Origin of the sequence: Mesorhizobium sp. LNHC229A00, from assembly GCF_000502415.1 — a bacterium.
Taxonomy (GTDB): domain Bacteria; phylum Pseudomonadota; class Alphaproteobacteria; order Rhizobiales; family Rhizobiaceae; genus Mesorhizobium.
In genome coordinates, this window is the sequence record NZ_AYWQ01000009.1 from 1 (window position 1) to 55366 (window position 55366).

55 protein-coding genes, 3 tRNA genes and 5 pseudogenes are annotated in these 55366 nt (G+C 62.0%); 29 read left to right on the forward strand and 34 right to left on the reverse strand.

What is annotated here, in order from left to right; translation table 11 throughout:
* A pseudogene (locus tag X742_RS1000000172580) lies at nucleotides 1-74 on the reverse strand (elongation factor Tu); the annotation flags it as partial.
* 208 nt (nucleotides 75-282) lie between these two features.
* A complete protein-coding gene (locus tag X742_RS1000000175805; protein ID WP_245273901.1) occupies nucleotides 283-462 on the reverse strand; it encodes a hypothetical protein in 180 nt (59 codons plus the stop codon).
* Here X742_RS1000000175805 and X742_RS151565 point away from each other — a divergent pair.
* Nucleotides 407-1255 (forward strand): DMT family transporter, encoded by an 849-nt coding sequence (locus X742_RS151565; protein ID WP_348524179.1) that lies wholly within the window; start codon nucleotides 407-409, stop codon nucleotides 1253-1255. The genes X742_RS1000000175805 and X742_RS151565 overlap by 56 nt on opposite strands.
* A gap of 110 nt (nucleotides 1256-1365) precedes the next feature.
* On the opposite strand, the gene X742_RS151560 is transcribed toward X742_RS151565, so the two are convergent.
* On the reverse strand, nucleotides 1366-1623 hold the full coding sequence (locus X742_RS151560; RefSeq protein WP_015318000.1) for a GlsB/YeaQ/YmgE family stress response membrane protein: 258 nt from the start codon (nucleotides 1621-1623) through the stop codon (nucleotides 1366-1368).
* 131 nt (nucleotides 1624-1754) lie between these two features.
* Here X742_RS151560 and X742_RS151555 point away from each other — a divergent pair, with 131 nt between their 5' ends.
* Complete coding sequence (locus X742_RS151555; RefSeq protein ID WP_023773055.1) at nucleotides 1755-2219, forward strand: YidB family protein; 465 nt, start codon at nucleotides 1755-1757, stop codon at nucleotides 2217-2219.
* 78 nt (nucleotides 2220-2297) lie between these two features.
* On the opposite strand, the gene X742_RS151550 is transcribed toward X742_RS151555, so the two are convergent.
* Together X742_RS151550 and X742_RS151545 are read right to left on the reverse strand one after the other, a co-directional pair.
* Nucleotides 2298-2371, reverse strand: a tRNA-Gly gene (locus X742_RS151550).
* Between the two features lie 85 nt (nucleotides 2372-2456).
* Nucleotides 2457-2541, reverse strand: a tRNA-Tyr gene (locus X742_RS151545).
* A 200-nt stretch (nucleotides 2542-2741) separates the two neighbouring features.
* Between X742_RS151545 and X742_RS151540 the strand changes: the two genes are divergently transcribed.
* Nucleotides 2742-3590 (forward strand): RNA methyltransferase, encoded by an 849-nt coding sequence (locus X742_RS151540; RefSeq protein ID WP_023773056.1) that lies wholly within the window; start codon nucleotides 2742-2744, stop codon nucleotides 3588-3590.
* A 1047-nt stretch (nucleotides 3591-4637) separates the two neighbouring features.
* On the opposite strand, the gene otnI is transcribed toward X742_RS151540, so the two are convergent.
* Together otnI and gcl are read right to left on the reverse strand one after the other, a co-directional pair.
* Nucleotides 4638-5435 (reverse strand): 2-oxo-tetronate isomerase, encoded by a 798-nt coding sequence (otnI, locus tag X742_RS151530; RefSeq protein WP_023773058.1) that lies wholly within the window; start codon nucleotides 5433-5435, stop codon nucleotides 4638-4640.
* Between the two features lie 210 nt (nucleotides 5436-5645).
* On the reverse strand, nucleotides 5646-7427 hold the full coding sequence (gene gcl, locus X742_RS151525) for a glyoxylate carboligase (protein WP_023773059.1): 1782 nt from the start codon (nucleotides 7425-7427) through the stop codon (nucleotides 5646-5648).
* A 208-nt stretch (nucleotides 7428-7635) separates the two neighbouring features.
* Here gcl and bhcR point away from each other — a divergent pair, with 208 nt between their 5' ends.
* Together bhcR and X742_RS151515 are read left to right on the forward strand one after the other, a co-directional pair.
* Nucleotides 7636-8457: an HTH-type transcriptional regulator BhcR gene (gene bhcR / locus X742_RS151520; protein ID WP_023773060.1), complete on the forward strand. Its 822-nt coding sequence runs from the start codon at nucleotides 7636-7638 to the stop codon at nucleotides 8455-8457.
* A gap of 99 nt (nucleotides 8458-8556) precedes the next feature.
* On the forward strand, nucleotides 8557-8979 hold the full coding sequence (locus X742_RS151515; protein WP_023773061.1) for a hypothetical protein: 423 nt from the start codon (nucleotides 8557-8559) through the stop codon (nucleotides 8977-8979).
* Nucleotides 8980-9046: 67 nt separating this feature from the next.
* Here the strand turns inward: X742_RS151515 and X742_RS151510 are convergent, their stop codons facing one another.
* Nucleotides 9047-9352 carry a BA14K family protein gene (locus X742_RS151510; RefSeq protein ID WP_023773062.1) on the reverse strand — a complete coding sequence of 102 codons (306 nt, stop codon included), beginning with the start codon at nucleotides 9350-9352 and terminating at the stop codon, nucleotides 9047-9049.
* Here X742_RS151510 and X742_RS1000000174035 point away from each other — a divergent pair.
* Entirely contained in the window at nucleotides 9345-9557 is a 213-nt protein-coding gene (locus X742_RS1000000174035) for a hypothetical protein (protein ID WP_156939398.1), read from the forward strand. The two genes, X742_RS151510 and X742_RS1000000174035, sit on opposite strands and share 8 nt — an antisense overlap.
* A gap of 89 nt (nucleotides 9558-9646) precedes the next feature.
* Here the strand turns inward: X742_RS1000000174035 and X742_RS151505 are convergent, their stop codons facing one another.
* The gene (locus X742_RS151505; RefSeq protein WP_023773063.1) at nucleotides 9647-9865 is read right to left on the reverse strand and encodes a hypothetical protein; all 219 of its coding nucleotides are present in this window, start codon (nucleotides 9863-9865) and stop codon (nucleotides 9647-9649) included.
* A 211-nt stretch (nucleotides 9866-10076) separates the two neighbouring features.
* The gene (locus X742_RS1000000172585) at nucleotides 10077-10244 is read right to left on the reverse strand and encodes a hypothetical protein (RefSeq protein ID WP_023773064.1); all 168 of its coding nucleotides are present in this window, start codon (nucleotides 10242-10244) and stop codon (nucleotides 10077-10079) included.
* Between the two features lie 153 nt (nucleotides 10245-10397).
* On the opposite strand from X742_RS1000000172585, the gene X742_RS151500 reads away from it, so the two are divergent.
* Nucleotides 10398-10473, forward strand: a tRNA-Thr gene (locus tag X742_RS151500).
* Between the two features lie 102 nt (nucleotides 10474-10575).
* On the opposite strand, the gene X742_RS151495 is transcribed toward X742_RS151500, so the two are convergent.
* Together X742_RS151495 and X742_RS151490 are read right to left on the reverse strand one after the other, a co-directional pair.
* A complete protein-coding gene (locus tag X742_RS151495) occupies nucleotides 10576-11145 on the reverse strand; it encodes a DUF2569 family protein (RefSeq protein ID WP_023773065.1) in 570 nt (189 codons plus the stop codon).
* Between the two features lie 124 nt (nucleotides 11146-11269).
* The gene (locus X742_RS151490) at nucleotides 11270-11884 is read right to left on the reverse strand and encodes a TetR/AcrR family transcriptional regulator (protein WP_023773066.1); all 615 of its coding nucleotides are present in this window, start codon (nucleotides 11882-11884) and stop codon (nucleotides 11270-11272) included.
* Between the two features lie 90 nt (nucleotides 11885-11974).
* Here X742_RS151490 and X742_RS151485 point away from each other — a divergent pair, with 90 nt between their 5' ends.
* The 5 genes and pseudogenes from X742_RS151485 to X742_RS151470 all read left to right on the forward strand — a co-directional run bounded on the left by X742_RS151485 (nucleotide 11975) and on the right by X742_RS151470 (nucleotide 16728).
* Nucleotides 11975-13060 carry a spermidine/putrescine ABC transporter substrate-binding protein gene (locus X742_RS151485; protein ID WP_023773067.1) on the forward strand — a complete coding sequence of 362 codons (1086 nt, stop codon included), beginning with the start codon at nucleotides 11975-11977 and terminating at the stop codon, nucleotides 13058-13060.
* 12 nt (nucleotides 13061-13072) lie between these two features.
* Entirely contained in the window at nucleotides 13073-13933 is an 861-nt protein-coding gene (locus X742_RS151480; protein ID WP_023773068.1) for an ABC transporter permease, read from the forward strand.
* A gap of 2 nt (nucleotides 13934-13935) precedes the next feature.
* Nucleotides 13936-14718 carry an ABC transporter permease gene (locus X742_RS151475; RefSeq protein ID WP_023773069.1) on the forward strand — a complete coding sequence of 261 codons (783 nt, stop codon included), beginning with the start codon at nucleotides 13936-13938 and terminating at the stop codon, nucleotides 14716-14718.
* A pseudogene (locus X742_RS1000000175810) lies at nucleotides 14715-15925 on the forward strand (ATP-binding cassette domain-containing protein). The gene X742_RS151475 and the pseudogene X742_RS1000000175810 overlap by 4 nt, the downstream one beginning before the upstream one ends.
* Before the next feature lie 2 nt (nucleotides 15926-15927).
* Nucleotides 15928-16728 carry an MBL fold metallo-hydrolase gene (locus X742_RS151470; protein ID WP_023773070.1) on the forward strand — a complete coding sequence of 267 codons (801 nt, stop codon included), beginning with the start codon at nucleotides 15928-15930 and terminating at the stop codon, nucleotides 16726-16728.
* Between the two features lie 183 nt (nucleotides 16729-16911).
* Here the strand turns inward: X742_RS151470 and X742_RS1000000172590 are convergent, their stop codons facing one another.
* Nucleotides 16912-17079, reverse strand: coding sequence for a hypothetical protein (locus X742_RS1000000172590; protein WP_245273899.1), 168 nt, complete (start codon nucleotides 17077-17079; stop codon nucleotides 16912-16914).
* Nucleotides 17080-17436: 357 nt separating this feature from the next.
* On the opposite strand from X742_RS1000000172590, the gene X742_RS151465 reads away from it, so the two are divergent.
* A complete protein-coding gene (locus tag X742_RS151465) occupies nucleotides 17437-18210 on the forward strand; it encodes an NAD kinase (RefSeq protein WP_023773072.1) in 774 nt (257 codons plus the stop codon).
* 192 nt (nucleotides 18211-18402) lie between these two features.
* The gene (locus X742_RS151460) at nucleotides 18403-19986 is read left to right on the forward strand and encodes a DEAD/DEAH box helicase (RefSeq protein ID WP_031241235.1); all 1584 of its coding nucleotides are present in this window, start codon (nucleotides 18403-18405) and stop codon (nucleotides 19984-19986) included.
* A 145-nt stretch (nucleotides 19987-20131) separates the two neighbouring features.
* Here X742_RS151460 and X742_RS151455 read toward each other — a convergent pair whose 3' ends face one another.
* The 7 genes from X742_RS151455 to X742_RS151425 form a co-directional block, all read right to left on the reverse strand.
* Entirely contained in the window at nucleotides 20132-20737 is a 606-nt protein-coding gene (locus tag X742_RS151455) for a hypothetical protein (RefSeq protein ID WP_023773074.1), read from the reverse strand.
* 256 nt (nucleotides 20738-20993) lie between these two features.
* Nucleotides 20994-21644 (reverse strand): OmpA family protein, encoded by a 651-nt coding sequence (locus X742_RS151450; RefSeq protein ID WP_023773075.1) that lies wholly within the window; start codon nucleotides 21642-21644, stop codon nucleotides 20994-20996.
* Between the two features lie 133 nt (nucleotides 21645-21777).
* Nucleotides 21778-22146, reverse strand: a complete 369-nt coding sequence (locus X742_RS151445; protein WP_023773076.1) for a GFA family protein — start codon at nucleotides 22144-22146, stop codon at nucleotides 21778-21780.
* Between the two features lie 115 nt (nucleotides 22147-22261).
* The gene (locus tag X742_RS151440; RefSeq protein WP_023773077.1) at nucleotides 22262-22630 is read right to left on the reverse strand and encodes a hypothetical protein; all 369 of its coding nucleotides are present in this window, start codon (nucleotides 22628-22630) and stop codon (nucleotides 22262-22264) included.
* Between the two features lie 591 nt (nucleotides 22631-23221).
* Nucleotides 23222-24353 (reverse strand): peptide chain release factor 2 gene (gene prfB, locus X742_RS151435; protein WP_015318029.1). Its coding sequence is split into 2 segments (ribosomal slippage): nucleotides 23222-24286 and nucleotides 24288-24353, totalling 1131 coding nucleotides; the frame shifts between segments, so codons are not numbered across the junction.
* Between the two features lie 123 nt (nucleotides 24354-24476).
* Nucleotides 24477-26921, reverse strand: coding sequence for a penicillin-binding protein 1A (locus X742_RS151430; protein WP_023773079.1), 2445 nt, complete (start codon nucleotides 26919-26921; stop codon nucleotides 24477-24479).
* Between the two features lie 213 nt (nucleotides 26922-27134).
* Complete coding sequence (locus X742_RS151425) at nucleotides 27135-28412, reverse strand: N-acetylmuramoyl-L-alanine amidase (RefSeq protein ID WP_023773080.1); 1278 nt, start codon at nucleotides 28410-28412, stop codon at nucleotides 27135-27137.
* A gap of 649 nt (nucleotides 28413-29061) precedes the next feature.
* On the opposite strand from X742_RS151425, the pseudogene X742_RS01000000170245 reads away from it, so the two are divergent.
* Nucleotides 29062-32005, forward strand: a pseudogene (locus tag X742_RS01000000170245) (Rne/Rng family ribonuclease).
* Nucleotides 32006-32100: 95 nt separating this feature from the next.
* Here the strand turns inward: X742_RS01000000170245 and X742_RS151420 are convergent.
* Both X742_RS151420 and X742_RS151415 read right to left on the reverse strand, forming a co-directional pair.
* The gene (locus X742_RS151420; RefSeq protein WP_031241230.1) at nucleotides 32101-33048 is read right to left on the reverse strand and encodes a glutaminase; all 948 of its coding nucleotides are present in this window, start codon (nucleotides 33046-33048) and stop codon (nucleotides 32101-32103) included.
* 4 nt (nucleotides 33049-33052) lie between these two features.
* A complete protein-coding gene (locus X742_RS151415) occupies nucleotides 33053-34201 on the reverse strand; it encodes an aminotransferase class I/II-fold pyridoxal phosphate-dependent enzyme (protein ID WP_023773083.1) in 1149 nt (382 codons plus the stop codon).
* A 147-nt stretch (nucleotides 34202-34348) separates the two neighbouring features.
* On the opposite strand from X742_RS151415, the gene X742_RS151410 reads away from it, so the two are divergent.
* The 6 genes from X742_RS151410 (at nucleotide 34349) to aat (ending at nucleotide 39709) form a co-directional block, all read left to right on the forward strand.
* Nucleotides 34349-35743, forward strand: coding sequence for a M48 family metalloprotease (locus X742_RS151410; RefSeq protein WP_023773084.1), 1395 nt, complete (start codon nucleotides 34349-34351; stop codon nucleotides 35741-35743).
* A 69-nt stretch (nucleotides 35744-35812) separates the two neighbouring features.
* Nucleotides 35813-36652 (forward strand): DsbA family protein, encoded by an 840-nt coding sequence (locus X742_RS151405; protein WP_023773085.1) that lies wholly within the window; start codon nucleotides 35813-35815, stop codon nucleotides 36650-36652.
* A gap of 145 nt (nucleotides 36653-36797) precedes the next feature.
* Entirely contained in the window at nucleotides 36798-37232 is a 435-nt protein-coding gene (aroQ, locus tag X742_RS151400) for a type II 3-dehydroquinate dehydratase (RefSeq protein WP_023773086.1), read from the forward strand.
* A 26-nt stretch (nucleotides 37233-37258) separates the two neighbouring features.
* Nucleotides 37259-37711, forward strand: coding sequence for an acetyl-CoA carboxylase biotin carboxyl carrier protein (accB, locus tag X742_RS151395; RefSeq protein WP_023773087.1), 453 nt, complete (start codon nucleotides 37259-37261; stop codon nucleotides 37709-37711).
* A 10-nt stretch (nucleotides 37712-37721) separates the two neighbouring features.
* Entirely contained in the window at nucleotides 37722-39065 is a 1344-nt protein-coding gene (gene accC / locus X742_RS151390; protein WP_023773088.1) for an acetyl-CoA carboxylase biotin carboxylase subunit, read from the forward strand.
* A 26-nt stretch (nucleotides 39066-39091) separates the two neighbouring features.
* Entirely contained in the window at nucleotides 39092-39709 is a 618-nt protein-coding gene (aat, locus tag X742_RS151385) for a leucyl/phenylalanyl-tRNA--protein transferase (protein WP_023773089.1), read from the forward strand.
* A 9-nt stretch (nucleotides 39710-39718) separates the two neighbouring features.
* Here the strand turns inward: aat and X742_RS151380 are convergent, their stop codons facing one another.
* From X742_RS151380 to X742_RS151370, 3 genes are all read right to left on the reverse strand, one after another.
* Nucleotides 39719-40102 (reverse strand): hypothetical protein, encoded by a 384-nt coding sequence (locus X742_RS151380; RefSeq protein ID WP_023773090.1) that lies wholly within the window; start codon nucleotides 40100-40102, stop codon nucleotides 39719-39721.
* Between the two features lie 63 nt (nucleotides 40103-40165).
* Complete coding sequence (locus X742_RS151375; RefSeq protein ID WP_023773091.1) at nucleotides 40166-40774, reverse strand: DUF2155 domain-containing protein; 609 nt, start codon at nucleotides 40772-40774, stop codon at nucleotides 40166-40168.
* A 139-nt stretch (nucleotides 40775-40913) separates the two neighbouring features.
* Complete coding sequence (locus X742_RS151370; RefSeq protein ID WP_015318043.1) at nucleotides 40914-41312, reverse strand: NADH:ubiquinone oxidoreductase subunit NDUFA12; 399 nt, start codon at nucleotides 41310-41312, stop codon at nucleotides 40914-40916.
* A 227-nt stretch (nucleotides 41313-41539) separates the two neighbouring features.
* Here X742_RS151370 and panB point away from each other — a divergent pair, with 227 nt between their 5' ends.
* Both panB and panC read left to right on the forward strand, forming a co-directional pair.
* The gene (panB, locus tag X742_RS151365) at nucleotides 41540-42382 is read left to right on the forward strand and encodes a 3-methyl-2-oxobutanoate hydroxymethyltransferase (protein ID WP_023773092.1); all 843 of its coding nucleotides are present in this window, start codon (nucleotides 41540-41542) and stop codon (nucleotides 42380-42382) included.
* Entirely contained in the window at nucleotides 42379-43230 is an 852-nt protein-coding gene (panC, locus tag X742_RS151360; protein WP_023773093.1) for a pantoate--beta-alanine ligase, read from the forward strand. The genes panB and panC overlap by 4 nt, the downstream gene beginning before the upstream one ends.
* Before the next feature lie 134 nt (nucleotides 43231-43364).
* On the opposite strand, the gene X742_RS151355 is transcribed toward panC, so the two are convergent.
* From X742_RS151355 to X742_RS151340, 5 genes and pseudogenes are all read right to left on the reverse strand, one after another.
* Complete coding sequence (locus X742_RS151355) at nucleotides 43365-44063, reverse strand: AIM24 family protein (RefSeq protein WP_023773094.1); 699 nt, start codon at nucleotides 44061-44063, stop codon at nucleotides 43365-43367.
* Nucleotides 44064-44213: 150 nt separating this feature from the next.
* Complete coding sequence (locus X742_RS151350) at nucleotides 44214-44708, reverse strand: GNAT family N-acetyltransferase (protein ID WP_023773095.1); 495 nt, start codon at nucleotides 44706-44708, stop codon at nucleotides 44214-44216.
* Between the two features lie 4 nt (nucleotides 44709-44712).
* Nucleotides 44713-46159 (reverse strand): annotated as a pseudogene (gene gatB / locus X742_RS01000000170250) (Asp-tRNA(Asn)/Glu-tRNA(Gln) amidotransferase subunit GatB).
* A 387-nt stretch (nucleotides 46160-46546) separates the two neighbouring features.
* Entirely contained in the window at nucleotides 46547-46978 is a 432-nt protein-coding gene (locus tag X742_RS151345; RefSeq protein WP_015318050.1) for a CBS domain-containing protein, read from the reverse strand.
* Between the two features lie 86 nt (nucleotides 46979-47064).
* A complete protein-coding gene (locus X742_RS151340; RefSeq protein WP_023773097.1) occupies nucleotides 47065-47820 on the reverse strand; it encodes a rhomboid family intramembrane serine protease in 756 nt (251 codons plus the stop codon).
* 459 nt (nucleotides 47821-48279) lie between these two features.
* Between X742_RS151340 and X742_RS151335 the strand changes: the two genes are divergently transcribed.
* The 5 genes and pseudogenes from X742_RS151335 to X742_RS1000000175815 form a co-directional block, all read left to right on the forward strand.
* On the forward strand, nucleotides 48280-48912 hold the full coding sequence (locus tag X742_RS151335) for a PAS domain-containing protein (RefSeq protein ID WP_023773098.1): 633 nt from the start codon (nucleotides 48280-48282) through the stop codon (nucleotides 48910-48912).
* A gap of 119 nt (nucleotides 48913-49031) precedes the next feature.
* Nucleotides 49032-49649 (forward strand): PilZ domain-containing protein, encoded by a 618-nt coding sequence (locus X742_RS151330; protein ID WP_023773099.1) that lies wholly within the window; start codon nucleotides 49032-49034, stop codon nucleotides 49647-49649.
* Nucleotides 49650-49931: 282 nt separating this feature from the next.
* Nucleotides 49932-50540, forward strand: a complete 609-nt coding sequence (locus X742_RS151325; protein WP_023773100.1) for a transglutaminase-like cysteine peptidase — start codon at nucleotides 49932-49934, stop codon at nucleotides 50538-50540.
* 299 nt (nucleotides 50541-50839) lie between these two features.
* Nucleotides 50840-51592 carry an NYN domain-containing protein gene (locus X742_RS0137295; RefSeq protein ID WP_023783918.1) on the forward strand — a complete coding sequence of 251 codons (753 nt, stop codon included), beginning with the start codon at nucleotides 50840-50842 and terminating at the stop codon, nucleotides 51590-51592.
* Nucleotides 51593-51802: 210 nt separating this feature from the next.
* Nucleotides 51803-52075 (forward strand): annotated as a pseudogene (locus tag X742_RS1000000175815) (ankyrin repeat domain-containing protein); the annotation flags it as partial.
* A 198-nt stretch (nucleotides 52076-52273) separates the two neighbouring features.
* Here X742_RS1000000175815 and X742_RS151320 read toward each other — a convergent pair.
* Together X742_RS151320 and X742_RS151315 are read right to left on the reverse strand one after the other, a co-directional pair.
* Nucleotides 52274-52801, reverse strand: coding sequence for a gamma carbonic anhydrase family protein (locus tag X742_RS151320; RefSeq protein WP_023773101.1), 528 nt, complete (start codon nucleotides 52799-52801; stop codon nucleotides 52274-52276).
* 19 nt (nucleotides 52802-52820) lie between these two features.
* Entirely contained in the window at nucleotides 52821-53156 is a 336-nt protein-coding gene (locus X742_RS151315) for a hypothetical protein (protein ID WP_023773102.1), read from the reverse strand.
* Between the two features lie 133 nt (nucleotides 53157-53289).
* On the opposite strand from X742_RS151315, the gene X742_RS151310 reads away from it, so the two are divergent.
* Entirely contained in the window at nucleotides 53290-54021 is a 732-nt protein-coding gene (locus X742_RS151310) for a hypothetical protein (protein WP_023773103.1), read from the forward strand.
* Nucleotides 54022-54073: 52 nt separating this feature from the next.
* Here X742_RS151310 and X742_RS151305 read toward each other — a convergent pair whose 3' ends face one another.
* Nucleotides 54074-54277 carry a DUF3126 family protein gene (locus X742_RS151305; protein ID WP_006200852.1) on the reverse strand — a complete coding sequence of 68 codons (204 nt, stop codon included), beginning with the start codon at nucleotides 54275-54277 and terminating at the stop codon, nucleotides 54074-54076.
* 139 nt (nucleotides 54278-54416) lie between these two features.
* A complete protein-coding gene (gene cysE / locus X742_RS151300) occupies nucleotides 54417-55265 on the reverse strand; it encodes a serine O-acetyltransferase (RefSeq protein WP_015318060.1) in 849 nt (282 codons plus the stop codon).
* Nucleotides 55266-55366: the final 101 nt, after the last annotated feature.

Genomic DNA, 55366 nt, shown 5'->3' on the forward strand with positions numbered 1-55366 from the left:
TTGCCATGGTCGACGTGACCAATCGTGCCGATGTTCACATGAGGCTTGGTGCGCTCGAATTTACCTTTTGCCATAGTCTCTTTCCTTGGACGGCCTGGACCTTCAGTTCAGTCGAATGCGGGGCGATTAGCGACAAAGGCCAAAAAACACAAGCGTCTTTTGCCCGGGCGCCATCTCACTCGGCCAGAACCCATGATCCGATTGCGGGGATATGGCGCTGATATAGGGATCCGCCGTTGAAAATGGAATGGGCGAAAACCGAGGGAGCGAAGCGAGGATTGCTCAGGCCTGCACGTCAGTCGCTGTCGGATTTATCAGCGGTTCATGGCCCATTGCGGCGGCGATCCGCGTCTGATTTCCTGCGCCGATGCATTTCATCCCGACTGCCGTTCGCGGCCCGCTGTTCATGATCGTCTCGACCGGGTCGTATTTGGTCAACGACACGATGATGAAGCTCGCCACGTCGGGTTTGCCCTCCTACGAAGTGCTCTTCCTACGTGGTGCCGCGGCAACGCTGTGGGGCCTTCCGCTGTTGTTTGCGCTCGGCTACGGCAAGCAGATCCCGCTGATCTTCGACAGGCGGGTGCTGCGCAGGAACCTCCTCGAACTGGCGGCGATCCTCTGTTACGTCGTCGCGCTCGCCAACATGCAGATCGCTGATTCCACCGCGTTGGGGCAGATCACGCCGCTGCTGATGCTGGTCGGCTCCTCGATCCTGTTTGGCGAGCGTATCGGCGGCCAACGCATGGCGCTGATCGGGCTGGGCTTCATCGGTGCGCTGATGGTGGCGCAGCCGACCATGCAAGGCATTTCGGTCTACGCCTTGCTGGCGCTCGGCAACGCGACATTCGCAGCCGCGCGCGATCTGGCCGGCCGCAAGATCGCCGCCGAAGTGCCAGGAATGATCGTGGCGATCTCGGCGGTCGTCGTGGTCCTGATCGGCGCAGGCGCCGCGCATCTGGTTTCCGAGCGCTGGGTGGCGCCGGAGGCGCACCATCTGATGTTGATGGCGGGAGCCGGTTTCTTCCTGATCTTCGGCCACTTCTTCATCTTCATGGCCTATCGCGTCGGGCCGACCGGCGCGGTGGCGCCGTTCTACTACTGCTTCACGGTCTGGGCCGTCATTTCGGGCCTGCTGGTGTTCGGGCAATTCCCCAATGCACTGGCGGTCTGCGGGATCCTGCTGGTTGTCGCCAGCGGGCTGACCATCGTGTCGCTGGACCAGCGCAAGCGTCGGCTGGCCGTGGTCGCCTGATCCGCGGCGGCGCACCGGCATATAACCAGACCAACGCCGTAAGTGCAGGCAGCACCGACGGCGGATCATCGCAATTCAGGATTCGGCAGCCGATAGTCTGCCGATCGCGACTAGATCGTCCGCTTGCCCGCGAACTGATGATAGGCCCACAACACCACGACGGCGCCCACGACGGCGACGATCAGGCTATAGATGTTGAGACCGGTCACACCCGAAGCACCGAAGGCGCTGAAGATCAGGCCGCCAACTATGGCGCCGACAATGCCGAGCACGATATCCATGATCATGCCCTGACCGGTCTTGTTGACGATCTTACTGCCAATGAACCCGGCAATGACGCCGAGAATGATCCAGCTGATGATACCCATTTTTTCCTCTCCATTCCTCCGCCAACCGGACATTTTCATATGATTGTCAAAAGCTCAAGCCAGCTTGAAATTCCGCCCGAATGCGCCATTGTTGAAGGCGGGCTAGGCTTGGTTGAGATGGAGGATCCACTATGGGACTTTTTGACAACGCCGTTCCCGGCGGCAATATCACCAAACCGCTGATGATCGCGCTCGGTGCGCTGCTGGTTGGAAAGATGCTGAGCGGCAGAAGCGCCGAACAGCCGGACCAGGCTCAAGCGCCCGCGCCCGCCGATCCCACGCCCGTCGGAACCGGGTCAGGTGACGGTGGGCTGCTCGGGGGACTGGGCGGGCTGCTCGACAAGCTCAAGAACGCCGGCCATGGCAACGTCGCCGACTCCTGGGTCGGCACCGGGCAGAACCAGTCGATCAACGCCAATGAGCTGGGCAACGCGATCGGACCGCAGGTCATTCGCGAGATCGCACAAAGGACGGGGCTCGACGAGCAGGAGCTGCTCAAGCAGCTATCGGCCGCCTTGCCCGGCATCGTCGACAAGCTGACCCCGAACGGCCAGGTACCGCAACAGCACCAGGTCGCCTCCGCCTTCAACAGCTGACGCGGCGCACACCAATGCCTGAAGCGCTGCGCGCCTGCCGCGCGGTGTTTCGGCTTGCCGGTTGTGTCGCTGAAAATCTGGAGCGGGTAGCGGGAATCGAACCCGCATATTCAGCTTGGAAGGCTGCTGCTCTACCACTGAGCTATACCCGCACCTTGCACTGAAGTACCGGATTCACCCGAAAAGCGCCATGCCCTTTTCGGTCCGATCCTTACGTTCAGGCTTCCGGGCCGGCAGTGGTGGAGAGGGTTGGATTCGAACCAACGTAAGCTAAGCTAACGGATTTACAGTCCGTCCCCTTTAACCACTCGGGCACCTCTCCAGTCTGCCGCCGGAGCCATGCAACGAGGCATTCTTGCCGATCCGGACCCGAGATAGATGTCTTCTCCGAAACCAGCGAAGCGCCTTATGGCGGCAAGGCCATTGGGTGTCAACCGCGCGGCCACGGTTTTTCGATGTTGTTCGCCGGCTGCGGCGACAGGGCATATCCTTGGCCGGAGGAGACGGCTATAGAAGCCGGCCATGAGCAACAATTCCAACACCCCCAAAGACACCCATTACGCCAAGCTGCGCCGCGCCTTTCGCGACGAGAAGAGCGGCGGCGCGCCGGCGTTCAAGCCACGGCAACCAGTGCCACCAGGCGAAAACGCAGCCGATGGGCTGGTGCGGCTCTATGGCCTGCATACGGTGCGCGCGGCACTCGACAATCCGCGCCGCCGGATCAAGAAAATACTGGTGACGCGCAATGCGGCCGAACGGCTCGAGATCGCCGATCTCGCCGCCCTGCCCTTCCAGGCTGAACTGGTCGAACCCAGGGACATCGACAAGATTACCGGATCGGACGCCGTGCACCAGGGGGTGCTGATCGAGGCCGAGGCGCTGAAGCCCAAGCACCTCGACGCACTTGGCGACACAAGGCTGGTGCTGGTGCTCGACCAGGTCACCGACCCGCACAATGTCGGCGCCATCCTGCGTTCGGCGGTCGCTTTCGGCGCTGGCGCGCTGATCACCACGGCGCGCCACAGCCCGCAGGAGTCAGGCGTGCTGGCAAAATCCGCCTCCGGTGCGCTTGAGCATATCGATCAGGTCGAGGTGAAGAACCTCGCCGATGCGCTCGGCCAGTTGCACGAAGCGGGCTTCCAGACCATCGGCCTCGATTCGGACGGGCCGGCTGAGCTCGAAACCAGCTTTGCCGGCGACAGGATCGCTTTGGTGCTCGGCGCCGAGGGCAAGGGCCTGCGGCAGAAGACGCGCGAGACGGTGACGACGCTGGCCCGCCTCGACATGCCCGGCGCCATCCGCTCGCTCAATGTCTCGAACGCGGCGGCGGTGAGCCTTTATGCGGCGCGGGCATTTCTGAAGCGCGGCTGACAGGAAGCGGCAAGCGCCTCCCGCCAGAAATCAAAACGGGTCCCGGCGATGCTTGCCGGAACCCGTTGCTGGGTTAAGACAGAAGTTGACGGCTTGGGAACGTTGAGCCGCCCTCTTCCGGCCTATGCCGCTTTGATTTCTTTTGCCTCCCTGCCGATCTCGAAATTCGCCATCCGCTCCAGCGCCCTGACCAGCGCGGAGTGATCTTCCTTCGCGCCGCCATTGGCGGCGCAGGAATTGAACAGTTGCTGGGTGGTCGAAGTGTTGGGCAGCGACACACCAAACGCCTTTGCTCCCTCCAGCGCCAGGTTGAGGTCCTTCTGGTGCAGTTCGATGCGGAAGCCCGGCGCGAAGGTGCGCTTGACCATGCGCTCGCCATGCACTTCGAGAATGCGCGAGGCGGCCAGCCCGCCCATCAGCGCCTGCCTGACCTTGGCTGGGTCGGCCCCCGCTTTCGATGCAAAAACAAGCGCTTCGGCGACGGCTTCAATGGTCAGCGCGACGACGATCTGGTTGGCCACCTTGGTGGTCTGGCCGACACCATTGGGCCCCACCAAAGTGATGTTCTTGCCCATTTTCTCGAACACGGGTTTTGCGCGCTCGAAGGCTGGTTCCTCACCACCGACCATGATGGTGAGCGAAGCCGCCCTGGCGCCGACCTCGCCGCCGGAAACCGGCGCGTCGAGATAGTCGCAACCGAGATCGTTGATCCTTTTGGCGAATTCCTTGGTCTCGATCGGCGAGATCGAACTCATGTCGATNGAGTTCAGACGTGTGCTCTTCCGATCTATCGGCGCACCCATGATGCCCAGCCCGATGAAGCCGATAGTTTCCATGTGTGTTCTCCGTCCTTGTTAGGCCGCGTTCTGTGGCGCCCCTTCTGGCCTGCCAGCCATCTTCCCCACAGGTGGGGAGATTGGCAGCTTCGGCGCGTCGCTCGCCCCTGCGACGCCGGAGGTTGGCGAAAGCCGTGATGCATTTCGATCTCCCCCCTCGTGGGGAGATGGCAGAGGGGGCGCGAACGCGAGTTCTACGAAATTCCGACGGCTATGCCGCGGCACTTCCCTGCCCGGTCAGTTCCCTGAACCACCCCAGACCGGCTTCCGTCCCTGCCTTCGGCTTGTACTCCGCGCCGATCCAGCCGGAATAACCAATCCGGTCGATATGCTCGTAGAGGAAGGGATAGTTGATCTCGCCCGTACCCGGCTCGTGACGGCCGGGATTGTCCGCAAGCTGGATATGCGCGATGCGGCCGAGGTTTGCCTCGATCTTACGGGCGAGATCCCCCTCCATGATCTGCATGTGGTAGATGTCATATTGCAGGTATAGGTTCTTCGAGCCGACGCGGTCGATCAGCGCCAGCGCCTGGTCCGAGTAGTTGAGGAAGAAGCCCGGGATATCGCGGGTGTTGATCGGCTCGATCAGCAGCTTGATGCCGGCTTGGTCGAGTTTCTCCGCCGCGAAAGCCAGGTTCTCGGCGAAGACATCCTCCAGCACCTTGCGGTCGACGTTGGCTGGCGCGATGCCGGCCAGGCAGTTGACCTGCCCGCAGCCAAGGGCCTGCGCGTAGGTGATCGCCTTGGCAATGCCCTGGCGGAATTCCGGCACGCGGTCCGGCAGCACGGCAATGCCGCGCTCGCCCTTGGCCCAGTCGCCGGCGGGCAGGTTGAACAGCACCTGTGTCAGGCCGTTCTTCTTCAGTCGGGCGGCGACCACCTCGGGCGGATGATCGTAAGGGCCGATATATTCGACCCCTTTGAAGCCGGCGCGGGCGGCGGCATCGAAACGGTCGAGGAAATCATGCTCGCCAAAGAGCATCGACAGATTGGCTGAAAAACGCGGCATTCCTTTTCTCCCTGCAGCATCGGACCCCAAAGTGGAAACAGGTTTTGGGATAATCCGATGCTCAAACAAAATCAGTCGAGCATCACGATCGCGGTCNCTCGCCAAAGAGCATCGACAGATTGGCTGAAAAACGCGGCATTCCTTTTCTCCCTGCAGCATCGGACCCAAAAGTGGAAACAGGTTTTGGGATAATCCGATGCTCAAACAAAATCAGTCGAGCATCACGATCGCGGTCGGCGCGTCTTCCTGATGTTCGGCAAGGTCCTCGAATTCGGTGATCTTGTCGATCTCGGTCCCCATCGAGATGTTAGTGACCCGTTCGAGAATGAATTCGAGCACGACTGGAACCTGGTGTTCCTTCAGCAACCGCTGCGCTTGCTTGAAGGCGCCGGCGAATTCCTCCGGCTTGCGCACCCTGACCGCCTTGCATCCCATCGCCTCGGCGACCGCGACATGGTCGACGCCATAGCCCGCCTCCGGATCGTCGGCCCGGTTGATGTTCTCGAAGGCAAGGCTGACCTCATAGTCCATCGAAAAGCCGCGCTGCGCCTGGCGGATGAGGCCGAGATAGGCATTGTTCACGACGACGTGGATATAGGGCAGCTTGTGCTGCGCGCCGACCGCCAGTTCCTCGATCATGAACTGGAAATCATAGTCGCCCGACAGCGCCACGATGGTGCGCTCGGGATCGGCGGCGCGCACGCCGAGTGCGGCCGGCAAGGTCCAACCGAGCGGGCCGGCCTGGCCGCAATTGATCCAGTTGCGCGGCTTGTAGACATGCAGGAACTGCGCGCCGGCGATTTGCGACAGGCCGATGGTGGTGACATAGGTGACGTCACGGCCGAACGCCATGTTCATCTCCTCGTAGACACGCTGCGGCTTCAGCGGCACCTGTTCGAAATGGGTTTTGCGCTTCATCGTCTTCTTGCGGCCCTGGCATTCCCTGGCCCAGCTCGACCAGTCGCGCAGCCTGCCCGCCATCTTCCACTCGGTCGCGACATCGAGCAGCATCTTCAGTGCCGCCCCCGCATCCGAAACGACGCCGAGATCGGGGGCGAAGACACGGCCTATTTGAGTGGGCTCGATGTCGACATGGATGAATTTCTTGCCCTTGGTGTAGACATCAACCGAACCCGTGTGACGGTTGGCCCAGCGGTTGCCGATGCCGAAGACGAAATCGGCTTCCAGCATGGTGGCGTTGCCGTAGCGGTGCGAGGTCTGCAGCCCGCACATGCCGGCCATCAGCCGGTGATCGTCGGGAATCGCGCCCCAACCCATCAGCGTGGGAATGACCGGAACGCCCGTGATCTCGGCAAACTCGATCAACAGGTCGGACGCGTCGGCATTGATGATGCCGCCGCCGGCAACGATCAGCGGCTTCTCGGCCGCGTTGAGCATCGCCAGCGCCTTTTCGGCCTGGGCGCGCGTCATCGCCGGCTTGAATGGGGTCAGCGGTTCATAGGCATCGATGTCGAACTCGATCTCGGCCAGTTGGACGTCGACCGGCAGGTCGATCAGCACCGGACCCGGCCGCGACGAGCGCATCAAATGGAACGCTTTTTGCAGCGCCATCGGCACCAGATAGGGCTCCATCACCGTCACCGCCCATTTGGCGACGGGCGCAGCGATCGCGGCGATGTCGACAGCCTGGAAATCCTCCTTGTTCAGCCGCGCGCGCGGCGCCTGTCCGGTGATGCACAGGATCGGAATGGAATCGGCCGCGGCCGAATAGAGCCCGGTTATCATATCGGTGCCGGCCGGCCCCGACGTGCCGATGCAGAGGCCGATATTGCCCGCCTTGGCGCGGGTATAGCCCTCAGCCATATGCGAGGCGCCCTCGACGTGGCGGGCGAGGACATGGCGGATCGTGCCCCTCGCCTTCAATCCCGAGTACAGCGGATTGATCGCCGCACCCGGCACGCCGAAGGCACAGGAGACGCCTTCCTTTTCGAGAACGAGAACCGCAGCATCGACAGCACGCATCCTGGCCATTTCCAGCCTCCACGAAATCATTGTTGGATGGCTAAGGATGTCACCGGCTTTTTGGTTTTTCAATTTTTTCAAAATATTTTTTCATTTCTAGAAAGCGGCTTTGACCAACTGATATTGTTGCATTTTCCCTTTTCCAGGATTTGCACCGAGAATTTCATGAAAAACTTTTTCATTGCATCTTGGGAGAAACGGTCGAGAATGCCTGCCCATGGAAACGAGCGAAAAACGTCAGCGTGGCCGCCCGCGCGCCTTCAATGGTCCGGCCGAAGCTGCCTCGGTGCAGTCGCTCGACCGGGCCTTGCGTATCCTGGCCATTGTCGCGGAAGGCAGCGGCCTGTCGCTGAGCGAGATATCGGCGCAGAGCGGGCTTGCCGCCTCCACCGCCTACCGCATGCTGACAACACTCGAAAACCACGGCATGGTCGAATTCGATACATCGGACCAGCTCTGGTCGATCGGCGTCGAGACCTACCGCATGGGCGCGGCGTTCCTGCGCCGCCGCAAGCTGGTCGACCGCGCCCGCATCGTCATGCAGGAACTGATGGAGAAGACCGGCGAGACCGCCAATCTCGGCGTCGCCGAGGACGATTGCGTGGTCTTCGTCAACCAGGTCGAGACGCACCAGGCGATCCGCGCCTTCTTCCGGCCGGGCACGCGCAGCCCTTTCCATGCCTCGGGAATCGGCAAGGCGGTGCTGGCGCATCTCGAACCGGAGCGCGTCGGAACCATCCTACGCAAGGCGGGCCTGCAGCGCTATACCGACAAGACCCTTTCCGACATCTCCGCCCTCGCCCACGATCTGGCCGTCATCAAGCATCGCGGCTGGTCGGTCGACGACGAGGAGCGCCATCCCGGCATGCGATGCGTGGCCGCCGCCATCTTCAATGAGTATGGCGAGCCGATCGGCGGCGTTTCCGTGTCCGGGCCGACGGTGCGGGTCACGCCCGAGCGATTGGCCGAGATCGGCCCGCTGGTGCGCGACGCGGCGGCCGAAGTGACGAAAATGATCGGCGGCTCGAAGGCAGGCTGATCAAGGGATAGACTAGACGCGCCGAAAATCTGTATGCCGCCGGCTGCATGGGATCTGACCGTCTTGCCGTCGCGTTCGAATGCATGCGAAAGGGGGCGAATGAGGAAAGTGGTTCAGCTTCTGCTCGCCATTTCGCTGTGCGGATGCGTGGCCGTGGCACCACGATCCGATGCCGGCGACCAGCGGGTCAATCCCATTCCGATCTCACTCGCGCTGGAGGAGATCATCACGGGCGGTATCCGCCAAAGGCTGCCGGATTCGGCCTCCGCCAGGTTCGGGACCATGCTCGCAGGCGAGCGAACTCTTGATGGCCGCCAGGAGATCGTGGTCTGCGGCACCGTCAATGCCAAAACCTCGTCCGGCGTCGGCGACAAGCCGTTCATCGCCAAGGTCTACCCGGATGCTTCAAGCCGCTTTGAACTGGTCGCGATGGGCGACGAAACCGAGGCTGCCCGGCTTCAGATTGGCGGCACCTGCCGCGCGGCCGGTCTGCCGATCCCCGACCCGAAGATGCACCTCTAGAAAGACGGTCTTCAAACGACGAAGAGGGGCTGCCTCGCAACCCCTCTTTCCAGTCGCCCGTCGCCACTCAGAGCTGGCAGTAATGGCTGTAGCCGTCGCGGCCGATATAGGTGTCGGAGTCCGGGTCGTAGCTGGAGTAGCGATCGAAGCAGCGGCGGACGTGCCAGGAACCGCCATCTTCATCGACATAGACGGTGCGCGGCGGCTGCTGGGCAAGCAGGCTGCCGAGAACGAAACCGCCGACGCCGGCGGCGATGCCGATGCCGAGGCCGTGGTGATGCGAGTGGGCCGCCGAGGGCTGGACGGTGCCGACCAAAGCGGCGGCGGCGACGGTGGTGGCGATGAGGCCGGAAACGACTGTGCGCTTGAACATGATGATCTCCTTGCTTGGTTTGGAGAGGCGAGCCATCCGCCTCTTGATGATCTGTCGTTGCGGCAAGGAAAAAGGTTCGACGGGTTTTTTAATTTTTTTCGAAGTAGCAGGAATTCGCTGCCTAAAAGGCGCGGCGACCCTCGCCGGCGTTGATCATCCATTCCGGCGCTTCAGGCACCTTGCGCCGATCGGTCATCGTCCGTGACGGCGACAGGAGGCGCCGTATCAGTGAGAAAAGGGCGGCCGAAGCCGCCCTATCCTGGATAGGTTTTCAATCAAGCCGCCAGGCTGCGCTCAATAGAGGATGATGTGGCGGTGGTGGTGACGATGATGGTGATGGCCATAGACCCACCAGTAATCGGGATAGTCCGGGTAATCCTGGTAGTAGAGGTAGTCGAAATGACGATGATGATGATGCATGCCATGAGCCGACGAGGACTGAACGGTGCCGGCGAGCGCGCCGGTTGCAACGACGATTGCGACGATGCCGGAAACGAAACTGCGCTTGAACATGATGACCTCCTGGATCTCTGATCGAGGCGACAATTCGCCCCTGAGGATCAGTCGGCGCGTCGCGGCAAAAGGTTCGACAGATCTGGAGATTTTTTGACGCAGTGTTGGCGAAACCGAGTAGGCAGTACCGGCTCACGCCATGACCGGTAGCTGCTCACTACTCACTACTCACTACTCACTACTCACTACTCACTACTCACTACTCACCCACTCAGCCCATGCCGGTGATATGCCGAAGCCAGAAGGCGAGCGCGATGAAGCCGATGATGGTGGTGACGCCAGTCCAGTCGACATTGGCCTTCTTCACATCGCTGATGAGCTTCACCAGCAGCATCCACGCCACGACGACGATAGGGAGAATGACGACAAGCCTGATCATGCGACACTCCGTTCAGCGCATTGCACTTACCCTGATGTAAGAAGCGCGTTCCCAGATTTCAGCATGCGGCTATGGCATCATCCACCACAGCTGATGCCCAAAAACGGAGTTTTGTCTTTACTGGCGCAACAAATATGCTAACCGGAGCGCCGTGCCCTTGTAGCTCAGCTGGTAGAGCAGCGGTTTTGTAAACCGAAGGTCGGCGGTTCGATTCCGTCCGGGGGCACCAGCCTACTCTCTTCGAGCTCCGGGTGGCGGGCCACCCCGAGTCCCTTGACGCAGGAGTGTCCTCCGAAACCCCCGTGTGGGGCGATTACGATCGCCACAACCTCTACGAAGCGCTCGCGATCTGGGCCGACACGTTCGTCCTGGTGAACGTATTCCTCACCCTCACCGACTTATAGACATAAGCGGCCCAGATGCCGGTCACCACAAACGAAGCTATGGGTGTCGCCAGCGCGTCGCCTGCGAGCACCTCGTTCACCGGAACTCCCAGAATTGACGAAGTCCAGATCGTATCGAGGATAAACACAGCAGGAATTGCAAACCATTGGCAGAGAAACAATTGCGGGAATCGACGGCTTCGCCGCAGCATTGAAACCAGCACCACCAGCTGAAGCGCCAGAAACGCCAGATTGAGGGCAACCTCGCCGTACACAGCCAGAGAGCCGTTTGGGAGGGTCATGATTTTCTGGTAGCCGTCGGCGGAATTGGCGAAATGGGCGAGCGTGCGCAGCGGTGACAATGTCTGGCCGATAGCCAGCAGCATCAGCCAGCCACCGAAGCCCACAAGAACCTCAGGATTTTGTGACGGCTTCGCTGCCGACCGGACAGCAAAGACAACAGGCACGCCGATCAACAGCAGCACGATCGCCCAATGCCAGATAGAAAACGTCCCCATTTACACTTCTCCTTCTTATGCTCCTCTAGGTTGTATCAGATTTCAAATTCAACTCAAGGGCAATCATCGCGTAAGACGCCGTCCGATGCCGAAGCGACGACTTCTCCTGCCTACTCCTGACGCCTCACACTCCGATCGCCGCCACCAATATCCGGTTCTGTCGCCGTATCGCGGCCCTCAACTCCGGTATCCTGGCGTCGTCCCGCTTCACGAATTCGATGAACATCATGTTCATGTTGTTGAAGATCAGTTCGCCGAGCGCCGTGCCGTCGATATCCTGCCGCACAAGGCCGATCTCCTGCAACCGGGCGATCAGCGCGCGGATCTGTTCGGTAAGCGAGCGGTCGAGGCCAGTGTAGCTTTGGCCGAACGGGCTGTCGGGCAGTTGCGTCGATATCGCCATCGCCTGCCGCCACATCTCCTTGCTGAGATAGTTCAGCGAGTGCTCGATATAGATGCCGATCAGCGTGTCCAGCGCGTCGCCGACATTGGCGGGCGGCCGGGCGACCACGCCGCGCCCGGCATTGAGCACCTCGTTGACTTCCATCGAGACGATGGCGCCGAGAATGTCGCCTTTGTTCTGGTAGTAATTGTAGATGGTGCCAATCGAGACTTCGGCTTGCGCGGCGATCGTCTCGATCTTGGCGCCCTCGTAGCCGGCCTCGCGAAAAAGCGCCGCCGCCGACTCGATGATGCGGCGGTGACGATCCGCCTTTTGCCTTGCCCGCAATCCGCTCATATCAGCCTCTTGCCACGAAAACAGAATTGACTCAATTTTAGAATTGGTTCAATTTTTTGCAAGAAGCCACGAAGGCAAGGAGAACACTCGATGGCCCTCAAATGCAGGAATGCGCTTTCAATCCTGAAGCGCCAGCTGTACGCCGCGTCCGCCGCCACGGCATTGCTGCTTGCGGCGGGCAGCCTTGCCGACGCCGCCGATCTCAACGCGCTGATCTGGTGCGACCATTCCGATCCGGCGCTGCTGCAGCCTTTCGAGGAGGCCAACAACGTCAAGGTCAATGTCAAGGAATTCGAAGGCACCGGGGCTGGGCTGGCCATCGTCGAGCAGTCGCAGCCCGGCGACTGGGATGTGATGGTGATCGATAGCATCGACGTGCCGCGCGGCGTCGAGAAAGGGCTGTTCGAGCCGCTGCCGGAAGACAAGCTGCCGTTCGCCGACCTCTTCCCGCAGGTGAAGATGGACGGCTCGACCGTTGTCGGCGGCAAGCGCTACGGCATCACCGAAAAATTCGGCTACAACACGATCGGCTTCAACAAGACAAAGGTCGACCCGGCGGACATGCAATCCTTGGCGTCGCTGACCGGCGACAAATACAAGGGCAAGGTCGCCATCTACGATTATTATCTCCCCGTCATCGGCATGGCGGCATTGGCCATCGGCAAGAAGACGGCCGATCTCACCGATGCCGACCTGCCCGCGCTCAAGGAAGAGCTGCTCAAGATGAAGGCCAATGCCAAGCTGGTCGGTGAAGTCACAGCCAGCCAGACCGCGCTGGCGACCGGCGAGGTCGACATATTGGTCGGCGGCGGCGAATGGGTGACGGCGGGGCTGGCCAAGGAAAACCCGGCGCTGGACTTCTCCATTCCGAAAGAAGGTGCGGTGCTGTGGTCGCAGTCGCTCGCCATGTTCAAGGATTCCAAGAACAAGGACATGGCGCTGAAATTCATCCAGTACATACTGAGCCCCGAAGGCCAGGCACGGCTCGCCACCTCGTCGTGTTACTGGGGCATGCCGTCCAACACCAAGGCCGCATTGACCGATGACCAGAAAAAGGTCCTGCGTTTCGACGAGCAGCCCGGCTTCCTCGCCCGTGCGCAGGCCTATCCGTCGCCGAATGCCGACCTCGACAAGAAGATGCAGGATATGTGGACCGAAATGCTGCAGGCCAAGTGAGCCGATACGCTGATGAGCGCTGCGGGAAACAGTGAGGGCGCGCGGACAGGCCTTGCCCTTCCCTGGGCGCTGGTCACCCCGGCACTCGGCTGGACGCTTCTCTTCTTCGTCCTGCCTTTCGTCGCCATGGGGCTTTCGAGCTTCACCGCGCAGGAGGGCGGCGGGGGCACCCTGTCCAACTACAGCCAATTCTTCACCAACCCCGCCTACTGGCAGGCGATGGTGAACTCGCTGCAGGTGACGGCGATCGTCACCGTGGCTTCCGTGTTGCTTGCCTATCCCTTCGCCTGGATTCTGGCCGAACAGGTTCCTGAACGCTGGCAGCGGCTGGCGCTGATGCTGGCCGTGCTGCCGTTCTGGACCTCCTATGTCGTGCGCTCCTACTCCTGGCTGCTGGTGCTGGCGCGGAACGGCGTCATCAACCGGGCGCTGACTGGCATCGGTATGGTCTCCGAACCGCTGCAGCTCGCCAATACGCGCCTGGCCACCGTCACCGGCTTCGTGCATTTCTTCGTCATGCTTTTGACGCTGACCATCTTCGCCAATCTGAAGCAGCTCAGCCCCAGTTACCGCAAGGCCGCCGCAGATCTCGGCGCCGGACCCGTGCGCACCTTCCTGCATGTCATCCTGCCATTGACCTTGCCCGGCATCATGGTCGGCGCTTTTCTCACTTTCGTGCTGTGCATCGGCGACTACATCACGCCGCAGATCCTCGGTGGGAACAACGAGCTTCTGATGCCGCAGTTGGTGATGATGCAGATTGGCCGGCGCGGCGATTTTCCATTGGCCTCGGCGCTGTCGATCATCCTGATGGCGGTCGTGACCATCGCCTACCTCGCCTGCGCCCGCTGGCTGAAGATCGAGCGGACCTGATCATGCGCAGCATTGCCCGCATCCCTTCCTGGATTTACGCGCTTGCCGTCTACGGCTTCATCTTCCTGCCGGTCGTCGTGCTGGTGCTGTTCTCGCTCCAGTCGACGTCCTTCCCCATTCCCCCGTTCACGGGCCCGTCGCTGCGCTGGTACGAGGCGGTTCTTTCCGATAGCCGGCTGACCTCGGCGCTGGTCAATTCGCTGCTGGTCGCGGTGCTTTCCTCGGCTGTAGCGGTCGTGCTCGGCTTCCTGTCGGCCTGGGGGTTCGCGCGCTTCGTCCTGCCAGGCTCGGGCCTGCTGCGTGGGTTGATCACCTTGCCGCTCACCGTCAGCTATCTCATCATCGGCATGGGGCTGCTGGTGCTGTTCAACTGGGCCGGCGTGCCGAAATCGCTGCTTGCCGCAGGCATCGGCCATGTCGTGATCAACCTGCCGCTGTGCTTCGCCATCATCTACAGCCAGTTGGGCGACCACCAGATCAACATCGAGCGCGCCGCGCGCGACCTCGGCGCGCCGGAATGGAAGGTGCTGCTGTTGATCACCGTGCCAGTCATGGCGCCGGCCATTTTCGCCGGCTTCTTCCTGTCGATGACCTTCTCCTGGGACGAGTTCGTGATATCCTTCCTGCTGACGCGCTTCGAGACCACGCTGCCGGTGGAGATCTGGAACCTGCTGCGCTCCGGCCTCAACCCCAAGACCAACGCGGTCGGGTCGCTGGTCTTTGCCGTCTCGATCGTGCTGGTGGTTTTCTTCGAATTGACCTTGCTGCGGAGAAAGCCGGCATGAATTCGCCCCTGGTCGATATCCGCGACGTCTCGCACCGCTTCGGCCAACATCCCGTGCTGAAGAATATCTCGCTGACGATAGCCGCCGGCAGCTATACGATCCTGCTTGGACCATCCGGTTCCGGCAAGACGACGCTGCTCTCCATTCTCGGTGGTTTTGTCAATCCGAGCGAAGGCAAGGTTCTCATCCGCGGTCAGGACTGCACCTCGGTGCCGCCGGCCAAACGCCCGACGACGACAGTGTTCCAGGATTATGCGCTGTTCCCGCATATGAGCGTCGGCGGCAATGTCGGTTTCGGCCTGCGCATGCAAGGTATCGACGGCGCGACGCGGGCGGCAAAAGCGCGCGAAGCCTTGACCCTAGTGGGTCTCGCCACCGCCTTCGACAAGAAGCCGCACCAGCTTTCCGGTGGCCAGCGCCAGCGCGTCGCCCTGGCGCGCGCGCTGGTGATCGAGCCGGCGGTGCTTCTGCTCGATGAGCCGCTCGGTGCGCTCGACCTGAAACTGCGCCGCCAGATGCAGGACGAATTGAAGGCGATCCAGAAGCGGGTCGGCACCNCCAGCGCCAGCGCGTCGCCCTGGCGCGCGCGCTGGTGATCGAGCCGGCGGTGCTTCTGCTCGATGAGCCGCTGGGTGCGCTCGACCTGAAACTGCGCCGCCAGATGCAGGACGAATTGAAGGCGATCCAGAAGCGGGTCGGCACCGCCTTCATCCATGTCACTCATGACCAGGAAGAAGCGATGGCGCTGGCCGACCATTGCGTGGTGATGAATGACGGCCGCATCGAGGACGAGGGGCCGCCCGAGCGCGTCTATGCGAGGCCGGCGACGCGTTTTTCCGCAACGTTCATGGGCGAGAGCACGATCCTTGCCGGCACTGTCATCGAGACCATGGACATGACGAGCATCGTCACGACACCGGTCGGACCGGTTTCCTTATCCAGTGCCTTGCCGTTGGGGTCTACCGCCGCACTGGCGATACGCCCTGAGCACCTTGTGCTTGGCGCTGTGTCGGCTGGCACGAAGCTCGGCAAGGCTGATGTGAGCGACGTCGTTTTCCAGGGTAGTTTCAAGCGCGTGCTGGCGACCTCCGTCGAAGAGCCCTCCCTGCGGTTTGTCGCCAAGCTGCCGGCAACCGCCATCGTCCATGCGGGCGACAGGGTCGCGATTTCGTGTGATACCGACCAGATCATCGTGCTGACGGATTGAACATGAGTATGCTTGCGGTCATCGAGGCACCGGACTGGTACGAAACAATCCGCATGGCCGACGGCATCACGCTGATCCACGAGCCATGGATAAAACCGTTCTTCCGCTGCAATATGTGGCATGTGCGCGGACGCGACCGCGATCTCCTGTTGGACACCGGCCTCGGTCATTTCAGCCTGCGCACCCATGTGTCCCTGGTGAGCGAACGCAAGCTGACTTGCGTTGCCAGCCACACGCATTTCGACCATATCGGCTGCCACCATGAGTTTTCCGATCGCTGCGTGCATTCGGCCGAAGCGGCAATCCTGGCCGATCCGCGCAACGAATGGACCGCTGCCGGCACCTATGCGACAGAAGAGATGTTCGATGGCTTGCCGCGGGGCTGGGACACGGCGCGCTATCGCATCCAGCCCGCGCCGACCGACCGTATGCTCGCGCATGGCGACATCATCGATCTCGGCGACCGGGCTTTCGAGGTCGTCCACACGCCAGGCCATTCGCCGGGCGGCATTGCGCTCTACGAGAAGAAGACCGGCATCCTGCTGTCCGGCGACATCATCTATGATGGCCCGCTGATCGACGATGTCTACCACTCGGACATACCAGATTACATGGCGACGCTGCTCGCCATGCGCGATCTCGACGTCTCGGTCGTCCATGGCGGCCATTTCCCGAGTTTCGGCAAAGTGCGCTATCGCCAGCTGATCGACGAATATCTGGCGCAGAAGCGACAGGCCGGCTGCCATCTGCGGCAGGCCGGAAGCGTCGCCGACAACCACTCCTCCTCGTCGCCGCGCGGTTGAAAGCGCTCTCCCAGGCCGACAATGTCCGAGCCGAAAAAACCGATTGCGTTGATCAAAAAGCAGGACGCCTGGTCTCCCGGTCCGGCACGCGAAAGTCTTCCACTCCAGAACGCCGCCGGTCAATTCGGCGCATGCTCGTTCCCAGGAAAGGAGGGAACAGAATCGGATTTCAGATCCGAAGCCCTACAGCGCCCTTTGCGGGCAAGGCATGCCGGCGGCATCGCCGCAACGTGACGCCGTGGGGATCGGCCTGGCGCTCATTTCTTCCGACTGGCGCACCAGTTCGGCGAAGACAAGCGCGAAACTTCCCAGCATGACAAAGACGATGATCAGGCGTGCTACCGGCAACATGTCGGCCTCGTCTGGCTGGCGCATATCCCCTGGCATCGGAAACCGCGGGATCGCGCACACAAATCTGAACTGCCGCAGCGTCCATTGCGTCCCAAAGGACAAGGTGATGCTGCGGGCGCCCCACGCCACCCATGCCGGCTAACATGATCGATCCGGCTTTACGAGACCTTAAGCCCGGCCTTAACCATCACATTCGCTCGCGCCATGACATCAACCGCGAGCGGCTGGTGCGGCGGCCCTGCCGCACCCTCGCCTCATGGGCTGACATAGGCTCTCTTTGCAGACCTGCCTGCCCATGCTACCCCGGCGCTGGCGCGCCAGAACCTGCCGGCGCCAATTGGTCGCGATCGGGGAACCATGAGCACAGCCACCAGCAGCATTGCCTTCGTCTCGTCCGACACAACAGACGCCAAGGCGGCGCTGGACAGCCTGTCGGCACGCTACGGCCAATGTTCGGTCGCCGAGGCGACCGTCGTGGTGGCGCTGGGCGGCGACGGCTTTCTGCTGCAAACCTTGCGCGACACGATGGGTACGGGAAAAAAGGTCTACGGCATGAACCGTGGCACCATCGGCTTCCTGATGAATGAGTACCGGTCCGGGGGACTCACCGAGCGCATCGCTGCCGCGGTCGCCGAAACGATCCGCCCGCTGGAGATGCTGGCGACCACCTCGGATGGCGAACACGTCACGGCACTGGCGATCAACGAAGTCGCGCTGTGGCGCCAATCCTATCAGACGGCCAAGATCCGCATCAGCATCGATGACCAGATACGGCTGGAGGAACTGAACTGCGACGGCGTCATGATCGCGACGCCGGCCGGATCGACCGCGTATAATCTTTCGGCCCACGGCCCGATCCTGCCTCTCGACGCGCCGCTTTTAGCTCTCACGCCGGTCAGCCCGTTTCGTCCGCGACGCTGGCGCGGCGCATTGCTCTCCAACAAGGCGACCGTGCGCTTCGACATTCTGGAGTCGGAAAAGCGGCCGGTGAACGCGGCCGCCGACCACACGGAGGTCAAGGCGGTGACCTCGGTCACGGTGCGGGAATCGCCAACGGCCACCGCGACTCTGCTGTTCGATCCCAACCACTCTTGGAACGAACGCATCCTGGCCGAACAGTTCCGTTACTGAGCCGGCACAGGGATACGAGGCCGGATTGAGCATCGCGATTAAGGTTACAACTTCACAATCGTGCCAATCCTGCCCGTTTCTGTTGACAAATCGCGGGCTTGCGCCTAATCGCAATACCAATCTTGCAGGCGCGTGGCGCTTGCCGCGACGAATGACGTTGCGCTTCCCCGAACCAGCCAAAGACAGCAACACTTGTCCTCAGACACGACGATCGCTCAAGAAGCGTTGACCTTTTCAGACCTCGGCCTGTCGCCGAAGGTGCTTTCCGCAGTCACCGATGCCGGCTATCTCCAGCCGACGCCGATCCAGGCTGGTGCGATCCCGCACGCCTTGCTCGGAAAGGACGTGCTGGGCATTGCCCAGACCGGCACCGGCAAGACCGCGTCCTTCGTGCTGCCGATGCTGACCCGGCTGGAAAAAGGCCGTGCCCGCGCCCGCATGCCACGCACGCTGATCCTGGAGCCGACGCGTGAGCTTGCCGCGCAGGTCGAGGAAAACTTCGTCAAATACGGCAAGAACCACAAGCTCAACATCGCGCTGCTGATCGGCGGGGTGTCGTTCGACGAACAGGACAAAAAGCTGGAGCGCGGCGCCGATGTGCTGATCGCTACGCCTGGCCGTCTGCTCGACCACCGCGAGCGCGGCAAGCTGCTGCTCAACGGTGTCGAGATCCTCGTCATCGACGAGGCGGACCGCATGCTCGACATGGGTTTCATTCCCGATATCGAGCGGATCTGCGAGATGATCCCGTTCACCCGGCAGACGCTGTTCTTCTCGGCGACCATGCCGCCAGAGATCACCAAGCTGACGGAAAAATTCCTGCATGCGCCGGTGCGCGTCGAGGTCTCCAAGGCCGCTTCGGCGGCCACCAACATCATCCAGCGGTTGGTCAAATCGGGCTCGAAGCCTTGGGACAAGCGTGAAACGCTGCGAAACCTGATCAAAGCCGAGGATGCGGAGCTGAAGAACGCGATCATCTTCTGCAACCGCAAGATCGAGGTTTCGGAGCTGTTCCGCTCGCTGCTGAAATATGATTTCGATGCCGGTGCGCTGCATGGCGACATGGATCAGCGCGCGCGCATGCAGATGCTGGCCAATTTCCGTGACGGCAAGCTGCGCTATCTCGTCGCCTCGGATGTCGCCGCGCGCGGCCTCGACATTCCCGATGTCAGCCATGTCTTTAACTACGACGTGCCGATCCATGCAGAGGACTATGTCCACCGCATCGGCCGCACCGGCCGTGCCGGACGCTCGGGCAAGTCCTTCACCATCGCGACCAAGTCCGACACCAAATATATCGACGCCATCGAACGGCTGATCGGGACCAAGATCGAGTGGCATGACGGCGACCTGTCGACGGTGGTTGCCAGCGAAGGCGAGGACGATGCTCCGCGCCGCGGCAAAGGCGCGCCGCGCCGCGCCGGCCGCAAGGACGAGGACCGCAACGACAGAGGCGGGCGCAAGAAGGGCGGCGAGCGTCGCGGCGGACACAGCGAGGAAGATGCCTCGGCCGTGGCTGCTCAACCGCAGGAGCAGCCCGATGTAGCGGAGACGGCCGATGTAGTCGAACGGCGCGCGCGCAAGGATGCAATCCGCTCGGAAAACACCGATCGCAAATCGTCAGACCGCAATGAGCCGCGCGCCCCTGAGCGCGGTGACACCAGGCCGCAGCGCAGCAACAGCCGCCCTGCCCGCCACCATCAGGAAGACAACGACGCCACAGTCGGCTTCGGCGACGACATGCCGGCCTTCATGCGCATCGTCGCCAAGGTCTGATTCCAGCCAGCAAAGCGCCTGGCCGGCTTGCCTTCCTTTGCCCGGCAGCCGAAAGCATTCGAGGAAAAGGCGCATAGCGCTCTTCCTCGCGAATTGCGGAAACGAAGACGTGGGGCGATTCAGGCGAGCGCTGGTCCGCTCCAGTTCACATCGGCCCGGGCATCATCTTGGTCGGTTTTTCCAGCATAGGAAACTCGGCCCTGTTGCATTTCACCTTCGGGTTCGTCGGACTGAACATGCCGTTCGGGTTGTCATCGAGCCAGGCATGAAGATCGTAGTGGACGAACTCCTTCGGGATGAGCGGGTAGTGTCCTTCCATCGGGCCCATGAAGGTTTGACCAAATAGCTTCGGCGGCGCCTTGATGTCCGGGGTTAGCGGCACCAGCCATTCCACGCCGACCAACTTCAGGCCTTTCTTGGTCGGCTCGTAGATCAGGACGTTGGGCTTCATCGGGTCCAGTTTCTGGCCGACGCTTGGAACGTTGACGAAATGGATGCCCATGGCGCCTTTCGGATAGTCCATGGAGCCGGGTATCTTTTCTCCGCTGTAGTAGACGCAGCCGACCGTCGAGAGATAGAGATCGCGGACGGCGGCGGTGTAGTCCTGATATTTGGCGAGCGATTTTTTCAACGCGTCGATGTCGGCCTTGTTGGCGTCCTCGGCATGAGCCGTGGCGAGGCCCAACCATGCACCTACAACACCTGTTAAAGCGAGGACGCCGCAGCGCCCAAGGCTGGCTGTTCTTGTCATGCATTCCTCCCAGATTTCATGATCTGGCCGTGCAAGAGCGAGGCGGCGGCAAAGACGTCGATTGCGCGGCCGATTAAACCGCCCCATCCCCTTTGGAACGCGGCAATGCTAATCCTTTCCACGGCTTCGGAAAAGAACTTATTAGATCTTGCTAATTTTATTTCACTGCTGTCACGAGACTGGGAACGCCAATATACGCCTGGACGAAAACGGCCCCCATTGGAGGCCGTTTTCGCGTCACAAGCACAATTCAGCTTTAGGTGAGCGGCGAAAGCTGGATCTCGACGCGTCGGTTCTGGGCCCGGCCCTCGGCCGTGGCATTGGAGGCGACGGGCCTGGTCTTGCCAAATCCGGTGACGGCGAAGCGGCGCTGATCGACGCCCTGGCCGGAGAGATAATTGGCGACCGCCAGTGCACGGCGCTGCGACAGGTCGAAATTGTGCTGGTCGCCACCGGTCGAATCGGTGTGGCCGAAAACGTCGACCGTGGTCTGCTTGAACTTCTTCAGCACCAGCGCCACCGAATTCAGCACCTGGTAGAAGCCGGGCTTCACCGCGTCCTGGTCGGTGTTGAAGGTGATGTCGGACGGCATGTTGAGGATGATCTGGTCGCCGCTGCGGGTGACGCTGACGCCGCTGCCCTCGAGCTGCCGGCGCAGTTCGGCCTCGTTCTGGTCCATCGTGGCGCCGATGGCGCCGCCGGCCAGCGCGCCGATGCCGGCGCCGATCAAGGCATTGCGGCGGTCATTGCCGCCGGCAAGCAGACCAAGGCTGGCACCGGCCAGAGCGCCGAGGCCCGCGCCCGCCGCCGTGTTGGAAATCTTCTGGTCGCCCGTATACGGGTCGGTGGTGGTGCACGCGGTCACGAGCAGAGCCGTCGCCATAACGACGAGCACGGTCTTCTTCATAGGATGGTCCCTCTCCAAGTCACGCCTTACGATGGCGCCAAATCAGCCCTTGCCGCGACTTGTACCATGAAATGCGGCGAAAAACGGAACGGGAAAAGCGCCTGCCAATTATCCAGTTGGCCGCCTGGTGTGGCTACCAGAGATTCTTGCCGTCAATGACCACCACTTCGACCTTGTCGAGATCGAAGTCATCGAACAGCCGCGCGTTGACGCTGATCTTCGGATTGTCGAAATCCGGCTCGCCGGTCGACCAGTCCGGCGTTTCAGTGAAGGTGCCGCAGCCGCAGGTTGCGCAAAAACCATGCTTTACGGTTTTTGAGCCCCACTGATAAAAGGAAACATTCTTCAGCGGCGTGACGAGCTTGAACTGCGATGGGGTATAGTAGGCCCAAAGCGAGCCGCGTTTCGAGCAGAACGAACAGGTACATTGCGTCACCGTCTGCGGCGCTTCCGACATCTCGAACATCGTCGCCTTGCAGTGGCAGCTTCCCTTGATGGCCATGAATATCACCTCTCCATTGTCCGCCGCCCAAGCGGCAAGGCACCATAAAGAAGCGATCCTGACAACTGGCCGTCAGCAGGCTTTTGCGCCAATGCACTTCAACAGTCGGCGCGGCTCAAAATGAGCGCGGCGGCACGAACAGACATATCGTCTTGCCGGCATCGAGACCGGCCTGATGCGCGCACCAGTGAAATTCGCCGTCAGGGCTGTCCTTGATGCGCTTGTCCGTCATCGGAACGACTTCGCCGGTGCCGGCAATCACATAGCCCTCGGGCTTCTCCAGCACTTCGCCGGTATGCGTGGCACGACAGTCATAGTTGGCGCAGCAGGCGAACGGATAACTCCAACCCTGCGGCTTTGCCTCCGTGGGCTTGGCATCATGAGCAAAGGCCGCAGGCGCGAACATCGCGACGGCAAACAGAGAAAACATAAGTCGGCCGACCGGTTGAACGGCTCGGGCCGATCTGGGCGTGGCAGCAGACATGGGACGTTCCTTTCGAGCGTCAAGCTTTTCGCCTGCCCGTTCCCGGAACGTGTCTTCCCAGTGGCCGGATCATCAGTCGCAGATATGCCGCGTCCGGCCATAAATGCTTTTTGTCTCCCAGCATTTGGATGCTGGGCTGATTCCTTGGTCGGCGCAAGAAGCCGCTGCGCCCAGATAGGGGCGCACGCCATAAGCACACTGCTACCGCTGACGAGATTCAAGCCAGGTAAGTTCCCGGCAGGCGGGGCATGCAAACAACGGGATTGGTCCCGGACTAGTTCCAGCCGGTCAAATCCAATCACATGCTCTTGATTGACCGCGACAGTTCCGACGATCGCCCGCAAAGGAGGATCAGCCGCCATGCAGCCGACGAAGCCATGGGCAGCCGGCCGAACGGCGAACACTCGCCGCGCCCGCCTTGGAGCAAGAAAAGCCCCCTTCCCGCACCAGAGCAAAAGCGAATCCGGACCCTTGCGATCACCGCGAACTTGGCGCGCCGCACCGGCTAGCACTTGAGGCCAACACCGGGCGCCGCACGATAATACGTCCGCTTTTGCGACGGGGCTCGCGATCATTGCCCGCGCAAGCAGCCTAATCCAGGTCCGCCACCGCTTCGCCCGCGCCGCCCTCGATGCGTTGCGACAACGAGGCTTCCATGAAGTCGTCGAGGTCGCCGTCGAGCACGCTCGACGGGCTGGTGCTTTCGACACCGGTGCGCAGATCCTTGACCAGCTGATAGGGCTGCAGCACGTAGGACCGTATCTGGTGGCCCCAGCCGATGTCGCTCTTCGATGCCTCGGTGGCGTTGGCCACCGCTTCGCGCTTCTTCAGCTCTTCCTCGTAGAGGCGCGAGCGCAGCATTTCCCAGGCCTTGGCCTTGTTCTTGTGCTGCGAGCGTTCGGCCTGACAGGCGACCGCGATGCCGGTGGCGATGTGGGTGATGCGCACGGCCGAATCGGTGGTGTTGACGTGCTGGCCGCCGGAACCCGATGAACGATAGGTATCGATGCGCACGTCGGATTCGGAGACGTCGATCTCTATCCTGTCGTCGACCACAGGATAGACCCAGACGCTGGAGAAGGACGTATGACGGCGCGCATTGCTGTCATAGGGTGAGATGCGCACCAGACGGTGGACGCCGGATTCGGTCTTCATCCAGCCATAGGCATTGTGGCCCTTGATCAGCAAGGTCGCGGACTTGATGCCAGCCTCTTCGCCGTCGTGCACTTCAAGCACCTCGACCTTGAAGCGGCGGCGCTCGGCCCAGCGCGTGTACATGCGCAACAGCATCGAGGCCCAATCCTGGCTCTCGGTGCCGCCGGCGCCGGCATGGATTTCGAGATAGGTATCGTTGGCGTCCGCTTCGCCCGAGAGCAGCGTTTCCACCTGTCGGGCCTTGGCCTCGCCCTGCATCGAACGGATCGCGGCTTCGGCTTCGGCGACGACGCCTTCGTCGCCCTCTTCCTCGCCGAGCTCGATGAGACCGATATTGTCTTCCAGCGCCTGGGTCAGGCCCTTGACCGCCGCGATGCCTTCCTCGAGCCCCTGGCGCTCGCGCATCAGCTTCTGCGCTTCCAGCGGTTCGTTCCAGAGGCTGGCGTCCTCGGCACGCACGTTCAGGTATTCAAGCCGCTTTATGGCCTGATCCCAGTCAAAGATGCCTCCTCAGCAGGGTTATCGCCTGCCTGATCTCGTCGACGATATTCTGCGTTTCCGCGCGCATGGCCTGATGTTTTGTCCTGTTGCTGAATGACGCTTCGGTCGGCGCGATACATAGGGACGGTGCCGCCATGTGTAAAGCGAAATGGGCCAGCCGGAGGCTGGCCCAACTGGACGCGTGGATTCGTCAGTAAAGGCCGCCGCCGCCGTCCTGGATGGCCTGGTTGGCCTGCGGCGACAGCGCGCCGCCCGAGGCGTTGGAGCCATCAGCACCCATGCCGATCACCCAGTAGCTGTCAGCGGGGCCGGTACCCGGCTTGAAAGCCTCGATGATGGTGCCCGCATCGCCCGAGGAGGAGCGCATGCCGGTCTTGCGGTTGATGGCGATCAGGTTCATGCCGTCAGGCACCTTGAAGTCGACATTGGGCGTGCCGTCGAGCGCCACACGCATGAAGTCCTTGAAGATCGGGGCGGCAAGACCGCCGCCGGTGGCGCCGTGGCCGAGGCCGCGCGGCGTGTCATAGCCCATGTAAAGCCCAACCACGAGGTTCGGCGTATAGCCGATGAACCATGCGTCCTTCTCGTCGTTGGTGGTGCCGGTCTTGCCGGCTATGTGGCGGCCAAGTTCCCCGATTGTGGCGCCGGTGCCGCGCTGGACGACGCCTTCCATCATCGAGGTGATCTGGTAGGCGGTCATCGGATCGAGCACCTGCTCGGAATTGTCGACCAGTTCCGGCTCGGGCTGGTTTTTCCATTCAGGAGCGTTGCAGCCTTCGCAGCCACGCTCGTCCTGCTTGAACACGGTCTTGCCGTAGCGGTCCTGGATACGGTCGATCAGCGACGGTTTGATCGACTTGCCGCCATTGGCCATGATCGAATAGGCCGAAACCATGCGCATGACGGTCGTCTCGCCCGAACCCAGCGCCATCGGCAGATATGGCGCCAGATGATCATAGACCCCGAAGCGCTCGGCATATTCGACGACCAGCTTCATGCCCATGTCGTTGGCAAGCCGCACCGTCATCAGGTTGCGCGACTTCTCGATGCCGGAGCGGAGCGTTGCCGGCCCGGCGACGGTGCCGTCATAGTTCTTCGGCGTCCAGGTGGTGTTGCCGCTCTGGATGGTGATCGGTCCGTCCATGATCACCGAGGCCGGTGTATAGCCATTGTCGAGTGCGGCCGAATAGACGATGGGCTTGAATGACGAACCCGGCTGGCGCATCGCCTGGGTGGCGCGGTTGAATTCCGACTGCGAATAGGAGAAGCCGCCGACCATGGCGAGCACACGGCCTGTATGCGGATCCATCGCGATCAGGCCGCCTTCCACCTCGGGAACCTGCCGCAAGCTGTACGTATTGTCGGAGCCGTCGTTCTTCTGGACGAAGATGACGTCGCCTGGCTTCAGCACGTCGGCCGGCGACTTGGCCTTGACTGTTTTGCCGTCGACCACATGGCGCATGGCAAAGCCCATGTCCTCCTTACTGACGGTGCCTTCGACGCGTTCCTTCACGATGTCGCCCGACGCCTGGCGTGCGGGCTGCAAGCCGATCGACAGCCCGGACGCCGAACTGTCGAGCACGACGGCCAGCGACCACTCGGGAACGTCTTCCAGGCCCTTGACGGCGCCCAGCGGCACACCCCAGTCGCCGGACACGTCGACCGTCTTCACCGGCCCGCGATAGCCACGCAAAGTATCGTATTTCATCAATCCATTCTGCATCGCCTTGCGGGCAATGAGCTGGACCTTCGGGTCAAGAGTGGTGCGAATCGACAGCCCGCCCTCATACAGCGCGTTCTCGCCATAGCGGGCGATGATCTGCCGACGAACCTCTTCCGTGAAATACTCGCCGGCGAAAAGGTAGGAGCCGCTGCGGCGCGGAGCAACGCCAAGCGGCTCGGCCTTCGCCTTTGCGCCCTCTTCAGGCGTCACGTAACCGTTCTCGACCATCTGGCCGATCACCCAGTTTCGCCGTTCGATTGCTCGGTCGGCATGCTTGAAGGGATTGTAGTTGGCCGGACCTTTCGGGAGCGATGCCAGATAAGCGGCCTCGGCCACGGTCAGCTCGTTTACCGATTTATCGAAGTAGGTCAGTGCCGCACCGGCAACGCCATAGGCGTTGAAGCCAAAGAAAATCTCGTTGAGATAGAGCTCGAGGATACGATCCTTGGAATAGGCCTGTTCGATGCGGAACGAGAGGATGGCCTCCTTGACCTTGCGTTCCAGGGAACGCTCGTTGGTGAGCAGGAAGTTCTTGGCAACCTGTTGGGTGATCGTCGAGCCGCCCTGCATGGGGCCACCCGAAACGTAAGTGATAACCGCTCTGCCCAACCCCGTTATGTCGACACCGGGGTGGCTGTAGAAGTTCTTGTCCTCAGCCGACAGGAAGGCAGCCTTGACGCGATCCGGGATAGCCTGGATCGGCAAATACAGGCGCCGTTCCCGCGCGTACTCGGCCATCAGCGCGCCGTCCGAGGCATGGATCCGGGTGGTCACCGGAGGCTCGTACTTTGCCAGCACTTCGTAGTCAGGCAGATCCTTCGCTACATGGCCGATGTAGAGGGCAACGCCCGCGGCGGCCAGGAGGGCCAGCGTCGTGCCTATGCCGAAGAAATAGCCAATGAGACGAATCATACCCGCTCCAGTCCTTGGTTCGGGAATTTCCTAAACGAAGCCGCCTTTCACGCAAGCTTTCGAGCCGGTCCCAACCCGTAATCGAAACCCATGTCGCCACCATGTGGACAAAATACGGCAAGGCCTGATTTCGCAGCCGCAAGCCCGAAATAAAAGCGCGGGGTGTTGTCATCGCGCAACGCCGCCTCTGGTTGCAGGCGCCGCCGGGCATAGTCAACCTCCGGTTCCAGCCCCGGTACGCGCGGAAGCGAACAATGCCACGGCATTGGTGATGCTTTGCGCTGCCTTGCCGCGCCATTCGGCGTCAAGCAGTTGCGCCTCGTCCTTGGCATTGGAGAGATAGCCGAGCTCGACCAGCACGGACGGCACGTCGGGGGCCTTCAGCACCTTGAACCCGGCCGAACGCTGGGGATTGTTTATAAGGCCGACACTGGTCGACAGCTGGCCAACCAATGTGTGGGCAAAACTCATCGAGAAGGTGTGCGTCTCGCGCCGGATCAGATCGATCAGGATATCGGTCACTTCCTTGTTGTCGTTCTTGATGACCATGCCGGCGAACTGGTCGGACAGGTTTTCACGGTCGGCTAGCGCCTGCGCTTCCGGATCGGAGGCCTTGTCGGAGACGGTGTAGACCGTGGCGCCGCGGATGCCCTTGACGCTGATCGTATCGGCATGAATCGAAATCAGCAGATCGGCCTCATGCTGGCGGGCAATGCGGACGCGGTCGTCCAGGCGCAGATATTCGTCGGTATCCCGGGTCATGAAGACATCGTATCGGCCGGCGGCCGCGAGTTTGTCGCGCAGCTCCGTGGCAAAGGCCAGTGTGACGTTCTTCTCGATAGTGCCGTTCAAGCCTTCGGCACCGCCGTCTATGCCGCCGTGGCCGGGGTCGATGACGACGGTGAATCGGTGGCCCGGATTGGAGACAGGCCCGGTTCCGACCCGGCCGCCCTTGTCGGTCGAAACCGTGGAACCGGTCGTCAGCGCCTGATTGGCAAGAGCGGCGTCGAACTCACGTTCGGAGGCCGCCGACATGTCGACGGCAAGGCGGTAGCCGGTTCCGTCCTCGTTCTTGAGCACATCGAGCTTGTCGACGGCGAACGGCCCCTTGCCGGTGAGGATCAGTCGCGAGACGCCCTCGCCGAGTTCGCCGAGCCGCACGCCCTTGACCAGGCCACGCGGCTTCAGATCCTTGGCATCGATGGCAAATCGGGTGTTTGCAAGATCGATGACAAGGCGATTGGGTCCGCGCAGCAGGAACCATCTGATGTCAGGCTCGCGATCGAAATCCATGACGATGCGCATCTTGGTGGCATCGCCGGCCATTTTGTAGCCCTTGGCCACGAGCGGAGCGTCGGCGGCATTGGCAACAGGGAAAAAGGCTACAGGGAAAAAGACCTGGGAAATCACCACCAGCAGCAGGAGACAGAAGGCACGGAGAACCTGGCCGCCAACACGACATCCCTTGTCTGTGAAGTCCGCCAGTCCCATCTTTCTTCCAGTCGCTCCCGGTTTGGCGCCAGGCGCCGGTTCGTTTCGTCAACATGCCGGTTAGGCCGCGAGCTCGATTAACGATTGGTATCGAGAGAAGGTTAACCAAGCCTTTTCACGCAAGGACGGGGCCAGGCTTACGCTACGGAACTGCTTTTTGCCGGCATCGGAAATCGGGGTTGCCTTCCAACCCGCCAAATCATAAAAGCGATGGTGGATCACTGCAATCCTGGAACCGCCCTCCTCCGCAGCTTCCTGCTACAGGGTCAGATGAAAGGCGGCTCCTTTCGCTTCACGCGAAAAGGCTTCAGGTGATTGCGACGAATTTCGCAGGTGTGCTCCCGTGGCGGGGGAATCGCCTGCGTGAGGAAAACGGCCGGGTTTATTCCCGCGCCGGCTCTGTATGAGCAAACAAGCTGGTCCGGTTTCCGGGCTTTGGTTCAAAAGGTTCTGCTGGTGACGATGGCTTCAAGCGCAATCATGGAAAGGTCCGCATCAAACCGCGCCAATATGGCTGCGGGCGGCACCGCCATGACACGCAGGCAGCGTCCGGCGGACATTCAGACATCCGGCACCCACACACCAGAAACGCAGCAGCGGGCTTTGCCTTGCAAGCTGCGGCTGGCGGCTGCCGGGAGGAAACGAAATAATGCCCAACAAAATGCTGATAGACGCCTCCCACCCGGAGGAAACACGCGTAGTCGTCGTACGCGGTAACCGTATCGAAGAATTCGACTTTGAATCCCAGGACAAGAAGCAGCTCAAAGGAAATATCTATCTCGCCCGTGTAACGCGCGTCGAACCCTCCCTTCAGGCAGCCTTTGTCGAATATGGCGGCAACCGTCACGGTTTTCTCGCCTTCAGTGAAATACACCCCGATTACTACCAGATTCCGGTCGCCGACCGTCAGGCACTGCTGCGCGCGGAAGCGCAGGAGGCCGAGGACGAAGAGAACGAGGACAGCGAAGGCGACGATCGCCAGAGCCGGGATCGTGGACGGCGCGGTCGCCGGCGCGGCGGCAAGCCCCGCGACCGTGGTGAAAACAGGCGCGATGCCGGCACGGCCGAATCCGGCGAGGCAAGCGAAGTCGCCGGCGAGGCAGACGAGAACAACGACAATGGCCCGGATGACAACGGCCCGGATGTTGTCGCCGAGAACATGGCCGACTTTTCCGGGACCTCGGAACACGCATCCGACGCCTCGGATTACGCCGACGCATCCGAACAGGACGAGGTTTCTTCCGAACAGGATAAAAGCGAGACCAACGACGCCCCCCCCAAGTCGATCGCCGCCTCCGTCGAAGGCGATGTGATTTCCGAGCCCATCCCGCAGGCGGAACAGGGAAGCGAAGCCACCTCCACCGACAATGATCGCGGCATGCTCGAGGAAGTATCCTCTTCCCATCCAGACGATCATGAGATCGAATCGGTCGGCGCCGAGGACGCGCTCGAGGAAGTGCGCAACCGCCGCAAGCCGGTGCGCCGCCAGTACAAGATCCAGGAAGTGATCAAGCGCCGGCAGATCCTGCTGGTGCAGGTCGTCAAGGAAGAGCGCGGCAACAAGGGCGCGGCGCTCACCACATATCTGTCGCTCGCCGGCCGCTATTCCGTTCTGATGCCGAACACTGCGCGCGGCGGCGGCATTTCGCGCAAGATCACCAGTGCGGTCGACCGCAAGCGCCTCAAGGAGGTCGTTGCCGATCTCGAAGTGCCGCAAGGCATGGGGGTCATCCTGCGAACCGCGGGCGAGAGCCGCACCAAGGCCGAGATCAAGCGCGACTACGAATATCTGATGCGGCTGTGGGAGAACGTGCGCAATCTCACGCTCCAGTCCACGGCCCCTGCCCTCGTCTATGAGGAAGGCAGCCTGATCAAGCGCTCGGTGCGCGACCTCTACAACAAGGACATCGACGAGATTCTCGTCTCCGGCGATGAGGGCTATCGCGAGGCCAAGGATTTCATGCGCATGCTGATGCCGAGCCACGCCAAGGTGGTTCAGCCGTTCCGAGACACGACGCCGATTTTCGTGCGCAACGGCATCGAGGCGCAGCTCGACCGCATGCTGCAGCCGCAAGTGACGCTGAAGAGCGGCGGCTACATCATCATCAACCAGACCGAAGCGCTGGTCGCCATCGACGTCAATTCGGGCCGTTCCACCAAGGAGCACTCGATCGAGGACACCGCGCTCCACACCAATCTGGAAGCGGCCGAGGAAGTCGCCCGCCAGCTCAGGCTGCGCGACCTCGCCGGCCTGATCGTCATCGACTTCATCGACATGGAGGAGAACCGCAACAACCGCTCTGTCGAGAAGCGGCTGAAGGATCACCTCAAAAACGATCGTGCTCGCATCCAGGTCGGCCGCATCTCGCATTTCGGCCTGATGGAGATGTCGCGCCAGCGCATCCGCGCCAGCGTGCTGGAATCGACCATGAAGCCGTGCCCGCATTGCGGCGGTACCGGCCATGTCAGGTCCGATTCGTCGGTGGCGCTGATGGTGGTCCGGGCGATCGAGGAGTTCCTGCTCAAGGATTCGAGAAGCCACATCACGGTGCGCACGCCGGCCGCGACCGCGCTCTACGTACTCAACCACAAGCGCGGCACGCTGGTGGAACTGGAAAGCCGCTTCGGCCTGACGATCACCATCGAGGCAGACGATGCGGTCGGTGCCCAGCACTACGCGATCTTCCGCGGCGCGCTGGCCGAAAAGCCGGAAGGTTTCGTCGAGGTGCGCAGCCTGCCGGCCTATGTCGAGCCGGAAGAACCGGAGGACGAGATCGTCGTCGCCGAGGAGGAAGACGAGGCGCCGGCCCAGGCCGAACAGCCGCGCCACGCTCAGCAGCCGCAGCATCAGCAGGCCAAATCCGGCGAGGACGGCGAAGGCCGCGATCGCAAGCGCCGCAAGCGCCGCAGGCGGCGTGGCGGCAAGGACCGCGATCGCGAGCATGGCGCCCCGACGGACGGCGCTTCCCTTTCCACATCCGATGACGGTTTCTCCGCGCGGGAAAACGCGGCGGACCATGGCGATGCCGAGGCAGACGACGAGGCTGCGGTCGCCGCAGCCGAGACCGTCGAAACGGCGGAAGCGTCCGACGATGGCCAGGGCAAGAAGCGTCGGCNGCGGCAAGCGTAACCGTCGCGAAGACGGTGAAGGCGAGACCGAGGCGGAAGCCGGCGAAACCACCGAGCCCGCCGAGGCTGACGCTTCGCTAAGCGAGCCTGTGTCGATCGAGCCGGTGGCTGCCGCCGCCGTCGAACAACCCGCGGCTACCGTGAGCGGCGAGGTGCCAAGCACCGAGAAGCCCAAGAAGCCGCGTCGCGCAGCCAAGCCGAAGAAGGCGGCGGCCGAAGCCGTCGCCGAGGAGCCGACCGCGGAACTGGCCGTGCAGGCACCCGCCGAAACGCCAGCCGCGGCATCGGACGAGGCATCGGCCACCGAGGAGACGCCGAAGGCCCGGCCATCGCGCCGCAAGGCGGCAGCCGCTGATACGCCTGTCGCGCCGGTGGTTTCCTCGACCGTGGCCGATGGGCCTGAAGTCAAGACCGAAGAAAAGCCGAAGCGTGCCGGCTGGTGGCAGCGGAAAGGTTTTTTCTAAACCTTTTCAAACCGTTGAATTGATTCTCTGACAAAAGAATCCCGCGCCGATCGAAATGAACGGCGCGGGATTTTTCTTATCGGCATGTCACGTTTCTAAGGCGCGAAGATCGACCAGTTCATCATCCTGGCGAGCTTTTCCAGCGCGATCGAACCCAGCTTGGAATTGCCGTTGGCGTTGAGGCCAGGCGACCAGACGGCGAGCGAGGCGACACCCGGCACGATGCCCAATATGCCGCCGCCGACGCCGCTCTTGCCGGGGATGCCGACGCGGAAAGCAAAATCGCCAGAGCCGTCATAGTGGCCGCAGGTCAGCATCATGGCGCCGATGCGCCGCGCCCGCTCCGACGACACCACGGAATGCCCGGTTGCCGGGTTCTTGCCGCCATTGGCGAGGTAGCGGCCGGCCATCGCCAATTGCCGGCAGCTCATGGCGATGGCGCAATGGTGGAAGTAGACGCCCAGCGCCAGTTCCGGCGCATGATAGAGATTGCCGAAGGATTTCATATAGTTGGCGAGCGCGAAGTTGCGGTAGCCAGTGGCACGTTCGGAAGCCGCGACCTCGCGGTCGATGATGATCGTCTCGTCGTCGGCGAGGAACTGGATGAAGCGCAGTATCTCGCCGATCGCCTCGCGTGGCTGGTGGCCGGCAAGCAGGATGTCGGAAATGACGATGGCACCGGCGTTGATGAACGGATTGCGCGGAATGCCGTTCTCATGCTCGAGCTGGACAATCGAGTTGAACGGGTTGCCTGAGGGCTCGCGCCCCACCCGCTTCCACAGCGCGTCGCCCACATTGCCGAGCGCCAACGTCAGGGTGAACACCTTCGAGATGCTCTGGATCGAAAACGCCTGCTCGGCATCGCCGGCTACGAGCGTGCGGCCATCATTGGTGACGGCCGCGATGCCGAATTTCTTCGGGTCGATCTTGCCCAGTTGGGGAATATAGGTCGCGACATCGCCGCGATCGGTGCGTTCAGCCATTTCCGCCGCGACTTCCGCCAATGCTTGATCAAGTTTGGGGGCCTGTTCGACTTCCGGCATGACGCTACCTCAACCAGCTTTCGATGCGCGCCATCGCCTCGACCATGTCGTCGTGGCTGCCGGCGTAGGAAAACCGCATCGTGCGATGCCCCGCCCGAGTGTCGAAGTCGCGGCCGGGTGTCGCGGCCACATGCGCCTCGGCCAGCATCCTGCGGGCGAAGACCATGCTGTCGTTGCTGTGCCGGGCGACATCGCAAAAGGCATAGAAGGCGCCATCCATGGGCGCCGCCAGGGGAAAACCCAGCTCCGGCAAACGCTTCATCAAGAGCTCGCGATTCCAGGCATAGCGTGCCTTCACCGCCTCCAATTCCTCGGTTGCGGCAAAAGCCTCGATCGCGGCGATCTGCGACAGCTCCGGTGGCGAGATGTAGAGGCTCTGGGCGACGCGCTCGACCGGCCGCACGAGTTCTTCCGGCAAAACCATCCAGCCGATGCGCCAGCCGGTCATGCAGTAGTATTTCGAGAAGGAGTTGATCACCGTCACGCTGTCGCTGAAGGCGAGTGCCGTGGTGTCGGGGGCTCCATAGGCCAGCCGATGGTAGATCTCATCGGAAATGACGGCGATGCCGAGCGATTCCGCCGTGGTGATCAGCGTCGCCAGCTCGTCGGCTGGGATGACGGCGCCCGTCGGATTGGCCGGACTTGCAAACAGCACGCCCTTCAGCGGCGCCTCGCGATGCGCGGCGTCCAGATGTCCTGCGTGCAGATAAGCCGCGTCGCCGAGTTCGATTTCGACCACGTCGATGCCAAGGGCCGCCATGATGTTGCGATAGGCGGGGTAGCCGGGCGCGGCGATGGCGACCCGGTCGCCCGGGTCGAACATCGCCAGGAAGGCGAGATTGAAGGCCGCCGAGGATCCGGTGGTCACCGCGATCCGGCCGGGGTCGACATCGAGGCCATAATGATCCGCGTAATGCCCGGCGATCGCCTTGCGCAGCGGGGCCAGACCCAAGGTGTCGGTATAGCCTATGCGTCCATTCTCCAGCGCCTTGGCGGCGGCGGCGCGAACCCGTACGGGCGCTGGATCGGATGGCTGGCCGACCGCCATGGAAATCACCGGCACGCCCTGAGCCCTCAGCCGGTTCGCTTCGGCCAGCACATCCATGGCGTGGAACGGCTCGACATTGCCGCGATGGGAGAGCGAAACGACCATTTTTACCCCTGTCCCGAGGATTGAGCGCGCCAGGTCCTGACGCATGCGCCGCACAAATGCCCGATTGATGTGAGGATCACAAGTTGAGGAAGTTTTTCAGGCGCCGACTTTTCATCTTTCGCCCGCTCGTCTACCAGTGGACACATCATGTTGAGCCGACCCAGATCGACGATTGCCCAGGCAGCGCGTGTCTTCGCGACGGTTTCGCTTGCCGCCGCGGTCGCGGTTGCCGGTTCGCAGACCGCCTTCGCCCAAGGCGTGCCAGTGGTCCGCGACGCCGAGATCGAAGCCCTCGTGCGCGATTATGCACGGCCGATCTTCAGGGCCGCCGGGCTGGCGAATGACGGCATCGACATCGTGCTGGTCAACGATTCCAGCTTCAACGCCTTCGTCACCGGGCGCCGGCTGTTCATCAATACCGGCGCGTTGATGACGGCTGAGACGCCGAACGAAATCATCGGCGTCATCGCACACGAAGCCGGGCATATCGCCGGCGGCCACCAGCAGAAACTGCGCGACCAGCTCGAACGCGCCAAGACCATGGCCATCATCGCCACCTTGCTCGGTGCCGGTGCGATCGTTGCCGGTGCGACCACGAACAGCCGCGGCCTTGCCGGCGCCGGCATGGGCGTGGCGGCCGGTGGCGGCGAGATGGCGCAGCGCAGCATCCTCGCCTATCAGCGCACCGAGGAAATCACGGCCGACCGCTCGGCCATCACCTATCTCAATGCCACCGGCCAGTCCGGCATGGGCATGCTGAAGACCTTTCATCGCTTCCAGACCGCGCTGTCGCTGTCGGGGGCGCAGGTCGATCCCTACCGGATCAGCCACCCGATGCCGCAGGACCGCATCGCCAACCTCGAGGTGCTGGTCAAACAGAGCCCCAACGTCGACAAGATCGACGCGCCGGCACTGCAGCAGCGCCACGACATGATGCGGGTGAAGATTGCCGTCTACATGGAAGGCCAGGCCGCCGCGACGCGGCTGATGCAAAAGATGCGGGGCAGCATGGCGGCGCTGTATGGCGATGCCCAGTCGGCCTATCTCTACGGCAACATCGCCGCGGCACTCACCAAGACCAACGCCCTGATCAAGGCGCAGCCCAAGAATGCCTACTTCCAGGAGCTGCGCGGCGATATTCTGATGAAAGCCAACAAGCCCGCGGATGCGGCCGACGCTTATTCCAAAGCGGTCAGCCTCGACCCGGCACGGTCCGGCCTGCTGCCTGTCTCGCTTGGCCAGGCGCTGATGGCGGTCGGCACGCCCGACTCGCTCAAGCAAGCTGTCGTGCGGATCAACGATGGCCTGGGCCGCGACAAGGAAAACTCCACCGGCTATCGTTATCTGGCGCAGGCTTACGGGGAGCTGGGAGACATACCGGGCGCGGAGCTTGCCACCGCCGAAGGTCATTTCTATTCCGGCAACTACAAGGATGCGAAGATCTTCGCCATGCGGGCGCAACAGCAGATGAAGCGCGGCGAGCCGCGCTGGATACGCGCCCAGGACATCATAAACTACAAATCGTCAGGCAAGAGCCAGTAATCTCATGAACCTTCCGGCCGCGTGCTGCGACACAGCCAGACCGGAAAATAGGCAGAAGGAACGACAACGATGAAAAAGGCACTGCTGCTGGGCACCACGGGGGTTGCGGTCGCCCTTGGCATGCTGGCTTTCGGTTTCGTGGCCGGCAGTCCGCAGGTTGCGAAGGCCGGAACGGCACAGGCTGTCCAGACGGCGCAGCCTGTCCAGGCGGCTCAGCCTATCCAGACAGTTGCGGCCGACACCAAAATCGACCGCACCGAGGTCGAGGGAATCATCCGCGACTATCTCCTGAAGAATCCGGAGGTGCTGCTGGAAGTGCAGGACGCGCTCGAGGCCAAGCAGAAGGAGGAACAGCGGCTCGCGGCATTGGGCGTCATCAAGAACGCCAAGGACCAGATTTTCAATTCCACCTTCGACGGCGTTGTCGGCAACCCGAACGGCAAGGTCACCATCGTCGAGTTCTACGACTACAATTGCGGCTTCTGCAAACGCGCCATCGAGGACATGCGGGCGCTTACCAAGTCCGATCCGGACCTGCGTTTCGTGCTCAAGGAATTTCCGATCCTCGGTCCGGATTCGCAGAAGGCGAGCGTCGTCTCGATGGCGTTTCACCTGATGATGCCGGAGAAATACGGCGAGTTCCACAATGCCCTGCTCGGCGGCCAGGGGCGCGCCACCGAGGCAACCGCGATCAAGATCGCGCTTTCGCTCGGCGCCGACGAGGCGACATTGCACGAGAAGATGAAGGACCCATCGATCACCGAGGCCTTCACCAAAACTTACGATCTTGCCAACAAACTGCAGATCACCGGAACCCCGTCCTACGTCGTCGGCAACGAGGTCGTGTTCGGGGCGCTCGGGCAAGAAGTGCTTGCCGAAAAGATCGAGGCGGCGAAAGCCGCGCTTTGAGCGGCAAGCGGTTTTCTTCACGGGCGCATTTCGGCCTGTTGTGGACAGTGAAAGAACGCACTTGCGCTCTTTCCGCGGGCGACTATGCCCGGTATAGAGGCCCAGCGCGCCGGCTTGACGCCGGTGCCGGAAAAGGTCGGCTTTTTTGAAAACGGTATTCGTCCTGAACGGTCCCAATCTCAACGCGCTCGGCAAGCGCGAGCCGGGCATCTATGGCGGCAAGACGCTTGCCGCGATCGCCGAGGACTGCAAGCAGGCAGGCGCGTCGCTTGGGATCGAGATCGATTTCCGTCAGTCGAACCATGAAGGCGATCTTGTCGACTGGATCCAGGAAGCCGGCGACAAAGCCGCCGGAATCGTCATCAACCCAGGCGCCTATAGCCATACCTCGATCGCGATCCACGACGCCATCCGTTCGGTCGCGCCATTGCCGGTCGCCGAAGTTCACCTTTCCAACATCCACGCGCGGGAACCGTTCCGCCACGTCTCCATGGTCGCGCCGGTCGCTGTCGGCATGATCTGTGGCTTTGGGCCGCTCGGCTACACGCTGGCGCTGCAAGCGCTGGCCGCACGCCTATGACCGGCCAACAAACAGAAGGCTCGAAAATGTCGATAAAGAAGACCGGTGTTGACCAGCAACTGATCCGCGATCTGGCGGGCATACTGAACGACACCAACCTGACAGAAATCGAGGTTGAACTCGGCGACCTGAAGGTACGGGTGTCGCGACAGGCGCCCGCCGTTCACGCGATTGCGGCCCCGCAGCCCGCCTATGCACCAACGGCAACCCAGCCCGCGGCCGCGCCGGCGGCGGTCGACGTGTCGAAAAACGCGGTGACCTCGCCAATGGTCGGCACCGCCTATCTGGCGCCGTCGCCGGACGCAAAGCCGTTCATCGAGGTCGGCCAGAAGATCAAGGAAGGCCAGACGCTGCTGATCATCGAGGCGATGAAGACGATGAACCAGATCCCCTCGCCGCGCGCCGGCACGGTGACGGCGATCCTGTTCGAGGACGCGACGCCGGTGGAATACGGCATGCCGCTCGTCGTGATCGAGTAGAGCGGACCTGATGTTTCAGAAGATCCTCATCGCCAATCGCGGCGAAATCGCGCTCCGGGTGCTGCGTGCCTGCAAGGAGCTCGGCATCCAGACGGTGGTGGTGCATTCGACCGCCGACGCTGACGCCATGCATGTCAGGCTCGCCGACGAAAGCGTGTGCATCGGTCCGCCGCCGTCGCGCGACAGCTATCTCAACATCCACCAGATCGTCGCTGCCTGTGAGATCACCGGCGCCGACGCCGTGCATCCGGGCTATGGCTTCCTGTCGGAGAACGCCAAGTTCGCCGACATTTTGGCGGCGCACAACATCACCTTCATCGGCCCGTCCGGCGACCACATCCGCATCATGGGCGACAAGATCGAGGCCAAGCGCACGGCAAAACGCCTCGGCATTCCAGTGGTGCCCGGTTCCGACGGTGCGGTCACCGAGGAGAAGGAAGCCAGGCGCATTGCCGCCGAGATCGGCTATCCCGTCATCATCAAGGCGTCGGCCGGCGGCGGCGGACGCGGCATGAAAGTAGCGCATGCCGAGGCAGACCTCGAAATCGCACTGCAGACGGCACGCTCGGAAGCGGGCGCGGCCTTCGGCGACGACGCGGTCTATATCGAGAAATACCTGGAGAAACCGCGTCACATCGAGGTACAGGTGTTCGGCGACGGCTTTGGCGGCGGCGTGCATTTCGGCGAGCGCGACTGCTCGCTGCAGCGGCGTCACCAGAAAGTCTGGGAAGAGGCCAATTCGCCGGCGCTCAACGCCGAGGAGCGGTCCCGCATCGGCGGCATCTGCGCCAAGGCGATTGCCGATCTCGGCTATTCGGGCGCCGGCACCATCGAGTTCCTGTACGAGAACGGCGAGTTCTATTTCATCGAGATGAACACGCGCCTGCAGGTCGAGCATCCGGTGACGGAAGCGATCACCGGCATCGATCTGGTCCACGAGCAGATACGCGTCGCCTCCGGCGGCGGTCTTTCGGTCAAGCAGGAAGACATCAAGTTCAACGGCCACGCCATCGAATGCCGGATCAACGCCGAAGATCCACGCACCTTCACCCCCTCGCCGGGCACCATCACGCATTTCCACACGCCGGGCGGCCTCGGCATCCGCGTCGATTCCGGCGTCTATTCCGGCTACAAGATCCCGCCCTACTATGACAGCCTGATCGGCAAGCTGATCGTGCATGGCCGCAACCGCGTCGAATGCATGATGCGGCTGCGGCGGGCGCTCGACGAATTCGTCGTCGACGGGATCAAGACGACGTTGCCGCTGTTTCGCGATCTCGTCGGCAACGCCGACATCGCCAATGGCGACTACGACATCCACTGGCTGGAAAAATATTTGGCCAAGGGCGAATAGCCCCAACTTGCCGCTATGATGACGCGATGACCCGTCCCTACGCGCCAGGCTATCGCATCCCGACCGACCTTCTGCTCAAGGCATACGCCTCGGGCGTCTTCCCCATGGCCGAAAGTGCCGGTGACCCGGAGGTCTTCTGGGTGCGGCCGGAGACGCGCGGCATCATTCCGCTCGACGGTTTTCACACACCCAAAAGCCTGAAGAAGACGATCCGCAGGCACCCGTTCGAAATCCGTTTCGATTTCGATTTCGAAGCGACGATCGACGGCTGCGCCGAAAACCGCGAGGAGCGCCGCTCTACCTGGATCAATGCGCCGATCCGCGAAGCCTATGTGCAACTGCACCGCATGGGTCATTGCCACTCGGTCGAGGCCTGGCGCGAGGGGCGTATGGTCGGCGGCCTCTATGGCGTCTCGCTCGGGCGGGTGTTCTTCGGCGAAAGCATGTTTTCCAAAGAGACGGACGCGTCGAAGACCTGCCTGGTGCATCTCGTCGAGCGCCTGAGGGCACGCGGCTTCGCGCTGCTCGATACGCAGTTCACGACAGAGCACCTCAAGCGTTTCGGCGCGGTCGACGTGCCGCGTGGCAAATATGAAAAGATGCTGGCAGACGCGCTGAAAGGCGAAGCAGTCTTTTTTCCGTAGGATCAGGCCCTACTTGGGTGACGCCTCGATCGGCGTCTGCGCATGGAACATCATCTTCCAGCCGTTGACGCGATGGACGTAGCCGGTGCTGACCAGCGCCGCATAGGGCTCGCCATTTTCGCGCGTCGCATGCGCTTCATAGGTCAGCATGACGATATCGCTGCCGGGTTCGATTATTCCCTTGAGTTCGATGTTGAGGTCGCGCCAGCGGTTGGGTTTGGCTGCGGTCTTGGCCAGATCGGCATTGTCCATGGCCTGTGCCATCTGCGGAAATGCCACAAGGCATTCGGTGTCGACATTTGCAGCGTAGTAGGCAGTGTCGCCCGTCCAGAACCCCTTTTCGAGCTCCAGCAACTCGGCCTTGTTGGCCATGATCCGCTTGCTGTCCGACATAGGCTTATCCTCAACGCGCGTGGTGATGGTCCAACGCGCGCCAGCCATGGCGGTTCCCAGAGATCAATTGGTGTCCGTCGTATCCGGTTCCACGGCGTCGTCGGGCTGTGCCGCGTCCGGAGCGACCGGGGGATTTGGCTTGGTCGCGGCTGGCTTCGACGCGTCGGCTTTCGCCCCATCGGCCTTGGTCGCGCCGCTCTTGCCAGCATCGGGCGCCGGCACATCCGACTTCTGCTTGCATTCCTTCAGCCAGACGTCATAGACGGCATGTTCGACCGCGTTGAGCCCCGGACTTTCGGCAAACATCCAACCGGTGAAGATACGGCGGATCTTGCGGTCGAGCGTGATCTCGTCGACCTCGACGAAAGAATCGGTCTTCGGCTGTTCGTTCTGCGGCCGGGAATAGCAGACGCGCGGCGTTACCTGCAGGGCGCCGAACTGCACCGTCTCGTCGATATAAACATCGAAGGTGATGATGCGGCCGGTGATCTTGTCGATGCCGGCGAACTCGGCGACCGGGTTGGTGATGCGATCCGATCCCGCGGGCGCCGCCGGCGCCGGGGCGGCGGGTGCGGGTGCGGGTGCGGGTGAAGCCGCAAAGGCGAGGGTGCTGACGGCGAGGCTGGCGGCCAACGTCAGGGCGCCCGTCGATATCGGGTTGAAAAAGCTCATGCAGGAGGTACCGGTGGTTCGCGCCCAGGTGATTCCGTCAATCGCCAAGGCTAGTCGCCGTTTTCTGATCAGCAAGCAGCTACACACCAATTGTGGCGATAAAGGACCGGCCTGCACCTTACCTTTGTAACCCGCGCCGTTACGAGCCCGGCGTCCAGGCGTCGTAGTCGCCGGTGACCTGCGGGCGGTGTTGATTGGTCAGCACCGAGCCTTTCGGACGATAGGCCGATGGCGTGCCGGTCAGATTGGGTAAATGCGGCTTTTGCCAGTCGCGCGGCCGGTAGTCATCGCTGGGGGGAGCGATATCGACACGATGGTGAATCCAGCCGTGCCAGCCCGGCGGAATGGCCGAAGCTTCCGAATAGTTGCGGTAGATGACCCAGCGACGCGTGCGGCCTTCCGAATCGATACCGCCTTCGTAATAGACATTGCCGGCCTCGTCCTGCCCAACCCTCTTGCCGTAGCGCCATGTGTGCAGGCGCGTTCCCAGCGTCTGGCTGTTCCACCAGGTAAAAAACTGCGTCAGGAAAGTCTTCATCTCAGAACCCTCGCGCTGGCGGCGCCCGTTTCCTGCTTATGGCGTCAGGCCTTCGGGAAGGCAAGGGTTTTGCCGCGGGGAGCGCGCAAATGGCGCGCCAGGGACCCGACACCAGCCTGTGACTCCGAGGGTGACCGGATGCGCGCTTGCCAAGGCTTGCCGCTCTTTCTAAAGCTCTGCGCGCCCATGCGAAAATCCTGTGCCGCCCGGGCTGAAGGAGGCGACGATTGGCCACGCAATTGCCGACCACCGACATTCGCATCGGCGCCGACCTGATTCGCCGCCGCAAGGGCGGCACGCCGATCGTCTGCCTCACCGCCTACACCTACCCGATCGCCCGCCTGCTCGATCCCCACGTCGACCTGCTCCTGGTCGGCGACAGCGTCGCCATGGTCTTGCATGGCCACGAGACGACGCTAGGCGCCTCGCTGGAGATGATGATCGCGCACGGCCAAGCCGTGATGAGGGGCTCAGCCCGGCCCTGCGTGGTCGTCGACATGCCGGCCGGCAGCTATGAGGAGTCTGCCATGCAAGCCGTGGCCTCGGCACGGCGCATAGTCGGCGAGACCGGCTGCCAGGCGGTGAAGCTCGAAGGCGGCGTCGACATGGCTCGTCAGATTGCCGCGATCGTGGCTGCCGATATTCCGGTCATGGGCCATATCGGCCTGCAGCCGCAATCGGTGGAAAAGGATGGCGGCTACAAGATCAAGGGCCGCACGGACGAGACTGTAGCCGCCCTGATCGCCGACGCGCTCGCGGTCGAGAAGGCCGGCGCGTTCTCGGTGGTCATCGAAGGCACGATCGAGACGGTCGCCGCCGACATCACCCGCCGCATAGCCATTCCAACCATCGGCATCGGCGCCAGCGGGGATTGCGACGGCCAGATACTGGTCATCGACGACATGGTCGGGCTGACGGTCGACCGCGTGCCGAAATTCGTCAAGCAATACGCCGATCTGCGCAGCGTGATCACGCATGCCGCGGAGCGCTATGCATCGGAGGTGCGGGATCGCGTTTTCCCCAGGCCCTCCCACGTCTTTTCAAAAACCAACGGCGGGGATGACGCGTGAACCGGCCCCACGTCGTTGACAGCGTTGCCGCGCTTCGCGCGCGAATCCGCGACTGGCGGCGCGACGGACAACGCATCGCCATGGTGCCGACCATGGGCGCCTTGCATGACGGGCATCTTTCGCTGGTCAAGATCGCCCTCGAAAGGGCTGATCGTTGCGTGGTGTCGATCTTCGTCAACCCGACGCAGTTCGCACCGACCGAGGATCTCGACAAGTACCCGCGCCAGTTGGCCCGCGACCTCGACATGCTGGCGGTAGTCAAAGCCGACCTTGCCTTCACGCCCGGTGTCAGCGAGATGTATCGCGCAGGCTTTGCCACGAAGATCTCGGTCGGCGGCCCGTCGGCCGGGCTCGAAACGGACTTTCGCCCCACCTTTTTCGACGGCGTCGCCACTGTGGTGGCCAAGCTTCTCCTGCAGGCCGCACCCGACTTCGCCATCTTTGGCGAAAAGGATTACCAGCAGCTTTGCGTCGTCAGGCAGCTTTGCCGCGACCTCGACCTGCCCGTCGAGATCATCGGCGCGCCGACCATACGCGACGCGCATGGCCTCGCCATGTCGTCACGCAACGCCTATCTCGATGAAACCGAACTCCAGATCGCTCGCCAATTCAACGTCATTCTGCGCAAGGCAGCAGCTGCGCTGGCGGCGGGCGCAGGGCAGCAGGAAACGATCGCCGAAGCAAGCCGAGTTTTGGTCGCGACCGGCTTCCAGACGGTGGATTATGTCGAGGCTCGCGAATGCCTGACACTCACGCCATGGCGGCGCGACCGTGCGGGCCGCGTTCTCGCCGCCGCCTGGTTGGGAAAAACCAGGCTGATCGACAATGTGGAAGTTCCCGCCGCCTGATCGGCGTTCGTACTCTCGATCAAGTCGAAGGCTCGCCCTGCCAACACCAAGGCACGGGCAAACCGAACCGCTGATAAGTCACCGCCGCGTTCGCGCTTGCCCAGGCTTCATCCGTCTGGCCCCTGACCCCCAGCCTATTCCTCGGTCGGCATATGCAGGTACATCGACTGGATGCCGACCCTGCCCGGCCCGGTGAAGCGGTTGACGATGAAATTCAAGTTGGCACCGAAGAAGCCGCTCGACAGCCGATCGATCTTGGTCTCCATCCTGACCGAAGCATCCTTGAACAGCCAGCCGCCGGGCTCGATGTCTATGATCTCGCCCGGAGCGAGCGTCTTTTCAAAAACGTTGCCATAGCCGTGCAGCCAGACGATGCCGTCACCGGTATCGCCGCGAAACCGGTCGATGAAGAAGCCGCTCTGGCCGAACAGCATCGTCGCCAGGCCGCGTACGCGTTCGAACGTGTAGTCGATATTGCCGGTGGCGGCCAGAAACTGGTGCTCGCGGACCTGGATCTCCTCGCCTCGTCGCAGGTGAATCGGCACGATGTGACCCGGCCCATCACGGCTGAAGGCGATGATGCCCGCCCCCGACGCCTCGGTGACGAAGATCTGCATGCCGGCCATCATGCGCTTCAGCGCGCCCTTCAGCGATTTCAGACCGATGGTGATTGTGGAATTCTTCCACAGCAGGATGTGGTGCTCAAAATAGACAGGCATCCGCGTCACGTCGACGGAAAGCACGGGCACCAGTTCGCCCGCTATGTGATAGGTGACGCCACCAAAGGTTTCATCCGACACCTCGGTCGGCATCAGTTCCGGCAGACTTGGCATGGTTTCCCCCAAAGCCATCCCGCGTGTGTCGGTTTACTCGGGCTTCGCGCGGTTCGGCCCAGGTAGCTTGGTGCCGGACACCAGGGCCGTCAAACGAAAACAGACCTCGCGACGCGCGCTCGCGCGAAGGTGATCACGCCGCCACCGTGCTCAGGCTGCAAGTACCCGTTCATAGATCAGCGCCGGGATGGCAGAGCCGGCGGAGCCGCAATTCTCGGTGCGGCCGGCCTGGACGAAGCCGTTGGCCTGATAAAAGGCAACGGCGCGGGCGTTCTTCTCTTCCACTTCGAGCCGAATGCGGTGAGCTTCCGGAAAACTCTCGATGATCTCGTCGAGAAGCATGCCGCCGATACCGCGGCCCTGCAGCGAGGGAAGCACATAGAGCTGCCTGAGCATAACCACGCCGCCGCCATCGACGGCTTCGGCAAACGCCATGCCCCCAATGCGCTTGCCGTCATCGGCAACGAGGAACTCGCTGCTCGGCTTTACCAGCCTGGCCATCAATGAGGCGATGGAGTGCCATTCATTGGTGATTTCGGTGACCCGCTCAGCGCCATGGATGTCGTCATACGTCGCATGCCAGGTCTCGACCAGCAACGCCCGGACGGCTGCGAGGTCGCGATCCCCGGCGGTGCGAACGAACATGCTTTTACTCGATGCCCAGCTTGGCCTTGACGAGGTCGTTGACGGCCTGCGGATTGGCCTTGCCGCCAGTCGCCTTCATCACCTGGCCGACGAACCAGCCGGCCATGGTGGGCTTGGCGCGAGCCTGCTCGACCTTGTCGGGATTGGCCGCGATCACCTCGTCGACCGCCTTCTCGATGGCTCCGGTGTCGGTGACCTGCTTCATGCCACGGCTTTCGACCAGCTGGCGCGGATCCCCACCCTCGTTCCAGACGATATCGAACAGGTCCTTGGCGATCTTGCCGGAGATGGTGCCTTCCTTGATCAGGTCGATGACGGCGCCGAGCTCGTCGGGCGAAACCGGAGCGGATTCAATGTCCTTGCCGGCCTTGTTGAGAGCGCCCAGCAGATCGTTGATGACCCAGTTGGCGGCGAGCTTGCCGTCGCGACCGGCCGCCACCTTCTCGAAATAATCGGCGATCGGCTTTTCCGACACCAGGATCGCGGCGTCGTANCGGCAATTCCTTGGCCAGCGTATCGACGTAGGCTTGGTCGAATTCCAGCGGCAGAAGATCGGGATCAGGGAAGTAGCGATAGTCGTGCGCCTCTTCCTTGGAGCGCATCGAGCGCGTCTCGCCCTTGACGGCGTCGAACAGCCGCGTTTCCTGGTCGATCTTGCCGCCATCCTCGATGATGGCGATCTGCCGGCGCGCCTCGTAGTCGATGGCCTGGCCGATGAAGCGGATCGAGTTCATGTTCTTGATTTCGCACCGCGTGCCGAATTCGCCACCTGGCCGGCGTACCGAGACATTGACGTCGGCGCGCAACGAGCCTTCGTCCATGTTGCCGTCGCAGGTGCCGAGATAGCGCATGATGGTCCGCAGCTTGGTCACATAGGCCTTGGCCTCATCACCGGAGCGCATGTCGGGTTTCGACACGATCTCCATCAGCGCCACGCCGGAGCGATTGAGGTCGACATAGGACATGGTCGGGTGCTGGTCGTGGATCGACTTGCCGGCATCCTGCTCCAGATGCAGGCGCTCGATGCCAACCTCGATGTCCTCGAACTCGCCCTGGCGGTCGGGGCCGACCGAGACGATCACCGTGCCCTCGCCGACGATCGGCTGTTTGAACTGCGAGATCTGGTAGCCCTGCGGCAGGTCCGGATAGAAATAATTTTTCCGGTCGAAGACCGACTTGTGGTTGATCTGTGCCTTAAGCCCCAGGCCGGTGCGGATCGCCTGCTTGACGCATTCCTCGTTGATGACGGGGAGCATGCCTGGCATTGCCGCATCGACAAGGCTGACATTGGCATTGGGCGCGGCACCGAAAGCGGTCGAAGCGCCGGAGAACAGCTTTGCTTCCGAGATGACCTGTGCGTGCACCTCGAGGCCGATGATGATCTCCCAGTCGCCGGTGGCGCCGGAGATCAGACGTTTTGCGTCAGGGGTACGAGTGTCGATAAGGGACATGACGGCCTACAAATTTGAACTTCGGAATATGCATGTAACGCATATTTTGGTTTGGAACTTCGCTAGTGCAAACTGTCTTGCGAGACAAGCGCAAAGCCTCAGTCTGATCTTCCCAGCCATTTTCGCCTACAGGACGCCAATCCCGATGGAGAGTGGATGTCCACTTCCGCTCAGTCCCGGACGCGCGCTGTTGGGAACAGCGCATCCTGCACCTGCTCCGGCAGGTCGGACGCATTGAAATCGAAAAGAACGACAAGAGACGGATTGCCTCCGTCAAATGGGCCCCACCACATCACCGGCGCGGACTCGAATTCGTCCGCTCCGAACTCGACAAGAGGTTGTCCTGGCGTTGCCGGTCGGTCTCCGGCCGGCGGTTCCCTTCACCGCTCAGGCGGTGGCGATGTAGGCCCGGATTTCCTCGGCTTCGCGCTCGACGTCCTCGATGCGGCGCTTGACCACGTCGCCGATGGATACGATCCCATCGAGCAGACCGTCCTTTTCCACCGGGAGATGGCGGAAACGGCCCCTGGTCATGATCTCCATCACCTCGTTGACGGTGTGGTTCTCGTTGCAGATCTTCACCTTTGGCGTCATCGCCGAACGCACTGCTATATCGAGCGCGGCACCGCCCTCCCGGGCAACCACGCGCACGATGTCACGCTCCGAAAGGATGCCGACGATCTTGCGATCGCCATTGGTGATGACCAACGCGCCGATCCTGTGCTCGGCAAGGATGCGGATGGCTTCGCTCAGTTTTTCGTTCGGCCCGAGCGTCAACACGTCATGGCCTTTTTGCTCGAGAATGGCCTTAACCGTCATGGCGTCCTCCTCTACTTTGCCAACCGGTTCCTGCCCTGACCGGCTTCACATAAGAGTGAACATGGTGCGCCGTGATCGGTTGCATTTCAAGCCCGGTCGGAGGTCTCCCATTCGGGCGCTTGCCATACCCTGTCGAACCAGCGCAGGCCGAAGAAGCCCGCGACAAAGCCGCCAATATGGGCCTCCCAGGCGACTTGGCCGTCCACGCCCGGCGCGAAGCCGAGAAGGCCGGTGGCCAGATTGATGACCATCCACATGGCCAGGAAGATGACGACGCCGCGCGAGCGCAGCACGACCTTGACCGGCAGCACCGGGCCGGCGAAAGCAGCCTTGCCGGCCGAGCGGTCGGTGCGGAAACCAAAGCGCGCCGCAGCCCCCATCATGCCCGATATGGCGCCCGATGCGCCGACCAGCGGCGCTTCTCCGTACGGATGCATCGCCCAGAAGAGCGCCACCGACGCCAATCCGGTGGCGGCAAAGAACAACGCGAACCGAAGCGCGCCGAGACGATTGGCCAGCGGCGAGCCGAAGGCGGCAAGCCAGACCATGTTGATGGCGATATGGGCAAAGCCGCCATGCATGAAGGCATAGGTGAAAGGCCGCGTGAAAAGAAACCAGTCGAACCCGTACCGGCCGGTATAGAGGACCGGAATGAAAGCTCCGTCATAGAGCAGCGTCATCTGCTGGGCGTCGTTCAGCGCATATTGCTGCAGCAGGTAGACGACCGCACAGATGCCGATCACCGCCAGCACGATCGGCGGCAGATTGAACACCGGCTCACGCACTGGTGGCGGCATGGTCTCGGCCGGTTCGGACTCGGACGGATTTTGCGGTTCGCTCATCTGCAATCGCACTCGATGCTGGTTCGACTGGGCTGGTCGACTGGGCTGGTTCGGTCGGGGCTGGTTCGGTCTGGGCTGGTTCGGTCTGGCGAGCATCTAGATCACCGCCGATGGAACCGCAAACGGCGAATCGTCCCGCTCCGAATCAAAGGGGCGAATCGAAAAAGAAGCCGTCCAAGGTTTCCCCTGAACGGCCGGTCGAGCCCCTGCTCCCCTAAAACTCTTGACTGAAGTGCTGCCGATCGTCGCGAAACGACCGCTTCTGGAGTGGTTTTGGTGTGCCACGCGGCGGCCCACGGCGCAACGTAAACCAGTTGTTAACCTTAACGGCCCCGACCCGTGAACAAGTGTTAACGACGCTGGCACGCTTCCTGCTCCCCAACGCATGTAGGTCATCGGAGGGCGCCCTTCTGTTCACCGATGGGACATCAGACGACAGAATGCGCGGAGCTTAGTAGTATGAACCAAAACGGATCGATCACGCTGTTCCACTATTGGAACCGCCTGCGTGACGGACGCCCCGCTCCGAAGCGATCGGAAGTCGAGCCGGCCGATATCAAGTCGCTGCTGGCCGATACGTTCATCCTCGAAAAGGACACGCGTGGGCAACCTGTATTTCGCCTAGCCGGCACCAGGCTCTGCGCCTCCTACGGCCGCGAACTCAAGGGGTTCTCCTTCCCCTCGCTGTGGCGGGAGAAGGATCAGAGGCTGGTTTCGCGGCTCATTCACGGGGTTTTCGAGCAGAAATCGGTCGTGCTGATCACTTTCGAGGGCTTCAGCCGCAACGGCCGCTCCAACAAGTTCGAATTGCTCGCCTTGCCGCTTGACGGCGGCATCGAAAATCCACGCTGCCTCGGCGTGATCAGCGCCGTGGAGAAGCCGTTCTGGCTGGGCGCGGATCCGATCACCGATGCCTTGATCGATTCCATCCGCGTTATCGACCCGGAGAAGGAATTGCTGAGCGGCCGTCCCGCGATCAACGTTCCCTCGCTCGTTCCCGACGAGATCGAGGCGCCCGAAACGATCTCTGCGCTCGGCCGCGCCCGCCGCATCCGCCATCTCGTCGTCTTCGACGGCGGGCGGGAGGAATAGTTGACGATCGCATGGTCTTGCAGGCCCGTTTTTCCCCTTTGTTAACCCGATTTGTTGTAGTTCTCTGCTGAAGTTCCTCGCATCCACGCGCGGGAATGCCAAACAGGGTGTAGGCAGTCATGAGGTCAGCGGCGGTCGACTACGCGCCGTCCCAAGCTGAAAGGCGTAACTTTCAGCGCGTCCGGGTCAAGATCTACGGACGATTCATGCTGGAGGACCGCACCGAGCACCCATGCCAGGTCGTGGACATGTCGCCCGGCAACGTGGCGCTTCGCACCGACCGCATCGGCATGCCCGGCGAGAAAGTCATCGCCTATATCGACCATATCGGCCGCATCGAGGGTGTGCTGACACGCACGCTGCCGGATGGCTTCGCAATGACGGTGATTGCGTCCGACCGCAAGAAGGACAAGCTCGCCGCGCAGTTGACGTGGCTTGCCAACAAGCACGAACTCGACCTCCCGGAAGACCGCCGCCACGAGCGTGTCTCGCCCCGCAACCCGACCAGCGTGCTGCAGCTCACCGACGGTCGTCAGTATCAGTGCCGGATCATCGATCTGTCGCTGTCGGGCGCAGCGATCGAGATCGACGTGAAACCGGCGATCGGCGTCCAGGTCATGCTCGGCACGATGCGCGGACAGATCGTGCGGCATTTCGAAGATGGCGTCGCCATCGAATTCGCCGTCATCCAGCGCCCCGAAACGCTCGATTCCGAATTCAACACGCCGCGCTCCTGATTAGACAGCAAAGCATGCAAGTCAAGCCGGCCCTCGCGGCCGGCTTTTTTGATTTCGGGGGCGGCGGTCGATATGTCTGGATAGCAGGTCGCCATAGTCGGAAATGGTCCGCGCGAGGCCGAATTTGCCGAAAACCGGGTGCAGCAATCCAACCAATTCAATACTAAAATGATTCAAATTTTATGTTTATTCTATTGGCGTTTTACTTAAAATCTACTTCGGGCCTTTGCGTCGAATAAATCCACATGTGGCACTGTCTCCTTCGAACGGGGAGACTGAACAATGAAAAAAACGAGGGGCAAGCTGTTGCTGATGGCAATGGCGATGCAGCTTTCCGCCTGGGGATCAGCATATGCCGCGGGACCGGCCTATATGCATACCGGCGGACGCACGACGCAGCCTGTTGGCCACTATGAATTCTGCCAACGCATCCCCGGCGAATGCAACGAGAAGACCCCCAAGGGGACGCCGGTCGACCTGAGCCGCAAGCTCTGGGCGACGATCGTCAGCATCAACAATTCGGTCAACACCCGCATCAAGCCGCGCACCGACATGGAAAACTACGGTGCCGAGGAATACTGGGCCTACCCGGACAATGGCTATGGCGATTGCGAGGACTACGCGCTGGAAAAGCGCCGCGAGTTGATGGATGCGGGCGTGCCGGCCGGCGACCTCTTGATGACGGTTGCGCGGCAGCCGAATGGTGACGGTCACGCGGTACTGACCGTGCGCACCAGCCTCGGCGAGTTCATCCTCGACAATCTTGAAACCAAGGTGCTGTCCTGGACGGACACCGACTATACCTATCTCAAGCGTCAATCGACGGAGAATTCCGGCGTTTGGATGACGATCAACGACGGCCGTTCCGACGCGGTCGCCAGCGTCCGCTGAGGACGCCAATGAGGTCAGGCGCGTTGCACGACGCGCTTACCGAGAAACCCGGTCGAGTCCCACCCTCCCCGTCCCCAACGACCGGGTCAAAGGAGCCGGCCCCGTCCCCGGGCCGGCTCCACCATTTTTGGCCGATTGCGCCGGCACATGAGCCGGCTTCCGTACTCCGCTTGCTTTCAGAATGCCGCAGGATCCTCGACTGTCGGTTCGTCGGCGGATATGGTTCCGACGTTCTCCGCACGAGATACGCTGGCCAAGCTGGCGAACGTCGAAAGCGCGCTAGTCACCAAAGGTGTCGCATGCCGACCGAACCCCGATCACCACGTCTTGCCGTTCTGATCGACGCCGACAACGCTTCCGCCAAGATTGCCGACGGTCTGTTCGAGGAGATCGCCAAGATAGGCGAGGCCAGCGTTCGTCGAATTTACGGCGACTTCTCAAGCGCCCGGTCGAAAGGGTGGGCCGACATCCTGTCCAAACACGCCATCATACCGCAGCAACAGTTTGCCTATACTGTCGGTAAGAATGCGTCAGATATCACTCTGGTGATCGACGCCATGGATCTTCTCCATAGCAGTCGCTTTGACGGCTTCTGTCTGGTTTCGTCCGACAGCGACTTCACGAGGCTTGCTGCCCGCATCCGCGAACAGGGCGTCGATGTGTTCGGCTTCGGCGAGCGGAAAACCCCAGAAAGCTTTCGGCAGGCATGTCGCCGTTTCATCTACACTGAAAATCTCCTGCGTGGCGCAATTAGCGTTCAGGATGCCGCACCGGCCACGAAGCCGCTCCAGTCGCCGAACGCCGCAACGCCGATCCTGAGGAAAGTTATCGGTCAGATGGACAGCGAGGATGGCTGGGTGTCCCTGAGTAACTTTGGAAAGCAGCTCTTAAACCTCTTCTCGGATTTCGATCCCCGTACCTACGGTTTCGGGAAGCTGAGCGATCTGGTGCGGGAGACGGCTGCTTTCGAAATCGACAAGGCCAGCGGCGGAGCCATGCGAATACGCATCAACACCGCCCCCACAAAAAAAGGGAAAAACAAATCGGGGTGAGTTAGACCGGAACGCCTCTGCACGTGTGGATTCGCAGCGGCGTATCGTCTGCAATCCCGCACGAGTTGGGTCATTGCCATGCTGGAAATTCCGGAAGATCGATGCGAGCGCGATCGTCTGTTCAAGGCGATCGACGATGCCTTCAAGGCTGGCGACTTCGAGGCCCTCGGCACCGCCCTGAGCGGTTCGCCCCGCTGGTTCGACGAGCGCATGCCGTTTGAGCTCGGCCTTGGCCATCCGCTCGAATACGCGATCTACTGGAGCCCGCTTGCCTTCGTCGCGGCGCTGCTCGACGCCGGGTCGAGCCCAAACTACGACGATCATGCCGGATTTCCATCGATCATCGCGGCGCTGTCCACCGAGCGCGCGGACAAACTCGACATTATCCGCATCCTCATCGATCACGGCGCCGGTGCGGACATGCGAGGTGTCAACGACTGGACGCCGCTCCACCAAGCCGTGGCCATGCGAGACGCCGAGGCGATCCGCCTGCTTTTAGCCGCCGGCGCGGATCCCTCTTTGAGGACTCGCATCGACCACTACACGACAGCGCTGGGAAGAAGCAGACATTGCAGGGTTCGAGGTGGGCGCGTCGCTGCTGCGGGCAGCTCTTGCGGAGCGCGCACCCGCCAACCGGGATTGATGGCCGCCGGTGGCCGACGGCATGCCCGGGCCGAGACCTCAAACCTTCTTCAGCCCCGCCTTGAACCGCTTGCCATTGGCGACATAGTGCGCGGCCGAGGCCCGCAGCCGCTCGACCGCCACGTCGTTCAGCACCCTGATCGCCTTGGCCGGCGAACCGACGATCAGCGAATTGTCCGGAAATTCCTTGCCTTCGGTGACCAGAGCGCCGGCACCGACAAGTGAATTCTTGCCGATCCTGGCGCCGTTGAGCACGATGGCGCCCATGCCGATCAGGCTGTTGTCACCAATCGTGCAGCCATGCAGCATCGCGCGATGGCCGATCGTACAGCCCTCTCCGACGGTCAGCGGAAAGCCGGGATCGGTGTGCATGACGGTATGCTCCTGCACATTGGTTTCGGCGCCGATGACGATGGGCTCGTTGTCCCCCCTGATGACGACGCCGAACCAGAAGCCGGCATTGCGGCCGATCCTGATGTCGCCGATCAGCGTCGCATCGGGCGCGATCCAGTTCGAGTCCGCGTCGGCGAAGCTCGGCTCCGTTCCATCGATCGCATAAAGCGGCATTTTCGGTCTCCGATTCGCCTCAGGCCGGAAACCCTAGGAGACCGGTGGCCCAGGAAGCAATGGCAAGCACGACGATGCCCAGCGCCAGCGACCAGGCAATAGCGGTGCAGCCGCATGACAGGAGCGCCACTACCGAGATGCGGTTCGCCCGCCTGGCGTCAAGCGCATCGTTGACCAGCATGAACGGCCCGGCGCCCGCGGTGACAGCCAGCGAGCGCAACACATGGGCGGGCGACACATAGGGTTCGGTGAAGGCGACCTTGCGACCCGATACCAGCTCCATTGTCGAGCCCGCCAGACCGCAAACCGTCAGTCCGACGACAAAAGCGAACAGCAAGAGTTCCATCTGGGCCACGTTAACCCTCCATTTACCATGAAATCGCACAGTCGTTTCAGGGAAGTCTGCAAGGGCCGTGCCGTGCGAAGTGTGCCGTCAAGGGACACTTCGACCGCGGCGATGGCCGATTGGCGGCGGAACGAGGACCGAGATGAAGCAGGCAGCGATCGCCGACGGCCCGAAACTGACCGTGGTCGATTCCATGCTGATGAAGCGGGTGTTCTACGCCTTCGCGGCTCTGGCCGTGTTGTCGATAGCCATCAGCTTCGGCGGCAAATGGTTCGGCCGTTCCATTGCCATGGCCGGCTACACCGACGACGCGACCGTGCGCGAAGTGGCGATCGGCAACAACGTCATCACCGTGCCGGCCAATTTCATCCGGTTCGAGCAGGCCCGGCGCGACAGCGTCGCCACGCGCCTCGACCTTTATATGCGCTATCCCCAGATGGACGGCTACAGCGAGGCGTCGCGTGATGATTTCAACCACGCCGGAACCGACAGGAACATCATTTTCCTGTCCTTCGAGCAGCAGATGATGTCGCGTGACATGAGCGGCCGGTTCGGGCCGATCTACAGCGCGCTCATCGTCCAGCCCGGCATTCCAGGCCCCGGCGGCACGACGGTCTACGGGTTCAATGAGAAATCAGGGTACCTGAATGAAGTGCTGGTCGTCGGCAATCGCGCGGGCAACGACCCTTTCGTGGCCCGCTGCCTCAGCGGGCCGAGCGCCGGCGAATCGCTGGCGCCCTGCGAGCGGGACATCCATGTCGGGGATGATCTCAGCCTTACCTATCGCTTCCCAAGGGAATTCCTTGGCGACTGGCAGACGCTCGACGCGGCAATCATGGCCAAGGCGGGGCGGATCCTCAAAACCGGTCATTGACAGGCTGAAGAGGCCGGCCGCGCTCGATGCGGCCTGCCGTGGAATTGCGGGCTCAGGCCAGGTCGATGTCCAGGATCGCCATCGAGAAATTGTAGTCGCCGTCGTCCTCGTCCTTGAAGACGATGCCGAGGAATTCGTCACCGACATAGACCTCGGCCGAATCTTCCTTACGCGGCCGTGCCTTGACCTCAAGCTTGGGGTTCTGGAAGACGCGCTTGAAATAGGCGTCCAGCTTTCTGATTTCGTCCGGCTTCAACAGTCTTCTCCGATCATCGGCTTGCTCGTTTGAACGGCGCTTCTGGCACGTCGACAATGGCGATGTAAAGGCAAGCCGGCCTTATTGCACCGGAAGCGGCAGCGCTGCCGGGCAGTCCTACGGGGCAAGTGCCGGCAAATCAGATATCGAAACTGATAACATGGTCCATCTTCTGCGACGGCAGAAGCTGGTCCATCTGGCGCGATGGCTGGTCGCAGCCGGTCTCGCCAACCACGCGGGCCGGCACGCCGGCTACCGTCTTGTTATGCGGCACAGGCGACAGCACTACCGATCCGGCGGCAATCTTGGAGCAATGGCCGATCTCGATGTTACCGAGAATCTTGGCGCCGGCGCCAATCAGCACGCCGTGGCGGATCTTGGGATGGCGGTCGCCGCCGGCCTTGCCGGTGCCGCCCAGCGTCACGCCATGCAGGATCGACACGTCGTCCTCGATAACCGCCGTCTCGCCGACGACGAGGCCGGTGGCGTGATCGATGAAGATGCCCTTGCCAATGCGCGCGGCCGGATTGATGTCGGTCTGGAAGACCGCGGACGAACGGCTCTGCAGGTAGAGCGCGAAATCCTTGCGGCCGTGGTTCCACAGCCAATGCGCAAGCCGGTGGGTCTGGATGGCATGAAAGCCCTTGAAATAGAGCACCGGCATGATGAACCGGTCGCAAGCCGGGTCGCGGTCATAATAGGCCTGGATGTCGACGCGCACCGTGGTCGGCCAGTCCTTGTCGTCGGCGAGCATCGACTTGAAGGTCTGGCGAATGAGATCGGAGCCGATATCCTGATGGGCAAGCCGCTCCGCGATCCTATGGATGACAGCCTCTTCCAGACTCTCCTGGTTGAGGATCGTGGAATAGAGGAACGCAGCCAACAAGGGGTCGCGGTTGACCGCTTCCATCGCTTCGTCGCGGATCGAACGCCAGATCGGATCGACCGGCTGCAACGCGCTTTGGCGGGAAATGCTGATGCTGTTCATCGACGTCTCGTCCTGCGTCCTGCTAGTCTGCCGGCCATCTGGCCGCACATATAAGCCAGTTCATAGCATGATTGAACTCAATTTTCCTTAGTGCTGTGTCA

Excerpts from the sequence above, each read along its gene's own strand:
- X742_RS151565 (WP_348524179.1), top strand. The coding sequence starts at position 407 with ATGATCGTCTCGACCGGGTCGTATTTGGTCAACGACACGATGATGAAG.
- X742_RS151560 (WP_015318000.1), bottom strand. The coding sequence starts at position 1,623 with ATGGGTATCATCAGCTGGATCATTCTCGGCGTCATTGCCGGGTTCATT.
- X742_RS151555 (WP_023773055.1), top strand. The coding sequence starts at position 1,755 with ATGGGACTTTTTGACAACGCCGTTCCCGGCGGCAATATCACCAAACCG.
- X742_RS151540 (WP_023773056.1), top strand. The coding sequence starts at position 2,742 with ATGAGCAACAATTCCAACACCCCCAAAGACACCCATTACGCCAAGCTG.
- otnI (WP_023773058.1), bottom strand. The coding sequence starts at position 5,435 with ATGCCGCGTTTTTCAGCCAATCTGTCGATGCTCTTTGGCGAGCATGAT.
- gcl (WP_023773059.1), bottom strand. The coding sequence starts at position 7,427 with ATGGCCAGGATGCGTGCTGTCGATGCTGCGGTTCTCGTTCTCGAAAAG.
- bhcR (WP_023773060.1), top strand. The coding sequence starts at position 7,636 with ATGGAAACGAGCGAAAAACGTCAGCGTGGCCGCCCGCGCGCCTTCAAT.
- X742_RS151515 (WP_023773061.1), top strand. The coding sequence starts at position 8,557 with ATGAGGAAAGTGGTTCAGCTTCTGCTCGCCATTTCGCTGTGCGGATGC.
- X742_RS151510 (WP_023773062.1), bottom strand. The coding sequence starts at position 9,352 with ATGTTCAAGCGCACAGTCGTTTCCGGCCTCATCGCCACCACCGTCGCC.
- X742_RS151505 (WP_023773063.1), bottom strand. The coding sequence starts at position 9,865 with ATGTTCAAGCGCAGTTTCGTTTCCGGCATCGTCGCAATCGTCGTTGCA.
- X742_RS1000000172585 (WP_023773064.1), bottom strand. The coding sequence starts at position 10,244 with ATGATCAGGCTTGTCGTCATTCTCCCTATCGTCGTCGTGGCGTGGATG.
- X742_RS151495 (WP_023773065.1), bottom strand. The coding sequence starts at position 11,145 with ATGGGGACGTTTTCTATCTGGCATTGGGCGATCGTGCTGCTGTTGATC.
- X742_RS151490 (WP_023773066.1), bottom strand. The coding sequence starts at position 11,884 with ATGAGCGGATTGCGGGCAAGGCAAAAGGCGGATCGTCACCGCCGCATC.
- X742_RS151485 (WP_023773067.1), top strand. The coding sequence starts at position 11,975 with ATGGCCCTCAAATGCAGGAATGCGCTTTCAATCCTGAAGCGCCAGCTG.
- X742_RS151480 (WP_023773068.1), top strand. The coding sequence starts at position 13,073 with ATGAGCGCTGCGGGAAACAGTGAGGGCGCGCGGACAGGCCTTGCCCTT.
- X742_RS151475 (WP_023773069.1), top strand. The coding sequence starts at position 13,936 with ATGCGCAGCATTGCCCGCATCCCTTCCTGGATTTACGCGCTTGCCGTC.
- X742_RS151470 (WP_023773070.1), top strand. The coding sequence starts at position 15,928 with ATGAGTATGCTTGCGGTCATCGAGGCACCGGACTGGTACGAAACAATC.
- X742_RS1000000172590 (WP_245273899.1), bottom strand. The coding sequence starts at position 17,079 with ATGTTGCCGGTAGCACGCCTGATCATCGTCTTTGTCATGCTGGGAAGT.
- X742_RS151465 (WP_023773072.1), top strand. The coding sequence starts at position 17,437 with ATGAGCACAGCCACCAGCAGCATTGCCTTCGTCTCGTCCGACACAACA.
- X742_RS151455 (WP_023773074.1), bottom strand. The coding sequence starts at position 20,737 with ATGACAAGAACAGCCAGCCTTGGGCGCTGCGGCGTCCTCGCTTTAACA.
- X742_RS151450 (WP_023773075.1), bottom strand. The coding sequence starts at position 21,644 with ATGAAGAAGACCGTGCTCGTCGTTATGGCGACGGCTCTGCTCGTGACC.
- X742_RS151445 (WP_023773076.1), bottom strand. The coding sequence starts at position 22,146 with ATGGCCATCAAGGGAAGCTGCCACTGCAAGGCGACGATGTTCGAGATG.
- X742_RS151440 (WP_023773077.1), bottom strand. The coding sequence starts at position 22,630 with ATGTCTGCTGCCACGCCCAGATCGGCCCGAGCCGTTCAACCGGTCGGC.
- X742_RS151430 (WP_023773079.1), bottom strand. The coding sequence starts at position 26,921 with ATGATTCGTCTCATTGGCTATTTCTTCGGCATAGGCACGACGCTGGCC.
- X742_RS151425 (WP_023773080.1), bottom strand. The coding sequence starts at position 28,412 with ATGGGACTGGCGGACTTCACAGACAAGGGATGTCGTGTTGGCGGCCAG.
- X742_RS151420 (WP_031241230.1), bottom strand. The coding sequence starts at position 33,048 with ATGCCGGAAGTCGAACAGGCCCCCAAACTTGATCAAGCATTGGCGGAA.
- X742_RS151415 (WP_023773083.1), bottom strand. The coding sequence starts at position 34,201 with ATGGTCGTTTCGCTCTCCCATCGCGGCAATGTCGAGCCGTTCCACGCC.
- X742_RS151410 (WP_023773084.1), top strand. The coding sequence starts at position 34,349 with ATGTTGAGCCGACCCAGATCGACGATTGCCCAGGCAGCGCGTGTCTTC.
- X742_RS151405 (WP_023773085.1), top strand. The coding sequence starts at position 35,813 with ATGAAAAAGGCACTGCTGCTGGGCACCACGGGGGTTGCGGTCGCCCTT.
- accB (WP_023773087.1), top strand. The coding sequence starts at position 37,259 with ATGTCGATAAAGAAGACCGGTGTTGACCAGCAACTGATCCGCGATCTG.
- accC (WP_023773088.1), top strand. The coding sequence starts at position 37,722 with ATGTTTCAGAAGATCCTCATCGCCAATCGCGGCGAAATCGCGCTCCGG.
- aat (WP_023773089.1), top strand. The coding sequence starts at position 39,092 with ATGACCCGTCCCTACGCGCCAGGCTATCGCATCCCGACCGACCTTCTG.
- X742_RS151380 (WP_023773090.1), bottom strand. The coding sequence starts at position 40,102 with ATGTCGGACAGCAAGCGGATCATGGCCAACAAGGCCGAGTTGCTGGAG.
- X742_RS151375 (WP_023773091.1), bottom strand. The coding sequence starts at position 40,774 with ATGAGCTTTTTCAACCCGATATCGACGGGCGCCCTGACGTTGGCCGCC.
- X742_RS151370 (WP_015318043.1), bottom strand. The coding sequence starts at position 41,312 with ATGAAGACTTTCCTGACGCAGTTTTTTACCTGGTGGAACAGCCAGACG.
- X742_RS151355 (WP_023773094.1), bottom strand. The coding sequence starts at position 44,063 with ATGCCAAGTCTGCCGGAACTGATGCCGACCGAGGTGTCGGATGAAACC.
- X742_RS151350 (WP_023773095.1), bottom strand. The coding sequence starts at position 44,708 with ATGTTCGTTCGCACCGCCGGGGATCGCGACCTCGCAGCCGTCCGGGCG.
- X742_RS151345 (WP_015318050.1), bottom strand. The coding sequence starts at position 46,978 with ATGACGGTTAAGGCCATTCTCGAGCAAAAAGGCCATGACGTGTTGACG.
- X742_RS151340 (WP_023773097.1), bottom strand. The coding sequence starts at position 47,820 with ATGAGCGAACCGCAAAATCCGTCCGAGTCCGAACCGGCCGAGACCATG.
- X742_RS151335 (WP_023773098.1), top strand. The coding sequence starts at position 48,280 with ATGAACCAAAACGGATCGATCACGCTGTTCCACTATTGGAACCGCCTG.
- X742_RS151330 (WP_023773099.1), top strand. The coding sequence starts at position 49,032 with ATGAGGTCAGCGGCGGTCGACTACGCGCCGTCCCAAGCTGAAAGGCGT.
- X742_RS151325 (WP_023773100.1), top strand. The coding sequence starts at position 49,932 with ATGAAAAAAACGAGGGGCAAGCTGTTGCTGATGGCAATGGCGATGCAG.
- X742_RS0137295 (WP_023783918.1), top strand. The coding sequence starts at position 50,840 with ATGCCGACCGAACCCCGATCACCACGTCTTGCCGTTCTGATCGACGCC.
- X742_RS151320 (WP_023773101.1), bottom strand. The coding sequence starts at position 52,801 with ATGCCGCTTTATGCGATCGATGGAACGGAGCCGAGCTTCGCCGACGCG.
- X742_RS151310 (WP_023773103.1), top strand. The coding sequence starts at position 53,290 with ATGAAGCAGGCAGCGATCGCCGACGGCCCGAAACTGACCGTGGTCGAT.
- cysE (WP_015318060.1), bottom strand. The coding sequence starts at position 55,265 with ATGAACAGCATCAGCATTTCCCGCCAAAGCGCGTTGCAGCCGGTCGAT.